Origin of the sequence: Paenarthrobacter nitroguajacolicus (assembly GCF_051027655.1) — a bacterium.
Classification (GTDB): domain Bacteria; phylum Actinomycetota; class Actinomycetes; order Actinomycetales; family Micrococcaceae; genus Arthrobacter; species Arthrobacter nitroguajacolicus.
This window is the reverse complement of sequence record NZ_CP073234.1, coordinates 2,161,324-2,218,547: the sequence shown is the minus strand read 5'-3', so window position 1 is coordinate 2,218,547 and position 57,224 is coordinate 2,161,324. Positions and strand designations below refer to the sequence as shown.

Below are 57,224 nucleotides of genomic sequence, written 5' to 3'. Positions count from 1 at the left end.
CCCACGTGCGCTGGCGGGTGTTCAGGAGCCAGACCCCGGAATCGGTGCTGAGGCCGGCAATCGTGGGCCTGCTCTTGCGTCCGTCGAATTCGGTGGCCGGAGCAGCGACGCCCCGCGGGTAGGGAACCCTTTCGAACACTGGCGTTGACCCTTCCATCGTGGCGATCACCGCGCCATCGGAGCAGCCAACCACCAATCCCACCCTGGTGGTGATAGTTCCTGCCGCTGCGGGGCAGTCGGTGGTGACCAGTTCCTTACCGTCGATGTCAATGGCTCGCAGGCGGGCGGCATTCCCTGCATTGTCGGGTTCGGTGACCACCGCCCCTTCGCCCAGTGGAGCGATCAAGCCCGCGTGCGGTTCAGTCTTGAAGCGAAGGGTCTCGGTAATGGTCCCGCCGGAGAGCGCCGGATTATCCAGAAGTACCGCCTCCCCGGAGTTTGGGAAGAACATCCCCGTTGTGCCGGCCGTCGACAGCAGCCCCGTGGCAATGGTGGCAGTACCTTCACCGTCAACCCTGCCAATATTCCTCGCTGCGCCCCGGTAGTAGTGGAAGTGATCCACGTGATCCCAGGTCCACGCGCCACTGTCCACGATGTCAACACCGGTGTTGCTGGCGGCAAAGACGTAACGCCCGTCGGTGCTGACCTCAGCTGGAGACCGGACCTTCCCCAACCGGGACTGTGTCCCGTTCAGGAGGTCCAGCATGGAGGTTTCGCCTTCGGCGTCGATGGCCACAAGGTGAAGCTGAGGTTCAGCGACCTCGGCCACTCCGGTGATCGTCCCGTGCCCGTCACCGGTCGACGCCGATTCGCTCGCGTCAGGTTGTGGCGCCTGCGCAGTGGACGGGTTGCCGCAGCCAGCAAGAAAGAGCAGCGCCAGCGTGGCTAGTGCCACCGGTTTTGTAGGGAGGTTCATGATTACTTTCCAGTGAGGGATACAAAGTCAGGGGCCGGTTCCGGCTCAGGAATTTTGACCGCCCGCGTGCTGCGTCCTGCGTATAGGTGCCCACCAATACCGGATAAGGCGGCCAGAGCAATGGCCGCCATGGCGATGGATGCGCCCGCAGCTGTGCCGGCGTACCAGGAACACAGCAGACCAAGAGCCACGGCCACTGTCCCGAAGGCGACTGCTACGGTCATGCGGGCCGGAATACTGCGTGTCCACGGGCTGGCCGCAACTGCCGGCGCGAGCAGGAGTCCCACCACCAGCAGCGACCCCACGGCCTGATAGGACGACACAACAGCAAGGGTTACCAATCCCACCAGTGCCAGCTGGGCTACATGCGGACGGAGTCCCAATGTTTGGGCAATCCGCGTATCGAAGGCTGCGGCCACGAAATTGCGGTGGAGGATGACCGCAATCGAGATGGTGGCAGTCGCTGCCATCAACAGCCCAAGCAGGTCACCATCGTCCATGGCGAGGATGTCACCAAAAAGCATGGCAGTCGCGTCCGTGGCAAAAGAGCGTGAGTGGGACACAATAATGACCCCGAGCGACAGCATCGAAACGAAGAGCAGGCCGATGCTGGTGTCATACGACAAGCGGCCGCGGCGCTGCAAAAGGCTGATCATCGCGCTCATGACGATGGCGCTCACCGCCCCGCCCGCTATCGCTGGGGCGCCGGCGACTGTTGCCAGGGCCACCCCTGGCAGCATCCCATGACCGATGGCTTCGCCAAGGAAGGCCATCCCCCGGATGATGACCCAGGTGCCAACGACACCGCAGATGATCGCGACGAAGGCACCACCGACGAGGGCCCGGAGGAAGAAGTCTGCGGTAAACGGTTCAGTTAGCCAATGCACTCAGTCACTGTAAAGCATATTGAGATTCATTATCAAAAAGGTTTAGGATTGAGCGTGAACTCTTCCAATTCAGCCCTGCGCGCCCGCAACCTTCACTTCAGCTTTGGTGACGCTCCAGCACTGGTAGGCGTTGACTTGGACCTCGAGTGGGGCAAAGTGACCGCCATTGCCGGCCCCAATGGAGCAGGCAAATCGACGCTCATCGAGATCCTTGCGGGGGTTCGTAAAGCCGCCCGCGGGACGGTGGACCGCAAGGACGATGTGGCCTTGGTAGTCCAACGGGTGACAACCCCCGACGCCCTCCCCCTCACCGTTCAGGACGTGGTGACGATGGGCACGTGGGGCGTTTCATCAAGCCGGGCGCCGATAAACCGCGCCCTCAAAATGGGAGCAGCGGAACGAAAAGCACGGGTAGCCGAGGCCTTGGCCCGGGTTCAGCTCACAGACCACGCATCGTCGCCATTCAATGCCCTGTCCGGAGGTCAACGACAACGTGCGCTACTGGCCCAAGGCATAGCCCGCCGTGCACGGATCTTCCTACTCGATGAGCCCGCGGCGGGGCTGGATCTGGAAAGCCGGCAGCGTACGAGGGCCATGCTCGCAGCAGAAGCAGCGCGCGGTGCAGCAGTGGCCTGCGTCAGCCATGACGAAGAATCAATTGAAGCCGCAGACTGCATCGTGAGACTTATCAGCGGTCGACGCGTCAGCTAGCTCTGACGTCAAACGACCTTGAGCTCCCGGATGGTCAGGTCCCGGAACGTGGCCGCTCCTTCATGGGCGTAGAGGCGGATACCGTCATCGCCTTCAAGCGGGAAGACCCGGTGCGAATGCACCACACGGCCATCCCCAATGAACATCTCCACACTTGTGCGATCCACGAGGATGCGGATGGTCAGGCGCCCGGCGGAGGGGTCCATTGGTGTTTGGGTTTCGCCTGCTGTGGGGTTGATGGTGGGGCGGCGGTTGACGTACGTGAACGGACCTGGCAGGAAGGCACCTGCGGCCACATGCCTGCCCCCGCCTGGTGCACGGCATACTTCCAGCCCGAGATTGGCCGGCGGCGAGGCCGGATCCCACACCACCTCGCAACTCAGATCATAGGCGCTTGAGCGAACCTTCAGATCATGAGTACCAGCAACCGACACATCACCCAGTAGATGTGTGCGCTTCACGTGGTCCCCCAGCGCAGACGTTGGCGCGGAGACGAGGTAGTAGGTGCCGTTTCCACGCTTGAGCCGGACATCGCGGACGATCATGTCATCGCCGTTATAGCCGTCAGTGGCAAGGGTCGGCGTGTTGTGCGGGTAGTCCCAGAAATTTGCCCAACCGATCGCCCGGCGGAGGGTTGGGTCCTCAGCACCAGATACAACATGATGCGGGTAGGTCACTGCACCGTAGAAGTCGAAGCCATAGTCGAGCCATTCCGGCTCGTCATGGTCCGGTGTGAAGGAACTGCCGTCAAAAGCTCCCGTCCAGTACGCATACGTCGCGGGCAGTCCGCGACCCTTGCCGTTCGCACTGGTGCCAAGAACCCAATGCGAGGTGCCGTCGTCGGCCGTCATTCGAAAGATGTCCGGACACTCGAGCAGACCCAAGTCAGTGCGCACGAACTCGCCAACACGCTTCCAGGACCGCAGGTCCGGTGACGTGTAGAACCCGAGCTTTTGCCCTTCTGCATTAACCATGAACCACCGCCCACGGTCCTCGTCCCGGACGACCTTGGGATCGCGGAAATCGTGCACTCCCGGGTTGGGCAGCACCGGAGCCTCGCCTCCCGGCTTGAAAGAGCGGCCCCTGTCCGTGGAGTACCAGAGGTACTGTGCCTGCCTGCCCTCCGGCGCCTGGGTGACAAGGGCAACGACCGCGCCCGCCCCGTATCCTGCGGTATTTCCCTCATCGACCACCAGGCATCCGGACCAGCAATCACCGTTGCCGTTGCTGAACTTCGGGATGGCGACACCGCGGTCCCGGAACGCGACGTGATCGGTAGTGGTGGCCCGTCGCCATGACGTGCCGCCACCGCCACTGATGTAGTCGGCGTTGTACAAGTAGTAGTAGTGGTACTCGCCATCCAGGTAGATGGGTCGTTGGGGATCGTTCTTCCAGTTGTCGGCCACGCTGAAGTGATAGACCGGGCGCATCCGTGATGATCCTTTCGCAGGGCCACCCACCGCCGTGGCGGGGCCGGCGGGACTGGACAGCGCCAGGGACCCGCCCAGCGCAACCGCCCCAGCGCCGGTCAGCAGTCCACGGCGGGAGACCGCTGAAGATTTTTCCATGGGTTTCACTTTCCTTGCGGCAAGAGGCTCCGGGTACTTTCAAAAATCCCGGCCATGGTCCAGGCATCGAAAGTAAGGAGCCGCGCCGAACCTTCGGTAGCGGCCAATGTCACGCGCTCGCCGCCCAGGGTCGGGTAGACACGGGCCGTGAGGGGCTTGCCGTTGGCAAAAATCTCGACGGCGGACCGGTCCACCACCACGCGAAGGCGAACCCGACCGTCCATCATGGGAACGGGGCCGGACTTGTCCTCCACATCGACGGCAGGGTCGAGGCTGCTGCGGGTACGATCCAAGCGCAGAGTGCCGACGGGGGTTCCATGTGCGGCCCGACTGAGCACTATCAGGGTCTCCTCGACACCGTCCGGAGACGCCAGCACTCCCAGCCGAACCTCCGCACCAGGCGCAAGCTGCAGGTCCAGCTCCAGGTCCACCTGGTTGCCGGATACACCGGTCTCAAGGGACCTTCCAGCCCCTACCAGCACCTGGCCGGGGACGGTGACGTGGTTTCTGCGTAGCTTCTCAATTTCGGGAACCGGCGCGAACTCCAAGGTTCCATCGTTGGCCACGGTGGTGACCCGTGGCAGGCTCATTACGCCCGACCAGCCGGCTTCCACCATCGCCGCATCACTCCGGCCTTCTTGCATCCAGCCGAACATGACACGGCGGCCGGACTCATCTTCGAAAGACTGCGGTGCATAGAAGAACCGGCCTCCGTAGTCCAGACGGTGCAGTGCCTCCGGCTCGAAGGCATCCCCGGCGTAGCGGCCGGTCCAGTACAGCGGATGGCGGGTTTCGCCGTCGTCCCACGCGGAGAAGACCAGCACATCGGGCGCATTGTCCGTAGGGACAGAGCCCAACGAACCCTGTCCGGCGCGGAACAGGTCAACGCACTCCCACATGGTCCCGGTCCAGTCAGTGTCCGCAGGATCGCCCTGCGAAGCATCGCCTATGCACAAGGGACCGATGTAATCCCAGGACCGCAGATCCGAAGACTCGTACAGGAACGCCGTGCCGCCGCGATGACGAATGCCCGACCCCACCAGCTGTCGCCACTTGGTGCCTTCGCGCCATACGCAATGATCGCGGTATGCGCTGATCTCCACTCCGGCCGGCGGCGCCGCGATCACAGGATTCCCGGGGTCCTTGGTCCAGTTCTGCAGGTCCGGGGATCCTACAGCGACGCAGGGCAGCTCCTTGCCCTCGAACCGTCCCGAGTACACCAAGGTGGGCGTGCCGCCGTCGTTCACCAATACCCCCGACCAGCAGCCTTCAGCGTCCGGTCCAGCGGACGGTTCCAAGGCAACGGGCAGGTCAGTCCAGGTGACGAGGTCGGGGCTGGTGGCGTGGCCCCACTGGATGCGATGGTGGAAAGCACCCTCCGGGTTGTACTGGTAGAAGAGGTGGTAAGTGCCGTTCCACTGGCTGACGCCGTTGGGATCATTGAGCCAGCCGGCCGGCGACACGAAATGGAACCGCGGGCGGAGGGGGTCGGCCTCAGCGCGGGTCAGCAACTCGTCCCGGGGAACGGTGGCGAGCGGGTGGGTTAGTTCAGTCATGCGGAAGCCACTTCCTGAGCGTTCGACGCCGGGCCGCTGGATTGGATTGGTTCGCTCGCCAATGCATGGCCGCCGGCTGCGGCCCACGGCCGGTACAGATGGCAGCGCACCCAGTGACGGTTCGCAGGGTCACCAACTTGATGGCGCACAGGTTCTTCGGCCGAACATGGCTGGTTCGGATCGCCGTCGAACGCGCAGTGCGTTGAGGCCATGACCGCCTGCCGTAATTCGGCCCTGCGGACGGGGTCGTACGAGCCTGCCCGGGCCGGGTCCGGAACAGCCGAAACCAGCAGTTGCGTGTATGGATGCGCAGGATTGGACAGCAGGTCCAGGGACTCGCCCTCCTCGACGAGTTCACCGGCGAACATGACTGCCGTCCGGTCCGCCAAGTAACGGGCGGATGCGAGGTCGTGCGTAATGTAGAGCATGGAGATGCCCTGCTCGTCGCGGAGCTTGCGCATCAGGTTCAGCACGCCGATCCGGACAGAAACATCAAGCATGGAGGTAGGTTCGTCGGCCAGGATGACCTGCGGCTCAACGGCGAGCGCCCGGGCTATGGCTACGCGTTGGCGCTGGCCGCCGGAAAGCTCATGCGGATAGGAGTTCAGCATGTCAGCCTGCAGACCGACAGTGGTCATGAGTTCTGCAAGCCGACGTTGGGTCTCCTGCTCGGAACCGCCGCTCTTGCCATGGATCGCCAACGAGCGCCGCAGGAAATGGTCCATCCTGTGAGCCGGGTTCAATGAACCGAAGGGGTCCTGGAACACCATCTGCAGTTGCGAGCGAAACGCACGCGAGGCTTGGAAACGATCCCGTTTGAGGATGTCGACGCCGTCAATCAAGATTGCGCCGGTGCTCGGCTTTTCTAGCCGCGCGACGCAGCGGGCCAAGGTGCTCTTGCCGGAACCGGACTCCCCCACAAGCGCCACGATTTCACCGCGGCCAATGCTCAGGTCCACGCCGTGCAGGGCACGGACCGAATCGCGGGAGAACAGCCCCCCAATGGGGAATGACTTCCCCAGGCCGCGGATCTCGAGGGCGGGGGCGCCGGTGCCGGCCACGGCCGGTGGGGTCATGAGTGAGTGGCTCATCGTGCAGCTCCTTCCAGGTTTGCTGAATCAACCGCCGGGGTGTCGGCACCAAACGGAGCTACGAAATGGCCGGGTGCTTCTTCGGTGAGGTCCGGGATGTTCCGGAACTTCACGCCGTCGGGCAGTCCCGTCAACGGAACGCGGGGACCGGTGAGCGGCGGAAACGCGCCCATGAGGGCCTGGGTGTAAGGGTGGCGGGGATTGGCGTAAACGTCCTGGGCTTTCGCGGTCTCCACGATCCGGCCGCCGTACATCACGGCCATGCGGTGCGAGAGTTCCACCATGAGGGACATGTCGTGCGTGATGAAGAGGACGGAGAAGCCGAGTTCACGCTGGAGGTCCTTGATTTGTGCCATGATCTCCTGCTGCACCACTACGTCCAGGGCGGTGGTGGGCTCGTCCAGGATCAGCAGTGACGGCTTGAGCGCCACGGCCATGGCAATCACGGCTCGCTGGCGCATGCCGCCCGAGAGTTGGTGCGGATAGGACTTGAGCCGTGCGGGATCGATCCTCACGAGTTCCAGCAGTTCCCCGGCACGCCTCAGCGATTCCTTACGGGAGTAGCCGGCGTGAGTGGTGAAGATGTCAACGATCTGTTCGCCTATGGTCAGCACCGGATTGAGCGAGTTCATGGCCGACTGGAAGACCATCGCCACGTCCTGCCAGCGGAAGCGCCGCAGCTCGTCAGGGCTCATGGCCAAGACGTCCTTGCCGCCGAAGGAGATGCTGCCGCCTGCAATCTTTGCGGGGTCCTTCAGGAGCCTCATGATTGAGTTGGCAATAGTGGACTTCCCGCAGCCGGACTCCCCCGCGAGGCCGAACACCTCACCGGTGCCAATGCTGAAGGAAACGCGGTCGACGGCGGTGGTGGACCGGGTGTCGCCGATGTACTTGACGGTGAGGTCCTTGATGTCAAGGACTGGTTCGTGGGAGCCGAAGGAAACTTGGGAGATGGTCATTTGGCGGCGCTCCTTTCGGTGTCTTTTGGAGTCTTGATTTTCCGCAACCGCGGGTTGGTGACCTCATCCACGGCATAGTTGATGAGGGCAAGGGCGAAGGCGACCAGCGCTATACACACGCCTGAGGGGACGAAGACCCACCAACTACCGGTGAGCAGCGCGCCTTCGTTGCCGGCCCAGAAGAGGTTGTTGCCCCAGGAGACCGTGCTGACATCGCCCAGGCCCAGGAACTCCAGGCCCGCTTGGGCACCGATTCCGTAAATCACGCAGGCAAGCAGGGTGCCCATGACAATCGAGGCCATGTTGGGCAGGATTTCGCGGAACATGATCCGACCCGCCCGTTCCCCGGACACCACGGCCGCGGCCACGAAGTCCTTGGATCGGATGGACAACGCCTGTGACCGAAGGACGCGGGCAGAGCCGGCCCATCCGGTGACGACGAGTACCAGGATTACCGTGCCCAGGCCCGGCGGAAGGAACGCGGCCAGGATGACCAGCAGCGGCAGGCCGGGCAAGAGCAGGAAAACGTTGGTAACCAGGGACAGTGCTTCGTCAATGAACTTGCCGAAGTACGCAGAGGCGAGGCCCACGAGGATGCCGATGAACGTGGACGCCACCCCCACGGTCAGCCCCACGAAGAGGGAACTCCGTGAGCCGTGGACGGTCAGTGCGAGCACATCCTGTCCCTTGGCGGTGGTGCCCAGCCAGTGCTCGGCAGATGGTTCCAGGGAGGCCATCGCGGTAATCCTCGACGGGTCGCCGGGAAACAGCACCGGCGCCAGCAGGGCCAAGGCAATGAAGATGAACATCACGGCCATGCCCGTCAGGGCCTTCTTGTTGTTGAGGAGCCCATGGACGAAGCTGCGGTTGGGTTTGCGGACAGCCGGTGTTGGAGTTGGCTGCTTCAGAAGTGCTGTTGTCATGATCAGTCCTCTAGTTGCTGCGCACGCGCGGGTCGAGGCGGACGTAGAGGATGTCCACCAGGAAGTTGGCAAGCAGCACAGCGGCGGTGATGGTCAGGAACAGGCCCTGCATGAGCGGATAGTCGAGGCCTTGGACGGCATTGAGGAGTTGGTAGCCGACGCCGGGATAAGCGAACACCACCTCCGTCAGCAGAGCACCACCCACCACGAACCCCAATCCCATGCCGAAGCTCGTTACCGACGGGAGCATGGCATTGCGTGCCGCGTAGCGGAACATGATGCGGCCGGGGCGGAGTCCCTTTGCTTCGGCCATGGTGATGTAGTCCTCGGAATTCGTGGCAATCATGGTGTTTCGCATGCCCAGCATCCAACCTCCGATGGAAACCAGCACGATCGTCAGCGCAGGCAGCACAAGGTGGGCACCGACGTCGCCGATGAACTCCCAGGTGAACGCCGGCTCCAAACCGTCAGTGAACGCATGTCGGATCGGGAACCAACCCAGCACCACCCCGAACAGGTACAGCGCACCCATGGCAAGCCAGAAGTACGGGAACGAGCCGATGAAAACCAGCACCGGCGGAAGCGCGGAGTCGATCGCGCCGCCACGGCGCCAGGCGGCCAGGATACCCAGCAGGTTACCCACGACGGCGGCAACCACCAGTGCGGTACCGCCCAGCAGGAGTGTCCAGCCGATTTGGGACGAGATGACTTCGGTGACGGGGGTGGGGAAACGGGAGATGGAAACACCCATTTGCCCGGTGAAGATGTTGTGCATGTAGTCGATGTATTGCTCCCAAATGGGCCGATCGTCAACACCCAGCAGCTTGCGCAGGGCCTCGATTTGTTCGGGCTGCATTCGGTCCTGGGAGCGGGCGAACATCCGGGAGACGGGGTCACCGGGCATGAAACGCGGGAGCAGGAAATTGAGGGTGATGGATGCCCAGAAGGCGATCAGGTAGAAACCCAGGCGGCGCAGGATGAAGCGCACGGTTTCCCTCCATTCGGGAATTGCGGAAAGTTTGGGGCACGTCCGGGCGGAGTTGGCCGCCCGGACGTGCGGTGTGAGGCCCGTGAGGGGTCAAAAGCGGTGGGCCCACGCCGCCCGGGTTCCCTGGCCGAAGCGCAGCGAGGTTAGGGCGGCGGTGGGGACTACTTGCGCGGTTCGAGCGTGGTCAGTACCAGCACCGTTGTAGGTGAACGGACCGAGAGGGTGGCGTACGGGTTGCCCTCAGTGGGCCACCCGGTGAATCGGGTGTCATTGAAGGCTCCCCATTCCGGGCCGGAGAACAGCGGCACCAGCGGTGCGACGTCGTTGTACTCTTCCTGCAGCTTGTTGGCGAGGTCCTTTTGCTTGGACTCATCACTTGCCGCGGCGAAGTCGGCAAGCAGTGCATCCGCTTTCGTGTCGCCGAAGCGGTGGTAGTTGTCGAACGTCTTGGTGCCCACGGGCTTCACTGTTGCTGTGCCCATTGACGTGTTGAAGTACTTGTACGGGCTGGGGTCGTTGGCGCTCCAGACAATGCCGGAGTCGAAGTCGCCGGTCTCATAGCCGGCAACCACGGCAGCCCAATCCGGGGACTCCACCTTGGCAGTCACGCCCACTTCGGCCAGGTTCTGCGCGATCACGTTGGCCACTGACAGCCAGTCGGAGGAAGTCGCGCCCACGGAGATCTCGAATTCGAAAGGCTTTCCGTCCTTCATCGTGCGCTTTCCGTCGGCTCCCTTGGGATATCCGGCCTTATCCAGAAGCTCGTTGGCCTTTTCCACATCGTGGTTGGTCCACGTGCAGTTGTCCTTGACCGCGGCGTTCTTCCAGGTTTCGTAGTTGCCGGAGAGTCCGGTGCAGTCCGCCGGTTTCGCGTAGCCGCTCATGCCGATCTTGGTAACTTGCTCACGGTCAACGGCCATGCTCAGTGCCTTGCGGACATCAACGTCGTTGAACGGCGCTTTAGTGGTGTTGAGTTGCCAGTTGATCATGGCACCCGTGGCCGGGAACCAGTATTGACGGTGTTCCTTGTCCTTGGAAACGAAAGTCTTTTCGATGTTCGGGATGTACTGCGGAGCCCAGTCCACGTCGCCATTCGCGGCGGCGAGGTTGGCGCCGTCGTTTCCTGCAAAAGCGAGCATCTTGATGCCGGCGATCTTCTGCTTCTCCGGCTGCCAGTAATTCGGGTTCTTGGTCAGCACGAACGACTGGGCCTGGAAACTGTCCACCTCGGTGTAGGGTCCGGTGCCCACCGGCTTGGCGTTTGCGGCCTTTTCCGGGTCCGGCAAAGCGGACCAGATGTGCTTGGGCAGGATGACGAGCTGGCCGACGTCGTAAAGGGCCGGCGACCAGGGCTTGTTGAAGTTGAGCGTGACTTTGTTGCCCTCTGCCGAAACGGTGTCCAGATACTCGAAGCCGCCCTTGATCTTTTTCTGAAGTTCGAACGTATAGGCAACATCGTCAGCCACGAAGGGCTGCCCATCGGACCACTTCACACCGTCACGGAGGGTGAAGGTAAGTGACTTGCCGTCCTCCGCAGCATTCCACTCGGTGGCAAGCCACGGCACCGTGTCTCCCTTGGCCGGGTTGAAGATCAGGAGGGATTCGTAAATGGACTGCTGAACCATCGGGTTGACCGTGGGAGCAAACGGGTTGAAGTTCTGCACGAACGTGCCCATGTCCTCACGCGGGATGGTGAGGAACGCGCTGGCGTTCGCTCCGGCGTCGGAAGTGCTTGTCTTGGTGACATTGGCCGTGCAGCCGGTGAGCAGCATTGCGCCCACTGCAAGGCTTGCCGCCGTCATCCGGGCAGCCCTGAAGTATCGGGGTTGTGTCATGATGGTTATCTCTTTCCTATCTTCATCAGCAAGGTGAAGGGGTTGGTAAGGGGTTTGCTCTTCGACGTTGATTTCGCGGTCAGACCGAGGAGCGTTCTAGCAGCGGACAGTCGACCAATTGCTGGTCGGCAATGATCGGCTGTCCTGCTGTTAGTGCGGCGAGCGTTTGGACGCCCAAGGCGCCCATTTTTTCGAATGGCAACGCAACCGTTGTCAGCTTTGGCCGTAGGTAGGCCGCGATGAGTTCCTGGTTGTCGAAGCCGATCACGGCGATGTCCCCGGGGATGGTCAGGCCCCGTTCCTTGATGGCGTCATATGCGCCCATCGCCATGCGGTCATTGAGGCAGAACAATGCCGTTGGCCTGTCCTGTTGTGGATAGCGGTCCAATATGCGGCAAGCGGCTTCGTAACCGCCATCGGCCGTGGCATATCCGGACACCACCAGTTCCGGGTCCAGCTCCAGTCCGGCGACGGCAAGCGCTTCGCGTGCACCTTCCAACCGCCCCACTGCAGCAGGAATGACCGGGTCAAGGTTGATGACTCCAATCCGGGTGTGGCCGGCTTGGAGCAACCGCTCGACGGCGATCCTTCCTCCCCCACGCTCGTCAGGGACGATCGAGGGAAGCTTACCGTCTGCATCGAAGCAGTTGATTAGCACGGTGGGTACTTCATTGGCACTCGCCGGAACGTGGACGCCCCGGTGAAAAGTAGCTGCGTAGAGAAGTCCTTCCACTCGTTGTTCCAGCAGCCTTTCAGTTGCAGCATCTTCCAGACCCTCGTTGGGTCCTACGGCATCGGCCTGGTCGGAGGGCGCGATGAGCAGGAACCGGCGGTCAAGCCAGGCTTGGTCCTGGGCTCCTTTGATGATGTTGACGGCGAACGGTGCCGTGACGATCTCCGTCACGATCCCGTACCAATCGCTGCGCCGCGATGCCAGCGCACGGGCACCGGCGTTGGGCCTGTAACCCAGTTCCTGCACAGCGTGGTTGATCCGAGTGCGGGTTTCCTCGGAAATGCTGGCGTTTTCGCGGTTGCTCAAAACAAACGAAACCGCAGTCCGGGAAACGCCGGCGTGTTTGGCGACGTCTTTCATGGTGACTCCCCGCTGCCGTACAGGTACGGCCTCGCCAGGGGTGGATTTCGCCATTGAACGCTCCGGGTGATCTTGTTTGGTCCGAGTGTGGTGCCAGGCCATCATTGCCTGGCTTGCTCTGCAGGAAACGCTATTGGTAACGCGCGTTACTTGTTGAGCATGTGACCTAGGTTACCCGCGTTACTTCAAATCTGTCAACAGGTGGTTCTGACAGACTTGAAGGTTCAAAACCGCGCCGTCTGCCGTCTATTTTGCGCTGGGTTCGTCCGTAGATGCGTGGGGCAGTTCTTCGTTCGGGACATCGTGAACTTTTTTCGGGATCTTGCCTTCAACGTCGGCGGGGACGGGAGGGTCTTTCTCTTCTTCAGTAGACATGAGGCAAGCATAGGGGCGCGTGCTGACAGTCGATGGATTCTTCAGCTGCCAGAGCCTTGAAAAGGTGGGGCGTAGTGTGGACTTGGACGAAAGGAGCACTTCATGAAGAAAATCCTCATGGTACTGACCAGCGTTTCCGAGCTCGGCGATACGGGCGAGAAGACCGGCTACAACGTGGCCGAAGCCGCACATCCGTGGAAGGTGTTCAAAGATTCAGGTCACTTCGTCGATTTTGCCTCGATCAAAGGCGGCCAGCCTCCCAGCGACGAGGTAGACACGGATGATCCTATCCAGGTCGCCTTTACCAAAGATGAGACCACGCGCGCCGGCCTGTACAACACTGCCCGCGTGGATGTTATTGATCCCGGGCAATATGATGCCGTCTATCTCGTGGGAGGACACGGCGCTATGTGGGACTTCCCGGACAGCGAAGGACTGCAGCGCTTGGTTGCCAGCGTTTACGACGCCGGCGGCTTGGTGGGCGCGGTCTGCCATGGTCCGGCTGGACTGCTGAATGTGGAGTTGGAGAACGGATTCCGTCTTGTCCAAGGCCGGGACGTGGCCGCGTTCACCAATGACGAGGAAGTTGCCGCAGGGAAAGACAAGGTCATTCCATTCTTCCTGGCAGACCGCTTGGAGGAACAGGGAGCACGCCATGTCTCCGCGGGCGTCTTTGAAGAAAAAGTGGCGGTAGACGAGCGACTGGTCACCGGTCAGAATCCTGCTTCAGCTGCCGGAGTAGCCAAGGAGATGGAGAAGCTCTTCGCCCAGGTCATCCATCAGGAAAAGGCCGAGGAGCAGCACGAGGCGGAGGCGCTGCGCGCTGAGAAGGACGCGGAAAAGACCGCTAAGAAGCAGGCAGCGGCGGACACGGAACACTAGAGGTTCCGCCAGTCATCGTATACTCCGAACATGCCGATTATGCGACTCTACCCAGGTATTCACACGCCGCTGCCCGCCCTTGAGCAGGACGGAGTTCTCCTGTGAGCGGCGGTCTCGTCGCACTGTTGGACGATGTCGCAGCGCTGGCCCGCATAGCGGCTGCCTCCGTGGACGACATCGCGGCAGGAGCCGCCAAAGCCGGGGCCAAAGCTGCCGGCGTCGTCATTGACGACGCCGCGGTCACACCCCAATATGTCTCAGGGGCGGACCCGTCACGCGAACTGCCGATGATCAAACGGATCTTCTGGGGCTCGCTGCGAAATAAGCTAGTGATCATCCTGCCGGCTCTGCTGCTGGTTAGCGCTTTCATCCCGGGAGTAATTCCGTTCATCCTCATGCTGGGCGGCAGCTACCTCTGCTACGAGGGCGCCGAAAAGGTGTGGCACAAGTTCCGCGGCGACCATGCTGATACCGAGAAGGCACCGGCTGTCCAACGCGGCCCTGAAGCAGAGGCGAAAGTTACCAAGGGCGCCATCACCACCGACTTCATCCTGTCCTGCGAGATCATGGTCATCGCCATGAATGAGGTGGCCGCCGAGTCCCTGTGGGTCCGGGCGTTCATCCTGGTCGTCGTAGCGATCGCGATCACTGTCATTGTGTATGGCGCCGTCGGCCTCATCGTGAAAATGGACGATATTGGCCTGCACCTGACCACCAAGGCCTCCGAGGGCTCCCAGCGCTTCGGCCGGCTGCTCGTGAAGGGGATGCCGGCCGTACTGGCCGCCATCACCCTCATAGGAACGATCGCCATGCTGTGGGTTGGTGGTCACATCATGCTGCAGGGTGCGTACGACCTCGGCTGGCACGGCCCCTATGACCTTGTCCATGTACTGGAGACACCCTTCGTCGGGATCCCTGTGGTGGGCGGCTTCCTTGCCTGGCTCGTGAACACGATCTGCTCAGCCATTCTCGGAGCCATCTGGGGCCTGGTCATCATGCTCATCCTGCACCCGCTGCTTAAGGTGCTGCCGTTTGGCAATAAGAAGGATGGACACGAAGAGGGCGATGTCCGCGCCGCGATCGCCGGTCACAAGCCGGCCAAACATAACCCAAGTAAGTAGCAGATGACGCCGTTTTGAGGGCTCAAAACGGCATGTACTGCGACCTACTTGGGCGCGGGACAACGATTCGGCGTCCTAACAGGCTGACTCCATCAGGACATCGGTAACGATGACCGACAACAAATGCAGTGGCACTGCGTCCAGGTTAATACCCGGATGCGGTGCCACTCTCATGTGATGAGTCATAGTGCGTCGCACGCTTGTGCTGAGGGCCACATGACGCTTTGATATATTAGTCATGTATTAGATGTCTACGAATGACTCTTAACTCAACGAGGAGTACACAGCATGCAGCAACTCGCGCATCGACTCGAACGGCTCGGCACCGAAACCGCCTTTAGCGTCGCCCAGGCGGCGGCAGCTTGGAAGGCGAAGGGGAATCTGGTTTACCCCTTCCACCTCGGTGACATCAACATCCCCACCGCCCCGCACATCGTCGAAGCCATGACCAAGGCAATCGCCGACGGCTACACGGGCTACTGCCCCGGCCCCGGCATCCCCCAGCTGCGCGAAGCCCTCTCCGAGGACATCGGCTCACGCCGCGGCATCAGCCTCTCCCCCGACAACGTCGTGGTCATGACGGGCGGCAAGCCGGTCATCACGAAGTTCCTGCAGGCAGTGATGAACCCCGGTCAGGAAGTGCTGTACCCGAATCCCGGCTTCCCGATCTACGAGTCGCAGATCGAATACCTCGGAGGCACAGCAGTACCGTACCGCTACCTCCCCACGAGCCAAGGCTTCTCGATCGACCTCGACCAGGTGCGCGCATCGATCACGCCGAACACCGTTGCCATCATCTACAACGACCTGCAGAACCCCATCTCCGCGGAATCCACTGCAGCTGAGCGCGAGGCAATTGCCCAGATCGCCCAGGAGCATAATCTCTGGGTGCTTTCCGACGAGGCCTACTTCGAGACCCGCTACGAAGGAGTCTCCCGTTCGATCACATCGCTTCCGGGCATGGCAGAACGAACCGTGATCCTCTACACCTTCAGCAAGAAGTTCGCCATGACCGGCTCACGCCTCGGCTGTGCCGTAGCTCCCCTTGAGATCGCCAAAGTCCTCAGCACCCTTAACACCAACGACGAGTCATGCACCACCCACTACGTTCAGTGGGCAGGTATCGAAGCACTGCGCGGCACCCAGGAACCGGTTCAACAGATGCTCGACATCCTGCGTGAACGGCGGGATGCTGCCTGCGAACTCGTGAACTCCGTCCCCGGAATGCACGTCGCAGTGCCCCAGTCGACGTTCTACCTGTTCCCGGACGTCACCGACGTCATGGAGAAAATGGGCTACACGGCAGTGGGCGACTTCGCGAGCGACGCCCTGTACAAGACCGGAGTCTCCTTCTGCACCCGCGAGCACTTCGGCCGACGCTTACCTGGCGAAGAAAGGCAGTACATCCGGCTCGCCTACTCAGGCATCGACGTCGCCGACATCCGCGACGGCCTCGGCCGCCTCCGGGACTGGATCGTGACCGCATGAGCCGCGTCGTCGTCACAGGACGTATCCCCGACGCTGCCATTGAAAAACTCCGCGCCGAACACGACGTCGAGGCGTGGGATGGTCCCGAGACCATTACCCGCGAAGAACTTCTGCGCCGGGTAGCCGGAGCCGATGCCATAGTGTCCCTGCTCACCGAGCGCGTTGATGCAGAACTGCTCGACGCCGCCGGCCCGCAGCTCAAGGTCGTCGCAAATGTCGCCGTCGGCTATGACAACATCGACGTGCCCGCCTGCAGCGAACGGGGCGTCGTGGCCACCAACACGCCAGGCGTACTCACCGACGCCACGGCCGACATCGCGTTCGGCCTCATCCTCATGGCAACCCGACGGCTCGGTGAGGGCGAACGACTCATTCGCTCCGGCCAAGCCTGGAAGTGGGGAATGTTCTTCCTTCTCGGCAGTAGCTTGCAGGGCAAGACACTCGGCGTCGTCGGCATGGGCGGAATCGGCCAGGCTACCGCACGGCGGGCCAAAGCCTTCGGCATGGACATCGTCTACCAGTCCCGTAGCGAAATCGACCCAACGATCGCCGCGGAACTGGACGCCCGACGCGTCGACCTCGACGAACTGCTGGCAGTCTCCGACGTCGTATCACTGCACTGCCCGTACGGTCCCGCCACCCATCACCTGATCGGGGCGGAACAACTCGCTGCGATGAAGAGCTCCGCGTTCCTCGTCAACACCGCGCGCGGACCGATCGTCGACGAAGACGCACTGGCAACAGCCCTCCGCGAAGGCGCAATCGCGGGAGCCGGACTTGACGTCTACGAGCAAGAACCACGCGTCCATCCCGGCCTGCTGGAACTGGACAACGTCGCCCTCCTGCCGCACCTCGGCTCAGCCACGGTGGAAACGCGTACAGCCATGGCCATGCTCGCCGCCGACAACGCACTGGCAGTGTTGAGCGGTGAACGACCGCCGGCACCGATCGCGTAGACGGATCCGACAGATAGAAACCATTCGAAGTACATTTCTCAAAGGAGAGAAACTATGGCTGACATCACCCAAGCCCAGACAGAAGCGGTTCTAGCGGCAGCCGCCAAGGTTGCACTGGAACAAGGAACGGCAATGAATATCGCTGTCGTGGATGCAGGCGCCAACCTCAAAGGCTTTACCCGGATGGACGGGGCATGGTTGGGAAGCATCGACATAGCAATACGGAAGGCACGCACCGCCCGATACTTCGATATGCCAACAGGCTCGATCGGCGAACTCTCCCAGCCCGGGGGTTCCCTCTTCAACATCGAAGTATCCAACGGAGGACTCATTACGTTCCCCGGCGGCCTTCCCCTGTACAGCCAGGACGGCCATGTTATCGGCGCTGTGGGCGTCAGCGGAAGCACGGTAGAAAATGACCATGCCGTTGCCTCTGCGGGGGCCACGGTCGAGTTTTAACACCAGGGGGCGTCCGGGTTTCACGGGCGCCCCTGTCACCCCTTGGATCGGATCAGGCAAGCCAGCGCCACCAGCGTGAACGTTCCGGTTCCAGCGACGATTCCAGCTCCGGCTCGGGTTCCTCGCCCAAGGCCAGGGCTGCCTCAACGACGTCGTCCGCCGTGAGCGTCATGACGGCATCACGATCGAGCGCATCGAGACTGTGATCCTCGTCGCGTGACAGACGCAGCGCCTGTCGGTTGAGCGCCTGCTCGAACAGCGTGCGGGCGAACCGGGCGTTGCCCGAGTCCTCACCAGCGTGGAGCCCGGTGAGGATGTTACGCAACATCTGGTCCGCACCAGGCTCCAGTGTGTACTCGTGCTGGGCCAGCATCTGGTGGAAAATCGTCTGGAGTTCATCGACTGAGTAGTCGGGGAACGTAATCTCGCGGGCAAACCGAGAGCGCAGCCCGGGGTTGGAGAGCAAGAAGGACTCCATCAGCCGCGGGTACCCGGCCACGATCACCACCAAGCGGTGGCGATGGTCCTCCATCCTCTTAAGCAGGACCTCGATCGCCTCGGGACCGAAGTCCATTCGGCCATCCTCCGGTGCCAGCGCGTAGGCCTCGTCGATGAACAGGACACCGTCCAGCGCACGCCGGATCACCCGGTCCGTCTTGATGGCGGTCGCCCCGACATACTGCCCCACCAAGCCCGAACGGTCGACCTCCACCAAGTGGCCCTTCTGCAGTAGGCCCACCGCGCGGTACATCTCGGCCAGAAGCCTCGCCACGGTTGTCTTGCCTGTGCCCGGGTTTCCGAGGAACACCAGATGCTGTGATGTGGCCACCTCCGGGAGGCCGTGTGCTTTCCGGCGGGCCTGGACCTGAAGCAGGGCAACAAGGGCCCGCACCTGTTCCTTCACGGTCTCCAGCCCGACGAGCGCGTCAAGTTCCGCCTGTACTTCCGATAGCGGCCGGGCCGGCCCTGGCCTCGCGCCGATGAAATCGCCCATCAGGTCGTCGACGCGCTCGGAACCTGACAGCTTGAGCTGGTTGGCCAGATGGCCTACGGTTTCGCGCAGGTCATCGAGCGGATTGCGGCTTGCAGCCATACAACCACTGTAGTCCCCGATTTCCGGCCACGTACAACGAGTTCGACGTGCCAGTTCGACGCCCGGTGCGGAACCGTTCACACTGCCGTCGTACGGGTGGTTAGGCTGGGTGGATGGCCACAGTTATTCTCGTGCGGCACGGCCGCACCACAGCAAATGCCACTGGAATGCTGGCCGGTCGGGCCGACGGTGTCAGCCTCGACCAGATCGGGCGCGAACAGGCGGCTCTGATGGCAAACCGGCTCGCAGCCGTGCCGTTAGTCGGGGTGGTGTCGAGCCCTCTTGAGCGTTGCCGGCAGACAACCCAGTTCATCCTTGATCGTCAGGCTGGCGCGCCGTACGCGCCCATCGATATGGACCTCACCGAATGCGACTACGGCCTGTGGCAGGGCCGTACGCTCACTGATCTTGCCTCCGAGGACTTGTGGCCGGCAGTGCAATCGCAACCGTCCGCCGTCGTGTTTCCCGGCGGTGAATCCATGGCAGCGATGCACGCCAGGTCCGTGGCAGCGATCCGACGCCACGATGCAGCTTTCGAAGCCGAGCATGGGCCCGGGGCGGTGTGGGCGGCCGTCAGCCACGGTGACATCATCAAAGCCATCCTCGCCGACGCGCTGGGCATGCACCTTGACCTGTTCCAGCGTATTAACGTGGGCCCTGCATCCGTGTCGATCGTGCGCTACGGCCCCAGCCGGCCGGGCGTTTACGCGACCAACACCGATGCGGGTGACCTGTCATGGCTGTCGAACGGCATCCAATCGGGCGATGCGCCGGTCGGCGGCGGTGCAGGGCAGACCGCGCCATGAACCATATGTGCCTAAAATACTGACATGCCTACACGTGTTCACGAGTTTGCCTGGCCTGATCGGGTGGTAGTTGGCACCATTGGCCTCCCGGGGGCACGAACGTTCTACCTGCAGGTGCGCGCAGGTAAGCAGATCGTGAGTATTGCCTTGGAGAAGCAGCAGTCGGCCCTGCTCGCGGAGAAGATCGACGATATTCTCGACCAACTGATCACCGCCGAGGGCAACCCCTTCAGCATTCCCACAGGTACTCCCATAGAGCTTGTCGACAACGACCCGCTGGAAGCCGTTCAGGAGCAATTTCGCGCCGGCGCCATGAGCTTAGGTTGGGATCCAACCACCGCCCAGGTTGTCATTGAGGCCTATCCCATCACCGATGTCGATGCGGATGACGACGACGAATCACCCGATGAGGACGACGCCAACGAGATGCTGCTGGTGCGAATGCCGGTCGGCACCGCGCGAGCATTCGCCACGCGCACCCGTGAGATCGTGGAGGCCGGGCGTCCGACGTGTTCGAGTTGCGGTTACCCCATGGACGCCGATGGGCACATCTGCACCCTTCCTGAGGTCTGATGCCGACGCCGGACCTGGTGACCGCCGATCTGACCCTCACTGGGCGCATCACCACGGCTTCGAACGCTACATTCCTAGGCAGCATCAGCGACGTCGAAGTCGTCTATAAGCCGATAGCAGGCGAAAGTCCGCTGTGGGACTTTCCGCACGGCACCCTTGCCCACCGTGAGGTGGCCGCTTACTTGGTGTCGCAGGTTTCCGGCTGGGACATCGTTCCACGCACGTGGCTGCGCGATGGCCCCTTCGGTGACGGAATGGTGCAGCTCTGGCAGGATCAGGACCCGGCCCAACGCGCCGTGAACCTGCTTGCCACGGACCAAGTGCCCGCGACAGGCTGGAAACACGTTCTCGAAGGACAAGATGAGAACGGACGGATGGTCGCCCTTGTTCATGAAGACACGCCAGCGCTCCGACGCATGGCAGTCTTCGACATGATCGTGAACAACGCCGACCGCAAAGGCGACCACATCCTCGCCATGACGGACGGACACCGCCACGGTGTGGACCATGGGCTCACTTTTCACCAAGACCACAAGCTGCGCACCGTGCTATGGGGATGGCTGGGAGAGCCGCTCACAGCCGAGGAACGCGACGGCATCGATCGCGTTGCCGACGGACTGCACGGCGGGCTCGGCCGGGACCTGGCCGGCCTGCTCAGCGCCGAAGAAATTGCATCACTGGCCACCCGCTGCGCCCGGTTGCGCTTGGCAGGGCGGTTCCCCGCTCCGAGCGGTGGGATGCCTGCGGTGCCTTGGCCGCTGTTTTAGGGGAAATAGGGCTAACGTCTTGCCTGCCTTGGGGGCAGGGCAAGCTTGAAGACTTTAGCCCACGCGGAGCCGACCTGCTTCGGCAACGGTCCGGTGGTGTACTTCAGGCCGTAACGTTCGCAGATATCGCGGACCTTGGGTGCGATCTCGGCGTAGCGGTTGGAAGGAAGGTCGGGGAAGAGGTGGTGCTCGATCTGGTGCGACAGGTTCCCTGTCATGAGGTGCATGAACCGCGGCCCCGAGATGTTGGCGGAGCCGATCATCTGACGCACATACCAGTCGCCGCGCGTCTCGCCTTCCACCATTTCCTCGGTGAACGTATCCGTTCCTTCGGGAAAGTGGCCGCAAAAGATGACCGCATGGGCCCAGACGTTGCGGATGGCATTGGCAGCGAGCGTGCCATAGAGGGCTTGCTTCCCTGAACCTGACAGCATGGCCAGGGCTGGAGTGGCTGCATAGTCCTTGGCGAACTGCTTAAGTGCCTTCCGCCCCAGCGCTTTGAGGTCCTTGTTCATGGCCTCCTTGGATTTCAGGCCTTCCTTGTACTCGGGGATCTCCAAGTCGTAGATGGCGATGCCCCATTCGAAAACGGGTGCAAGCAAGGCGTTGTAGAGAGGATTTCCCAGGTTGAAGGGCTTCCACTCCTGATCGGGGTCCATGCGCAAAAGGTTGTAACCGACGTCGCGGTCCTTGCCAACTACGTTGGTCCAGCGGTGATGAAGATCGTTATGCGTATGCTGCCACGACCGCGACGGGGTAACGAAGTCCCACTCCCACGTGGTGGAGTGGATGTCCGGGTCACGCATCCAGTCCCACTGGCCGTGGAGGATGTTGTGGCCAAGTTCCATGTTTTCCAGGATTTTGGCCACGCTGAGGAGTGTTGTGCCGGTGAACCAGGCGGCCTTGTTCCTGCTTACAAGTAGCGCGGCACGACCGGAGATTTCCAACCCTCGCTGGATCTTGATCATGCGCCTGATGTAGGCGGCGTCGCTGGAGCCCCGCTTGGCAAGGATCTCGTCACGGAGCGCATCGAGCTCACGGCCCAGCTGGGCCACTTGCTCGTCGCTCAGATGTGCGGCTGCCGGTGGCCGCACCGTGGGCCTGCCCCCATCGGCAAGCGCACCAGGACGTGTCTTGGGTTCGACGGCGGCGGCGGACCTTTTGGCTGAAACTACTGACATGCGGTTGTACTCCTCAGATTTCGAGGTTGACGGGACCGGCGGCTGCCGAGACACAGGTTTGGATAAGTTCCCCGGGCGCTCCATGAATCTCACCGGTGCGAAGGTCGCGGACCCTTCCGGCGAGCAAAGGAGTCAGACAGCTATGACAAATGCCCATGCGACAGCCGCTGGGCATCAGCACCCCTGCGTCCTCGCCGACATCGAGGATGGGGACCCCGCCGTCGGCCATAACCTCGCGGTCGGAAGCTTCGAACGTGACTACGCCACCTTCGCTGCCTTCGCCCCCCAGGAGCTCGGTGCTAAAGCGTTCGATAGTGAGCGAGCCGCGCCCTGTTCCACCATCGGTTTCCTTGCCTGATGTGGCCACAGCAGTCAACGCTGCGTGGTTCCACATAGCTTCGGCGTCATCCAGGAAAGACTCAGGGCCGCACGCATACGCTGCCCTGTCGCGCCAGTCCGGGCAGACCTCTTCCAGGACGGCCGTGGATGTGAAGTTCAAACGGCCACGGCCGTTGGTGTGCCACTGCACCAAGCGGAAATTGGGAAATTGATCAGCGAGTTCAGCCAGTTCCTCGCGGAAGATACTGTCGCCTTCGTCGCGGGAGGAATGGATCAGCACAACGTCTGAGTCGGGGCGGCTTGGGACAAGTGTCCGAATCATCGACATGACGGGTGTGATGCCGCTTCCCGCAGTGAGCATGAGGAGTGAACGGGGGTGCTCCGGGAGGACAAAGTCGCCCTGAGGCGGAGCCAGAAAAAGGACGTCACCAACCTTGGTCTTCCGGACCAGGGTCCCTGACACGGACCCGACGTCAGTGACGGTGATGGCCGGATCCTTGCCCGCCGGCGCACTCAGTGAATAGGAACGCCATTGGCGGACCCCGTTGAGATCGACGCCGATCCTCGCCCACTGGCCCGCGAGGTGGGCGTGCCAGCCGCGGCCGGGACGGAAGAAAATAGTGGCCGACTGCGCAGTTTCCTGTACGACCCTGGTCACGATCCCGCGTAACTGCCGGGACGAATACACCGGATTGAACAGGGCCAGAACGTCTTCCGGGGCAAGCGGGGTGGTCAAAACCGCGGCGATGCGGGCCAGGGGCCGAAAGCTGACCATGGACTACTCCTCACAACGACAGAGAACCAAGACCCCGACCGAATCTGCCGGGACATCCAAACTACCGAATATCATAAGCATGCTTACGATACCCTTCGCCCCCGAATTACTGTCAGACATAGGGAAAGCCCCCGGAAGGGGCTTTCAACGGAAATGGGACGTGGTGCTTGGATTGGTCAGCGGTGATGCGCTCCTCCTCTCCGGGCTTCTGTCGCCCATACCGGTTTAGTAGCAAGACAGTAATACGTCCACCGGATTCCATGCAAACCCGAACCAGTGGTCCAGAGACGCACTGCACTTAGTGCCACCACCTTTCCCGCGCGTGTCCTTCGACACGATCGTGGCAATATCGGCTCTCCGCCCCGGCCCTGCCTGAGCGGAGTACACCCGAACCAGGACTAAGGGTGGAAGGTTAAGCTGGATATCTATTCGCACGGACGGTCGCGACCGGTGGTTGCAAGGGGCTTTGGGAGGGCAGACGTGGGGAGTGACGCTCTTGCGCCACATTTCGACAGGGTGGTCCTGATCTTCAATCCGCACCGAGCCGGCATGGGAACGCGGATCGCCTCACTTGAGCAGGAACTGCTCGCCGCGCTGCCCGATTTGACGATTGAGACGCTGCCGACGGCGTTCGCGGGGCACGCCCGCGAGCTTGCCCGTTCAGCGGCCACGACCGGATCTCCGCTCCTCATTTCGATCAGCGGGGACGGAGGGTACAACGAGGTCGTCAACGGGGTGATGGACGCTTCTTCGACGCGTGCAGTGTGCACCGTGCTCCCGGCGGGTAACGCCAACGACCATTTCAGGAGCATGCCGTTGAGGCAGCTGACGGAGGCGATCCGTGAAGGTTCTGTCCGTCGAATGGATCTGCTGCGCATCACACTAACGGGAGAAAGAGGACAGCGGGTCCAGTATGCCCACTCGTACATAGGGTTTGGGCTCACCCCCTTAATGGCAATCGGCATCGAAAAGGGCGGGAAAGGCAAAATACTTGAGCTTCTCTCCGTGACCAGAACGCTCTCCAGTCTGAAGCCGTTTGAGCTCGAGCGCGCAGACGGTGCAACCGCACACTTCGACAGCCTGGTCTTGGCAAACATCTCACGCATGGCCAAGTACGGAACCGTAAGCGAGAAGAACAACCCCAATGACGGTCAATTCGAAGTTGTGACCCTGCCCCACTCCGGACGCTGGAGGATAGCCTTGATGACCCTGCGCGCGGTCACCTTGGGGCTCGGACGCCAGCCCAGTGTGAGCAGTTATGCCTTCACCACGCGGAACCCCATTCCTTGTCAGATTGATGGGGAAGTAGTTCATGTGCCAGCCAACACCCACGTCTTGGTCGAAAGCGCCAAACACGCCCTTACAACCATCTGACGCTACTGGCGGCACCACTGCCTGATCCCGGAAGAAAAGCTGCTGGGCTCCGCGGCCCGGAAGTCCACAGCTACTCCCGCCCCCAAGGAGATGCAGCCTGCTAGCCTCTCCTCATGCGCACAACGTCGGCACGGGGCTCAGGCACGGCCAGAGGGGAGCGCGTACTAATCTTGTCAGCAGGCGTTGGATCGGGGCATAACAGCGCCGCGGCGGCGGTGCAGCAAGCATGTGCCGCACGCGCTTGTTGACCACCTTGTGTCACTGGGGCATGAACGGATCTCGATGATGGCCAACACGCAGCCGGACAGTGAGCCAGGCATGCCCCAAACAGTCCGCCGCCACGGCTACGACCAGGCAATGGAGAAGCATGGGCTGGCCAGGTACATCGATCACGTCCCGGGGCGATGGGGAACTGAGAGCGGCTTGGAAGCCGGCCGGTCACTCGCCGCCAGGCCTCTGGCCCAACGTCCATCTGCCCTGCACGGCGGCGCCGATGTTTCCGCGCTTGGCGCCTACACTGCGTTGTTCGAAGCCGGGATCCACATCCCGGACGACATGTCGATCGTAGGCTATGACAACATCCCCGCTACGGGCCTCCCCCCTATCGCTTTGAGCACCGTCGACCAGTCGGGCGTCCAGATGGGCAGACAAGCTGCGGAGCTGCTTCTCTCGAGGATCGAGGGCCGGACTGACTCGGAGCACGTCCTGGTGCCACCGCGGCTCATCGTGCGGAAGACGTCAGCGCCTCCACGTCGGTAGGGCACATGGGCGCGGATAAATGCTGCAGCTCAACGCCAGTTTTACCGCCGGCCCCTTGAAGCTTTCGTTTCGCGAGTTGACAGGGCGACAAGCGTACGAATTCGCGGCAACGGTCAATGTGCCGACTGGACTCAACCAGGGGAAAAGCCGTAAAGCGCCGAGATGTGAGTGGCAAAAATCCGAATCCAGCCCTAATCCGTCATGAACGAGCCGAGGCTGGATTTTTTGATGCAGCATCGCGAAGTCATGGTGCGCCCATCCGTCCTACCCATGAAGAGGTGTAGGCAACCGCGACCTACCGGGCGAACCAAGAGAGGAACACATAACCCCAGCTCAAAGCAGGCGGAGGGCCAACCGGCCACGACCCTGAACCCGCTCCCCCGCAACCAAACAGGCGACCCGCGGTGCCACGCGCACCCCGCGGCCAGTGTCAGAGGGACCTGACCAACCAGGATGTACACACGTTAAAGCAAAAACCCCCTCTGACGAGGGGGTATGCCGTGCCCGAGGTGGGACTCGAACGGGATTCCGGGCCTTGCAAGCAGGGAAGTGGCGGAAGAATAAGGGAATCGGGGCCAATGCGGTGGCTGTACGAGGCAGTTCGAGGCGGAAAGTGTGGACATTGTCCACACTTTCTTTTTGCTCGATCGAAAACCGAAAAAGGGGCACTTGACGCGTACCCTGGGCACTCAAAGACTGCGCCGGGAAACCGGCGCTGCCGCGTGCACTTCCTGCTCAGCATTGTTCTGCTCGCCGTCGGATGCATGGTCCGGCACGCCGTCGACGAATCCACCGTGTTCCAGGAAATCGCCACCAAAGTTCACGTGGATCCAGCCACCACTAGTTTTCCAGGCCGGCCGGCGTTCTCGGGGAGGGAGGCCGGCTGGCTGCTCTTCCCGGAACCCCACCCTGCATTGTGCAACAGGACACCGGCTCATAGATTGGACGCATGACAGACGACGAGCTCGAGGAAGGATTTGATCGCCTGAACCGGCTGATCACTTCGACCGACGACCTTCAGAGCTTCCTTCAGGGTATGGCCGGGCTGGCCTCGGAGAGTTTGTCCCGCGTACGAGGCACGCAGATCGAATGCGCTGTTGCACTTCACCGTCGCAAGCACCGCACCACGATCGCTGGCAGCAGCGACATCGCCGTGTGGCTGGATCAAATCGAACAGCGCCTCGGCGAAGGACCCTGCCTCGAAGCCCTGGACGTGGGCCACGCCATTGTCGTCTCGGATGCCATGGAGGAGCAACGGTGGCCCAACTTCAGCAGGACGCTTGCCGATGAGGGGTACCGCAGTGCCATGGGCATCCCCCTCGAGCTGGGCTCCGACGCCATGGCCGTTCTGGACTTCTTCGCGTCCCCAGCGGAACAGTTCACTCCGGAGACAGTTGCCGACGCCCAGGTTTTCGGAGACATGGCGGCCCGGGCCCTGCGTCTTGCTGTCCGGATCACGACGGCCGAACAGCTGGTCGAAAATTTAAGAGCCGCCTTGGAAGGCCGAACAGTTATCGACCTTGCCTGCGGAATGATCATGGCCCAGAACCGTTGCAGCCAGTTCCAAGCCATGGAAATCCTCAAGAAAGCATCCAGCGACCGAAATCAGAAACTCTACGAAGTAGCCGAAGCCATAGTCCAACGCGTCAACAATTCCCAGACCTCAACGTTCTTCGAGAAATAGCGTCCGCAAAAGGGTTGAACAAACCGTGGCGGCCGCCGCCGTCGGGAGTCGGCACGTCAGCGGGTTTATGGTTGAGGAAGCAGTCAGAGTCCGGCTGCCTGGCAAGATACAAGAATGGTGGTCATTGGTGCACCCGAGCCATCGCCTAAGAGCTGACAACGAGTGCCCGGGATGACCGCAGCGCCGGGTTATGGTCCCCACGATGATCTTTGTGTCGCATTCCTCCAGGAGTTGCCCATCGATGGAGCAGCCGTTTCAATTTTCGGCGGTTCAGCGGCCGAAACACTGATGTGCGCGTCCGACACAACGGCCGCCCGGATCGATGAGCTCCAATACGATCTCGGCGACGGACCACGGTGGGATGTTTTCCGCACCCATCTTCCCGTGGTGATCCCCGATCTGAGCGCCGCCGGAGTACGGGCCTGGCCGGCCTTCGCCGAGGCGGCAGCCTCGACCGACGCCGCGGCACTCTTCGTCTTCCCGTTGCTCGCCGGGGGCCTCGTCATCGGCGTGGCGGAGCTGTACTGCACCTCACCGCGCGAATTCAGCCCCGCCCAGACCAGCAGGGCCGCGCAAATTGCCAGCCGGACCGCCTGGACTTTGCTGCGGGCACTCATGCCAGACAATGAGACAGGATCGGCGGCCATTCCCCTGGCCCGACGCGAAATCCACCAAGCCACCGGCATGGTGCTGGTCCAAACCGACAGCACACCGGACGAAGCGCTGTTGCTTCTGCGAGGCCATGCCTTCGCGAGCGGACGATCACTGCAGGACACTGCCATGGACGTGGTCAGTCGCCAGCTGGATTTCACACCAGCAGCGGGCGCCGCCGATCAGGGTTCACAGTAAAATGCAGACATGGTAATCAAAAGCAGAGCCGAACGCCTCAGCGATACGTTCGTGAAGCTTACCGACACCCTCGTTGCCGACTACGACGTCCTGGACCTGCTCCACACCCTCGTCGAAGACGCCGTCGATTTACTCGACGCCGCACAAGCCGGCCTGCTGCTCTCCGACGCCGATGGGAACCTGCAGTTGCTTGCCTCAACGAGCGAACAAAGCCAACTGGTGGAACTGCTCCAACTCGAAGCAGGAGCCGGACCCTGCGTGGAGTGCTACCACACCGGAACGGTCATCACCGTCGATGACATCAGCGCCCTTGGTGAGCGCTGGCCGGCATTCCAACACATCGCCTTGGACATGGGATTCAGGTCAGTGCACGCCGTGCCAATGCGCGTCCACACCAGGGTCATCGGCGCCATGGGCCTGTTCGGCGCCGAAACCGGCGCCCTGACCCCAGAAGACGCCTCGATCGCCCAAGCCATGGCCGACGTAGCAACCATCAGCCTTCTGCAGGAACGCACCATCCGCGAAGCAGGCGTCCTCAACGACCAACTGCAACGCGCGTTGACCACCCGAGTGCTCATCGAACAAGCCAAAGGCGTCATCGCACAGACAAAGAACCTCGACATGGACAGTGCCTTCAACGTACTGCGCGCACATGCCCGCTCCTCCCGGCAAAATCTCCACGACGTCGCCGAAAGCATCGTCAAACGCACTTTGATGATCTAGCGCTTTTCTGGTCGCCTCCCGCCCAGGGTTGTCCGGCAAGGTCCATTACCTATGGACTCTCAGTGCCCTTCGTGCCTACGCTGGTGTTGTTGCCCCAGACCTCGGCAGCGCATTTTCAGCGCACACGAGGAGGCAACATCATGTCACCAACCAACCAGCCCCCACCGGTCGTGCCCGCCGTCACGCCACGCCTCCATCGGACAACGTCCGGAATTCGGATCAACAAAGTCACCAGCAGCTACGCAGGTCTCTTGACGTCAGTCAAGGAAGCTGGCCTGCTCGACCGATGCCGACGCTATTACGTCCTCCTCCTGGTGCTCCTGGTTATCGCGGGCGCCGGTGTCTGGGTGGCATTCTTCTTTGTGGGCGACTCTTGGCTCCAGCTGGCGGTCGCGGCCATGCTCGGTGTTGTCTTCACGCAGTTTGCTTTGGTCGGCCACGAAGCTGCGCATCTCCAGGTGTTCATGTCCCGGACCGCCAACGAGTGGGCGGCACGCCTGATCGCCACCCTGATGGTGGGCATGAGTTATGCCTACTGGACCGACAAGCACTCAAGGCATCACGCCCGGCCGAACATGGTCAACAGGGATCCGGATATCGCTCCCGGCGCCATCGTCTTCCACAACGAAGTCCCGACCAGCCGAGGGCGGCTCTCCCGGGCGTATGGCAAACGCCAGGGCTATCTCCTCTTCCCGTTCCTTTTGTTCCTCGGTTGGACGTTGCACATCGACTCACTGAAGTTCTTGCTGCATCGCGGGCCGGTAAAGTTCCGATGGCTTGAGCTCGGGCTACTGGGCGTGCGCTTCGGGGCCTACATCGGGTTGCTCTTCTTCGTACTGTCCCCCGGCGTCGCCACGGCCTTCATTGGGGTTCAAGTCGCCGTTTTCGGGTTGTATATGGGCGGAACCTTTGCGCCAAACCACAAAGGGATGCCTATACTTCCCGAGAACAGTCGCGCCGACTTCCTAACCCGGCAGGTGCTCACGTCCCGCAATATCACCGGCGGTAAATTGGTGACGTTCTTCATGGGCGGGCTCAACTACCAGATCGAACACCATTTGTTTCCAGACATGCCCCGCCGACATCTTCGCCAAGCCAGCGAGCTCGTCAAAGCACACTGCATTCTTACGGGTATCCCCTACACCGAGACAGGCCTGATGCGCTCCTACTCAATCGTGATCCGCTACCTCAATACCGTAGGTCTCGCGGCGGCTGACCCGTTCACCTGCCCCCTCGCCGAGCAACACCGGAGCTAGAGTAGCGCCCAAGAGCCTTTGTCCTAAGAGACTTGTCGTCCACCCAGAAATCACCCGCACAGCTTCTTTCCCTATGGACTAGCGGTGTCCTTGGTGCCTACTCTAGTTTTGTTGCCCCCGACCTCGGCAGCGCCTTACCAGCGCAACGAGGAGGCAACAACTTGTCGCTCATCAACCAGCCCCTACCGGTCGTGCCCACAGCAGGGAAGCCTGCCCCACGGGGCGAGAATGTGGTGCCCGACGTGCCGGACCGACGGCTACCTGGTGCTGCACGCGATTGAAACAGCACAGGCCCAAACAGTCGGCCTCATCGTAGATGTCTCCTACAGCTGCACCGGATGCGGCTCCATACTCTCGCACTTCACGCGATTCAGCGAGGTTGCTGCAAGACTGAACACCGGAACGAATCTCGAAGGGCTCATCCTCTTCGGCGACAGCTACCTTCATTGCAGCGAACTCATGGCCAGAGTCCCCCTCGAAGTGCGGCGAAGCATGAGCGCGAACACCATTCTTGGAGATGACTTGTCCCAACTGCTTGACGTCCGGCTTAGAACCAAAATTTTGCGCTGCGTGAGCTGCGGCTTCCGGCTGGAATTGCCTGCCTGAGCGAGCAGGTAGCTGAGTTCACTGAGAATTCCCGGACCAAACAAAGGACATCATGAGCGAACTTCGAGTGGGCGACAACCTCCCCTTGGAGCCGTTGAAGTTCGCAACCCATGTTCCGGTCGGGGTCGAGGTAATTGGCGGAGCCCACTTCGCATGCTCTCGTCCTCAGTGGCGGATTCGGTGATTACCAACTTCGCGGCAGCTCTCCTGCAGGCATCCTTCGGGTCTGACAAGGCAGCTGGGTTGATGGGCGGGGTGGCATCCCCCACGCTCCTGGGAATCTCCGTCAAAGGCGTTTCAGGGAAGGTCCTCGAAACGGTCCGCAACACTATCTCTGATCGAAATCGGGAAATCCTGGCATGTGAAATGACCAACGCCGGCCCCGTTCGCGCGTCACAAGTGGACGAGCACAGGCCCAGTTCATTCGTTGCCACCCGCCGATCCGCCTGCAACAAGTTTCTGGCACTACACCTCGACACCGGTAATAAGTGTGCTTAGTATTAAGGCTCATTCATTGTCTCGTTTGCGGACGGACCGGCAGGTAGATTGTTCCGGACAGCTGCCGTCTGAAAGCGTTGGGCCTTCCGGCCCCTTCTGAGCGACTCTCAGGTCTCATCCTGCATTCCCCATTTCCTCGCTGAATCAACGCCCGTTTCTGGGTAACGGCTGCGCCATCATTCCGTTCAGGGCCCCGCGGCATTTCTCCGCCTGCCCACGGAAAGCTACATCGACTTGGTCGGATCGGCTTGGGCAACAAGAAAAGAGCGGAAAAATGAAGGCAGTAGTCTACAAAGGACCAAACGATGTCAGCGTCGAGGACGTACCTGACGCCAAGATTGAGCACCCCGCCGACGTGTTGGTGCGAATAACGTCGTCGAATATTTGCGGTTCCGATCTGCATATGTACGAGGGCCGCACCAGCTTCGAAACCGGACGAACCTTCGGGCACGAGAACCTCGGTGAAGTGATCGAAACCGGCTCCGCGGTGAGCAAGGTCAAGGTGGGCGAACGAGTCGTACTGCCCTTCAACATCGCCTGCGGATTCTGCAAGAACTGCGAACGTGGCTTCACAAACTATTGCCTGACCATGCAGCCCGAACCCAAGCTCGCCGGCGCGGCATACGGGTTCGCGGACATGGGCCCGTATCAAGGCGGACAGGCCGAGTACCTGCGCGTGCCGTACGGAGACTTCAACTGCCTGCGTTTGGGCGAGGACGCCGAGGAGAAGGAACTCGACTATGTCATGGTCGCGGACATCTTCCCCACCGGATGGCACGCAACCGAGATGGCCGGCGTTTACCCCGGGGACTCGGTAGTCATCTACGGCGCGGGGCCAGTAGGACTCATGGCAGCCTACTCGGCCATCATCAAGGGCGCCGGAAAAGTCATGGTGGTGGACCGGCAAAGTGACCGCTTGAAGCTTGCCGAACAGATCGCTGCCATCCCTGTAGACGATTCCAAAGTGGACCCTGTTGAGTTCGTCAAAGACCAAACCATGGGGTTCGGGGCTGACCGGGGTTGCGAGTGCGTCGGGTACCAGGCCCACGACCCGAGCGGAAACGAACAGCCCAACCTGACGTTGAACCGTCTGGTGGACTCCGTCCGGTTCGTCGGCGGCCTAGGCATAGTAGGCGTGTTCCTGCCGCAGGATCCTGGAGCTTCGGACGAACTTGCCAAGCAGGGTCAGGTGGCCTTCGACTACGGAAACTATTGGTTCAAAGGACAAACGATGGGCTCAGGTCAGTGCCCGGTCAAGAAATACAATCGGTCCCTTCGCGACCTCATTGCCGGCGGGAAGGCCAGCCCCTCCTTCCTCGTCAGCCACGAACTGCCACTGGACAAGGCCCCGGAGGCTTACAGGAACTTCGATGACCGCGTCGACGGTTGGACCAAAGTCGTCCTCCACCCCGCCGACACCTAGACCCGGGAGGTCATTTCAATGCCGGAACGAACTACTTCCCGGAGGGGGAACTAATGCGATCCATGGTGTATCGCGGGCCTTATAAGGTGCGCGTGGAAGAGAAAGACATACCGCAGATCGAACATCCCAATGATGCGATCGTGCAAGTGAAATTGGGGGCCATCTGCGGCTCAGACCTGCACCTTTATCACGGGATGATGCCGGACACGCGGGTCGGGATGACCTTCGGACATGAGTTTGTGGGCGTGGTCCACGAGGTGGGTTCCTCAGTCCAAAACCTGGAGGTCGGGGATCGGGTCATGGTTCCGTTCAACATCTACTGCGGGTCCTGCTACTTCTGCTCCCGCGGCCTGTATTCCAACTGCCACAACGTCAATCCGAACGCCACTGCCGTGGGCGGCATTTACGGCTACTCCCACACCTGCGGGGGTTACGACGGCGGCCAGGCTGAGTTTGTGCGCGTGCCGTTCGCTGACGTGGGTCCCACCAAGATTCCAGACTGGATGGACGAGGAGGACGCCGTACTGCTCACCGACGCCCTGCCCACTGGCTACTTCGGCGCCCAGTTGGGCGATATCGCCCAGGGCGACACCGTTGGGGTGTTCGGTGCCGGGCCGGTGGGCCTGTTCGCGGCGAAGTCAGCCTGGCTCATGGGAGCGGGGCGGGTGATCGTCATCGACCACCTGGAATACCGGTTGGAAAAGGCCCGCTCATTCGCCCACGCCGAGACCTACAACTTTGTGGAGTACGACGACATTGTGGTGCACCTGAAGAAAGCCACGGACTATCTGGGCGCCGACGTCGTCATCGATGCGGTGGGAGCCGAAGCGGACGGCAACTTCCTCCAGCACGTGACCAGCAGCAAGCTGAAACTGCAGGGCGGATCCCCCATCGCCCTCAACTGGGCCATCGACTCCGTCCGCAAGGGCGGCACGGTGTCAGTCGTGGGCGCCTACGGGCCGCTCTTCAGTGCCGTGAAGTTCGGCGACGCGATGAACAAAGGGCTGACGCTTCGGATGAACCAATGCCCGGTCAAAAGGCAGTGGCCCCGGTTGTTCGAACACATCCGGAACGGGCACCTCAAACCCAGTGACATTGTCACCCACCGCATCCCTCTGGAGCACATCGCCGAGGGATACCACATCTTCTCCGCGAAGCTTGATGACTGCATCAAGCCCCTCATCGTCGCAACCTCGGCCTGAAAGGGACCATGATGGCTGAAATACCAACGCCTTACACCTCCGGCACCCCCGCGCTGAAGGAGACTGCGGAGGAGCTGCGGGCACGGATTCCGGGATGGGGCGTTGACCTCGACCCGGCGGACAGACCCTCCTACCCCCGCGAGCAGCCCGGTATCGAGACCGGTGCGCGCTGGGACTTTCCCGAACGTCAGCCGGAGAAGTGGCCCAGGGAACGGTCCGTTGAACACGCTTTCGTGACCCCCGTCTTTGGCACCTCAACCCCTCCCAAGGGTATCTCCGGTGCGCTGCGGAAGTACGCGTACCGGAAGTACAGCGAGGGCCGCGCAGCCCACTGGCTGGTCCTGATCGCCGCCGACAGAGTGGACGCGTGGGAAAGCCACCTGCGTTCGTTCGCAACCCTGCGACCGGACAACCCGGTGACCGAAACCGGTGTGCTCAGCGAGTTCTCCCACCATGGTGCGAGCTCCCGCGTCGGGAAAAGGCGCGCCGACCTGAACCATCAGTGGATTGACCCCATCCTCGTCGGCGCCCCGTGGGTACTGGCGGGACTGGGGGCAGTAGCCGCCTTTAGAACGCTGCGAAAGCACCGTCCGGCCTGACAACCCGACGGCGGCGGGCTGGCCCGTATAGGCAACCCGCCGCCGTCGAACCTAACAGCCTCCTACTGGAAGTGCTACGAAGCTGATCCTGCCGCCGGGAACCGCTCCCATGCCCGGTGTGCAGAGAGCAGTTCCCGGACCACCGGAATCACTGTGTCCGGACCTTCTCCACTGATGATTCCGGGGGCATCTTGAGGGACGCCGGCCGCGTCCAGAACTGCGGCACCTGGACCCCAGGCGCCAATGGCTTTGCCATGACGGAAAGCTTCAGAGACCATAAGAACCACGCGCGGATCAAGGGTCGCACCTGGTTCGCCGGCCTTGGCATCGCGGCCCGGAACGGCATCGGCTGCTGGAATCCCACCGCCCGCTGCAATAATTGCGTCAAACTCGATCGAGCGTGCCGTGAGGTAGCTCCTTTGCACAGTCACTGCAGCACCATGCTCCGGCTCAATCACACCACCGGTCGGCGCAATGATCAGGGGGACCATGCCTGCCGCGTCAACCGCCTCGCGGGCTGCGGCCACCAGCGACAGGTCACTTTCACTGTCCGCGATGATGCCCACGACGCGACCAGCAACAGGCCATTTCCCACCAATCTGGGACACAGCGGGGCTGGGCTCCACGTCCGGCGTGTCAACGGTGGCCGTGGGAGTCGGCATCCCGAGACCTTTGGCGACGGCAGCGCAAAGTCCGGCATCAATATTAGCCAGCGCCATGAGTTGCCGTTCCCGGATCACCGCTTCATAGCACTTGCCAAGCTCAAAGGTGTAGGCCTGAATCACGTGGTCCTGCTCTACCGACGTCAAACTGCGGAAGAACAGCCGGGCTTGGCTGAAGTGGTCATCGAAGGACGCCGGGTTTCTCCGTTCCTTAATTCCTGCCGCGATTTCCTCAGGTACGTCCACGAATGCTCCCACGTCCTGCCCGGCCATGAAGGGGCAACCACCATCAACGGAATTCGGATGGTAAGGGGCCACTCCCCCATGCACGGCAGTCTGGTGCATCCCGTCCCGCAGCATGTCGTTGACCGGGGCGTGAGGACGATTGATGGGAATTTGGGTGAAGTTCGGTCCACCGAGCCGCGAAATCTGCGTGTCCAGGTATGAGAACAGGCGGACCTGCAGCAGAGGATCATTAGTGACATCGATGCCCGGGACGAGGTGTCCCGGATGGAAGGCCACCTGCTCGGTCTCGGCAAAGTAGTTGGTCGGGTTGGCGTTCAGCGTCATCAGTCCGATTGGCTGAACCGGCGCCAGTTCCTCAGGGACAAACTTGGTGGGATCCAGAAGGTCGATACCTTCGAACATTTGATCTTCGGTGTTCGGGAACGTCTGGATGCCAAGCTCCCACTCCGGGTACGCACCTGATTCGATCGCATCGGCCAGATCACGACGGTGGAAATCGGGATCCATGCCGTTAATAATCTGGGCCTCCTCCCACACCAATGAGTGAACACCCAGCTTCGGCTTCCAGTGGAATTTCACCAGAGTGGTCTTACCGGCAGCATCCACCAACCGGAATGTGTGGACGCCGAACCCCTCCATGGTCCGGTAGGAACGGGGAATTCCGCGGTCCGACATATTCCACATCGTGTGGGCCTGCGCTTCGGTATGCAACGAAACAAAATCCCAAAATGTGTCGTGCGCACTCTGCGCCTGCGGGATTTCCCTGTCAGGATGCGGTTTCCCCGCGTGGATGAGGTCCGGGAACTTGATGCCGTCCTGAATGAAGAAAACAGGAATGTTATTCCCCACCAAGTCGTAGGTGCCCTCATCCGTGTAGAACTTGGTGGAGAAGCCACGGGTGTCACGGACCGTGTCGGCTGACCCCCTGGATCCCAGAACAGTGGAAAACCTCACGAACACCGGGGTTTCTACATCCGGCGCAAGGAACCCTGCCTTGGTGATCTTCGAAGCCGTGCCGTAAGAGCGGAACGTTCCATGCGCCCCGGCTCCTCTGGCGTGAACCACGCGCTCAGGAATTCTCTCGTGATCAAAGTGCGTGATCTTCTCACGCAAGTGATGGTCCTGCAGCAAAATCGGGCCCCGCGGCCCGGCCTTCAAGGAATGGTCTGTATCTCCGAGCCTCAGACCTTGGGCCGTTGTCAGGTACTGGCCGGACTGGGCACGTGAGTTTGCGGGTGCGCCGGTGGGGCTCCCCGTGGGTGACACGGCCTCCGGCCCCTGCTGATCAGGCTTCGGCGGCAAAGGCTCACGCGACGCTGTGGGCTCTTCTACGGCGGGCTGCTCAATCGACGGAGCCCCTGGAATCCTGATGTTGTCCTCAGCTGGCACTGCGCGTTCTCCTCGATGTTGATCGGCAAATCGATTACTGCACTCAACCAAAAAGGTAAGCTTCCTTAGTACCCTAAAGGCCGGGAATCCCGCTTTGCAAAGTCAGTGCGGCAAAGTAACGCGATGACGGCTGGTGGACAGCGCCCTAGAGACCTCGGAGGAAGGCCGGCCTGTGATCGAACCCGTGGCTGGTGAGACCGTAGAAAACAGGCAGGATCACGAAAATCACCGATGCGACCACCGGATGGACGAGGACACCTACCGTTCCCGCTGCGAGGTACAGCACCACCCCGGCCAAGGCACGTGGTCGCTCGCGCGCGAAGTAGGAATCCTCCACTTCCTCCTCGGTGAGCTCAGGATGCCGTGCCAAGTGCGAGAAGAACACCAGTCATGACAGGCACAGCAGTGCCCCGACGATCGCGTACAGCGCTACCGCGACCCGCTCGTCGGCCACATTGCCTGTCTTGGCTGTATCGATGATCACGGCTGTTGGCCAGGGCAAAAGGGCGAGCGTGGCGAGGATTCCCAGATTGGCCCACTTTAGGCCGATGTCCATCTGCCGGATACGGGAGAAGGCCGATTTGTGGTTGAGCCAGATCACGGCCAAATAGATGTAGGACGCCGCATACGCCAGGTATGTCGGCCATTGACCCAGCAATCCGGCCAGCAACTCCCCGGGTTCGGTCTCCGGCGGAGTGAGCTCAAGTACCAGTAGCGTGATAACGATCGCGATGACGGCATCGCTGAACGCCTCGGCACGGCGGGTGTCCGAGCGTGTCACCCTCCGCTCCTGAACCTATGCATCAGGCGGGATCGCAGTGCGATGACGGCGGAGCGGTAGCCCTCTATCCGCTTTCACCGGGCAGCTTGTACGCGAGCACGTCAATGTTCTGAATGTTCGGTTCCGCGCTGAACAGCTCAGCTCCCTGAGCAGCTAGTGCTTGCCCGACACCCCCGGCAAGGTGGGTCTGACGGGCGTCGTCATCAGGGAAAACGTCGAATACTCCGAAAGTCGATTCGTCGAACTGGAGGGCGAACCAAGCGCGCGTACCCTGTTCCTGTTCAACCACGGAACGTGCGGAGCGGAGGAAATCAGCGACGTCCTTCTCCATGCCCGGTTTGGCCTTCAGGATCACCGACAATGCAACCTCAATCATGCTCCATCGCCCGGCCCGATCTGACTGAATCCATACTGCACGACAATTTTCATGGCGAGCCTCCTTGGACCGGTACCGCGGCGAGGATGGTGCGGAGCGAACTGGCCTCGTGGCACCTCCTCAATCTGTCGAGGGAGCGGCGCGATGCACTGCCAATCTCGCAGTTATCGCTGGTCACCACAAGAGACGGTTCCGCCTGCCAATGGCCTGGCATCGCAGCCTTGGCCCCGGCTGAGGGATGCGCTCCGCGAGGAGGCCGCTAGAGCATCTCAAGCACGCGTTTGTGGGTGGGAGAAGGATGGGCGCGATCCAAGTCGGCCAGTTCCTGGGGCGCAAGCCGAACGTCGAGGGCCCGATGGCATTCCTGGACATGTTGTGGGCTTGACGCTTTGGGAATGGCCAAGACGAGTGGCTGCCTGAGCACCCAGGCAAGGGCAATCTGCGCGGGACTGACGCCGTGTTCGATTGTGATGCGCACCAACACTGGATCATTCAGCATCCGCCCCTGCTCCAGCGGCGAGTACGCCGTCACCGGGATGCCCCTCTCGACGCAGCGGGGCAACAGATCGAACTCGATGCCCCGGCGGGTCAGGTTATAGAGCACTTGGTCGGTCGCGACATTCCGGCCGCCCGGCAAGCGCAGAAGTTCTTCCATGTCCGCTACATCGAGGTTACTGACGCCCCAGTACCGGATCTTCCCGGCCCGCTGCAGGTGCTCGAAGGCTTCGAGCGTTTCGGCCAAAGGAACAACACCCCGCCAATGCAGCAAATAGAGGTCGATGCTGTCCGTTCCAAGGCGGCGCAGGCTACCTTCGCAGGCATCGACGGTTCCGCGCAATGTGGCGTGATGCGGCAGGACTTTGGTGATCAGAAACGTTTCATTCCGCCGGGCTGCCAGCGCCCTTCCGACGAATTCCTCGGCCGCGCCATTGCCACACATCTCGGCGGTATCAACCACGGACATTCCCACGTCCAAGGCCATATGGATCGCCGCGGTCTCTTGGGGGGCGTTGCCGGGCTGCTCGCCCATGCCCCACGTTCCGATCCCGAGCACCGGGACTGTCTCACCGGAAGGAAAAGATATCTCGCGCAACGCAACTCCCGTCAGAAAGAGCCCGTTCCCGTTATCGGCCGCACCGCGTCCAATGATTTTCGTCCGGACCATGGCGACACGCGCCGTGTTTCTTCAATCTACTCGACTGCGGGAGGACACGAAAGGAACCGAGGGCTCCCCAAAGGAGGCCGACGACGACACACAGTGTCGCCGTCGGCCTCCTTTTTTCTGCGCCGCATGGTGCCACCCTCCACGGACGCCCGGGGCTTTAGGCTGCCCTCGAAAGCGTTACATAGCTGCCTTCGACGATGCCGTCGGCAACAGCCGAGGCGCCGGCTGCGGTGACATAGCTGCCATGGGTGACAGCAGGGATTTTTCGGCTACGGGTGACGGTGACGTAGGTGCCTTCACCACGGGCCTGGGCGCTGCCTGCGGGAAGGGTTACGTAGCTGCCGCCGCGCAGTGCGGTGCCTATGAGGGAGATACGGGTTGCAGCCTCAGTGGCGGGTTCGGTCGTTGCGGGGCGCTCGGCGAGCAAAGTCATGGGTTCTCCTTGGGGTTCAGGCAGGTTCAGGTTCTGTACCGCTCAAACGGAAGGGCTTTGCTGGTTGAGTCGTTTGCCCTCCCGGCCCGGGAAAGTTCACCGGTGCGGTACTCGAGGGCTACTCTGGCCTATATTCAAGGTACGCCTTATTGCGAGCTACTCAAAATAACGTGTGGAGACTCACTCCCGAGGTTCACACGATCCCTTGGGCCCCACACGGAAGCCCCTCAGACCATTGTCCGCCCCAACTCGTCAGCTACTGCCGCTCCCGAATAGGAGAGTTCCTCCACTACCCTCCGCGCCCCGCGAACCGCAATGGCCACACTCATCAGCGTCGGGTTCATGGCTGTCGCCGTGGGGATGAGCGCATTTCCGCCAACCACCAGGTTTTCGTATCCCCACACATGCGGCCACGGGTCCGCAACAGACGCGCCGTCGTCGGATGCACCCGTCCGCATAGTGCCCTGGTAGTGCAGGCCCGCTTGCGCCGCCACAAAGTCACAGCACATTCCACCCGTGCCCCCGTCGCGCGGCTCAGCGCCGCTGCCGCATATCGGGTCATACCGTCGAGGAAGGCCTTGACGTCATCAGCACCGGAAATGAGCTTGTAGAGACGCTGAAGGTCTTCGTTGTGTTCAGTTTCCATCTGGCCACCCAAAGGCGACTCGTTATAGGGATGCGGGCTCATAAAACCTCCAGGTGCAAGGCAACGAGCGCCGGGCTTCTTCAGCGCAAACTTCACAACTACTTGCAGGCCGATCCACTTCAGATTCGGGGAGACAGCAGTTTGAGTCAGTAATCTAGCAAGGAACTCCAGCAATCGCTAAGAAATTCCACTGCCATCCCGTATCGCTCGCGGAATCCCGTAGGACCCACTGCACGCTGACACCCCGTCCCACTTCCCTAGAACTGGGACATCCTTTACGGGATAACCCTTAGCCTATTTCTGTGCTTCGTGGGAGAGCTCGATGTCGGCTTGGGCGCGAACGCTTGGCTGGAGCAAGAATCCGCTTAGAACACCAGCGCGGGGCGTCCCCGCTTGCTGCCCTCCGCGATGAGCCGGGGGCGATGACCCGCCCGCCCACCTGCAGTCAGTCGAGTAGCGCTACGCCGAACTCAGCGACGACGGCCCGCAATTCCTTAAGGTAGTGCTGCGCTTGGTCGGTGAGCGGAATCGCGGCATGGCCGATCCAGCCGATCTCGATGCGTTCGTCAACGTCGAGCGGGATGGCGACGATCTCAGGGTCGAGCTGCCCGCTGATGATGCCCGTCGAGATCGTGTAGCCGTGGAGCCCGATCATGAGGTTGAAGATCGTGGCACGGTCAGAGACCCGGATCTCCTGCTTGCTGGACAAGGTGGAGAGAATCTCCTCGGCGAAGTAGAAGGAGTTGTTCGCACCTTGATCGAAGGTCAGCCGCGGCATGCCGGCGAGATCGGCGAGAGTCGCACGCTCTTTGGAGGCGAGCGGATTGTTCCGTGCAATAAAAATGTGCGGATCGGCGAGGAACAGCGGTGTGAACGCGAGCCCTGATTCCCGGAGCAGCTTGTCGATGACCTTCCGGTTGAAATCGTTCCGGTAAAGGATGCCTATCTCGCTGCGGAGCGTCCGGACATCCTCAATAATGTCCCAGGTACGGGACTCACGCAGGGAAAACTCGTATTCAGCCACATCGGAGGCCTTGACCATCCGGACGAAGGCGTCCACCGCGAACGAGTAGTGCTGCGTTGACACCCCGAGCAGACGTCGCCGCGGTGGCCTACCAAGGTAGCGCTGCTCGAGGAGAGCGAACTGCTCGACGACCTGTCTCGCGTAGCCGAGGAACTCTACCCCGTCGGCGGTGAGGGTGACTCCGCGGGCGGAGCGAAGCAGGAGTGCACGGCCGACCCGGGCCTCAAGGTCCTTCATCGAGGCGGACATTGTGGGCTGCGCTACGTAGAGAAGGTCGGCGGCTGCGGAGATCGACCCCTCAGCTGCAACTTCTATGAAGTACCGGAGCTGCTGGAGGGTCAATCCGCTCGAAATCTGGGGCATAGGGAAATTCTATATGAATGCATAGTAACCACTAGTTACCTGATACCCATCGAAAGGCTGCACCATGGAGACATCACCTTCTGAAAGGCCGTCTCCGGCCCATCAACGGATTGGCAGCACATGGCAGACGACTTCACCTTCAGCATCACCACCACCCCCTTTGACGAGGACTACTCCCCGTCGGAAGGCTCGCGGATTACGACGAATTTCGCCAACCTGGCACGGGGCGAGCACCGCCAGGAGAACCTCCGCAACGCCCTGACCATGATTCGGCGCCGCTTCAACGATCTCGCAAGCTGGGACAACCCGGACCGGGACCGTTACACGCTCGAGCTTGAGATCGTTTCCGTGCAGATAGAGTTCACTGCCGAAGGCACCGATCAGAAGTTCCCCCTGTTCGAGGTTCTCGACATCCAGATCGTCGACCAGCTGAACGGGGTCCGCCACCAAGGGATCGTGGGGAACAACTTCTCCTCCTACGTCCGTGACTTCGACTTCAGCGTCGTACTGCCAGCGGCATCAGCAGAGGCAGGCAAGCCCACCGTTCCCGAGAACTTCGGCGATCTTCACGGCAAACTGTTCCAGCAATTCCTCGATTCCCCGGCATGCCAACAACGCTTCCCGCAGCCGCCAGTGGTCTGCATCAGCGTCTCAACGACCAAGACATACCGGCGCACCGGAAACCATCACCCGGTCCTGGGCGTCGAGTACCAGCAGGACGACTTCTCGCTGACCGACCTGTACTTCGGAAAGATGGGGCTTCAGGTCCGCTACTTCATGCCGCCCGGCAGCGTTGCGCCGCTCGCCTTCTATTTCCGCGGCGACCTGCTCAACGACTACTCCAACCTGCAGCTCATCGGCACGATCAGCACCATGGAGACGTTCCAGAAGATCTACCGCCCGGAGATCTACAACGCGAACTCCGCCGCCGCCGTCGTCTACCAGCCGAGCCTGGGAGAGCAGGACTACTCGCGGACCCAGATCGATTACGACCGCGTCGAGCGCAGTCAGCTCGCGATCACTCAGGCGAAGTACACGGAGGAACACTTCATCACGCCCCACAAGGACCTGTTGGACCAGTGGACCGCCAAACACCCCGCTCTCGTCAACTGACCCACGGAGAATCGCCAATCATGAACACACTTTTGCCCACCACCGTTGTCGGAAGCCTGCCCAAACCATCGTGGCTCGCACAGCCGGAGACTCTTTGGTCCCCGTGGAAACTCGAGGGAGATGAGCTGCTCGAGGGCAAGCAGGATGCGCTGCGCATCGCCATCCACGAACAGAGCCGACGCGGCATCGACATCGTCAGCGACGGCGAGCAAACCCGCCAGCACTTCGTCACCACCTTCATCGAGCACCTCAGCGGGGTCGACTTTGAACAGCGCAAGACCGTGCGCATCCGCGATCGCTACGACGCGAGCGTGCCGACCGTCGTCGGACCGGTGCGCCGTGAACGGCCGGTATTCGTCGAAGACGCAAAGTTCCTCCGCGCAACCACCGACCGGCCGATCAAATGGACTCTTCCCGGTCCCATGACCATGGTGGACACCCTCTACGATGACCACTACAAGAGCCGCGAGAAGCTGGCCTGGGAGTTCGCCGCGATCCTGAACCAGGAAGCGAAAGAACTGGAGGCGGCCGGCGTGGACATCATCCAGTTCGACGAGCCCGCGTTCAACGTCTTCCTCGATGAGGTCAAGGACTGGGGCGTAGCCGCCCTGGAGAGAGCGGCAGAGGGACTGCGCACGGAGACCGCCGTGCACATCTGCTACGGCTACGGGATCAAGGCCAACAACGACTGGAAGGCCACGCTCGGCTCACAGTGGCGGCAGTACGAGGAAACGTTCCCGCTGCTTCAGAGCTCCAGCATCGACATCATCTCGCTGGAATCCCAGAACTCCCACGTGCCCATGGACCTCATCGAGCTCCTCCGCGGCAAGAAAGTCATGCTCGGGGCAATCGACGTCGCAAATGAGACCATAGAGACCCCGGAGGAAGTCGCCGACACCCTCCGCAAGGCCCTGCAGTTCGTCGATGCGGACAAGCTCATCCCCAGCTCCAACTGCGGCATGGCACCGTTCCCCCGGGACGTCGCACTGGCCAAGCTGAGCGCTCTCAGCGCAGGGACGAACATCATCCGCGAGGAACTCGCCCGCTCCGCCGCCCAGGTGTCATAACCATGTTTCACGCCTACCCCACCGACACGTGGGTCGGGGCACCGAACCAAAGCTTCCCGTCCTCCCTCTCGGCCGACGAATTCAAAGCACTGTTCCGTGGCCACCCAGGCGGTGTCGCCGTCATCACGGCGGACTCCGGCGAAGGACCCGTGGCGCTGACGGTGTCGTCGGTCGTCTCAGTGAGTGCGGAACCTCCGTTGCTGATTTTCTCGGTCTCGGCACTGTCCTCTGCCTCCGAGGTCCTTTCACGCGCCGAAACCGTCGTCGTGCACCTGCTGGACGCGCACGACATCGACTTGGCGAAGTTCGGAGCCACCCCCGGCGCCGACCGCTTTGACCAAACGCACCGCTGGTCGACCCTTGAAACCGGAGAAGCGGTTTATGACGATGTCCGCGCCTGGGTGCGCTGCGCCGTCATCAATCGCATGGAGATAGGGACCTCCACAATCATCGCCGTTCACGCCCTGGAGTCCCGCGTGATGCGTGACGTCCAAGCGGGCGAACCCGGCGACGCCTTGGTCTACCACAACCGCTCATGGCACCGTCTGGGCGAGCATTCCAAGCTTGGCGGCTAAGCGCCGCGCCAACAACGCGAGGCGCCAAGCCGAACAGCGCACGACGGCGGGAGGTAACTCCCGCCGTCGTCGTCGTTAACATAGGAGCGTCCATCGACTTCCTGGAGTGCAACCCTGGTCTGCACGCATGCGACGCTTCGGTTCGCATTCGAGAAGCTCCCACCGGAAGCGTTTTAACGGCACCGTACTGCCGATCAATGAGTTCTATCAGTCTCCGCGGACACCGAAGCGAACCGCTCGGCGCCCTCCTGCGGGAGGTCTTGAACAGCTTAGGCGAACACATCGTCGCGATGACCATCATCGAAGAGGACCGGAGGCCCACGCCCTGGAAACGAGCTTGAGCCCGAGAACTGCAGGAGCACGTTCGGCGAACCCCAACGAGACGTATCGTCCCTTATCGGCACTAGCGGATCACGCCGACTCAGTCTTTCTGGCTCTGCGCCGGGCAGCCCCATTCGAGCGCGGCCACAACGCTGGTAGACGGGCTCCTTAATAACGACCGTATTAACCGATGCGCCCGAGCCGCCAACAACCTTCATAGGAGCGACAGTGTAGAGGAAAGTCCATTGCCCGTCAGAGGAGCAATCATCGGCAAGTTTATCCAAGGCGATAATTTCCGTAAATGCGATGCCGAGGACGAGCCCCGAGAGACCGGTCCAGGGGCATCCATCAGCGCGGAATAAGGGTGTATTTGGTTGAGAGGAACTCGCTGATGCCCTCAAAACCGCCTTCCCGGCCGATACCGGACTGCTTTATACCGCCAAAGGGTGCTGCGGCGTTGGAGATGAGACCGGTGTTCAAGCCCATCATTCCTGTCTGCAGCTTTTCAATCATGCGCTGGCCGCAGTGAACGTTCTCCGTGAACACATAGCTGACCAGCCCATAGTCTGTGTCATTGGCGATTTTGACTGCTTCCTCCTCATTGGTGAATCGGATGATGCCAAGGACGGGTCCAAAGATCTCTTCGGACATCAGAGCCGAGTTGGGACTGAGCCGATCCAGGACTGTTGGCTCGAAGTAGCTGCCAGGACCTTCAATGGACTTACCTCCAGTGAGAACCGTTGCGCCGGTCGCTACGGCGTCAGCAACCAGGCGCTCAGCCTTTGCGACCGCACGGCCGTCGACCAAAGCGCCGATGTCAGTACTTTCCTCAGCTCCCCTGCCGATCTTCATTTGGGCCACCCGGTCACTCACGCGTTGAGCAAAAGCATCTGCGATTGATTCATGGACAATGATGCGGTTCGCCGCAGTGCATGCCTGGCCGATGTTACGGAACTTCGCCAGCAGGACACCGTCCACGGCTCGATCCAAATCTGCATCCTCGAAGACGATGAACGGGGCGTTACCCCCCAACTCCATGGACGTTCGCAGGACATTCTGGGCTGCGGCTTCAAGGAGCTTTATACCGACAGGGGTCGAACCGGTGAAGCTGAGCTTTTTGAGGCGGGAGTCCTTTAACAGCGCGCTGGACTGGTCGGCCGGCGAGGTGGTAGGAACAACATTTACAACTCCTGCCGGCAGGCCCGCTTCTTCGAGCAGTTGTACTAAGAAGATGGTTGTCAGCGGAGTCAGTTCGGCGGGTTTGATGACAACCGTGCAGCCGGCCGCCAAGGCTGGGGCTATCTTGCGGGTTGCCATAGCCAGGGGGAAATTCCACGGCGTGATGAAGTAGGTGGGCCCGACCGGAAGGTGCGATACGACGATGTTGCCAGCACCCTCAGGAGTAGGACGATAGTCCCCGCGGACACGTACAGCCTCCTCCGAGAACCAGCGCAGGAACTCGCCTCCATAGGTCACTTCGGCGCGCGCCTCGGAGATCGGCTTGCCCATTTCGATGCTAATGAGCAGTGCAAAGTCCTCGTGGCGATCCATGAGAAGGTCGAACGCTCGGCGCAGGATGTTTGAGCGTCCGCGCGTGGAAGTCTCAGCCCAAGCCTCCTGCGCCGTTACGGCAGCTTCGAGCGCCATCAGGGCATCGTCGACGGTCGCATCGGCGATAGTTTTGATGACTTCCCCGGTTGCCGGGTCTTGCACGTCGAATGTCGCACCGGTCGAAGAGGGCTGCCACGTCCCTCCGATGCAGAGACCGGTTTGCACCTGGTTTATTAATTCTTGCTCGTGGGGTTTTAAAGTCATCGCTGTCCTTCTAAGTATGTGTAGTTGGTTTGCTGTGGTTCAGGCATTTGCTTTTAAGGCGTCCCCCACGACCTGAAGGCCCTCGCGCAACAAGTCATTTGATATGGACAACGGCGGCAGGAACCGAAGCACATTGCCATACGTGCCGCATGTAAGTACCAGCACGCCGTCCTGGCCTGCCTTCCTCGCGATCGCAGAAGTCAGCGCCGCAGCCGGTCTCTGAGTGCCCGTTTCAACGAACTCGATGCCGATCATGGCACCGCGGCCGCGGATATCGCCGACACGGTCATCCTCCGCCGCTAGACCGGCGAAGAAATCGGTGATGATGGCACCGATTGCCCGTGCACGTTCCGTCAGGTTGTCCTTCTCATAAATTTCAATAGTTGCCAGAGCGGCAGCACAGGCGATGGGGTTCCCTGCATAGGTACCCCCGAGTCCTCCCCCCACAGCGGAGTTCATGATGTCCATACGGCCAGTAACTGCCGAAAGAGGAAGCCCACCGGCCAGTCCCTTGCCGAACGTCATCAGGTCCGGAACTATGCCCTCGTGGTTGGCAGCGAACATGTCACCAGTACGGGCAAAGCCGGTCTGCACCTCGTCCAGTATGAAAATCACCCCGTTCTGGGATGTCCATTCCTGTAGCGCCGGTAGAAAACCGTTGGCAGGGGCGATGAAGCCGCCTTCACCCTGAATGGGTTCGATGATGACGGCAGCGACATTTTCGGCACCGATCTGCTTCTCGAGTTGAAGTATCGATCGTGCAGCTGCCTCAGGGCCTGTGAGTCCGTCTCGGTAGCTATAGGAGGCAGGGACCCGGTAGATCTCGGGGGCGAAGGGTCCAAACCCGTTCTTATAGGGCATGTTCTTTGCGGTCATTCCCATGGTGAGGTTGGTTCGCCCATGGAACGCGTGGTCAAAGACAACCACCGCCTGCCTGCCGGTGTAGTGGCGAGCGATCTTGACCGCATTCTCCAGGGCTTCAGCACCGGTGCTGAAAAGGGCCGAGCGTTTTTCGTGCTCACCAGGGGTGATGGCGTTGAGCTTCTCGGCAACTTTGACGTAGCCCTCATAGGGGGCGATGGTGAAACAGCTGTGTGTGAACTGCTCGACCTGCCGCCGCACCGCCTGCACCACAGCGGGGGCTGAATTACCGACGCCGGTGACGGCTATGCCGGAACCGAGGTCAATGAGGGAGTTGCCATCGGCGTCGATCAGCACCCCGCCTCCGGCGGCTACTACTGAAATTGGGAGCACTCCGCCGGTACCTGTTGCGACGGCCGCATCTTTGCGTGCCAGCAGTTCCTGCGATTTCGGGCCGGGGATTGTGCTCACGAGCTTCCGCACCTGGGGGAGAGTGGGGCCGCCTGTTGTTGGTGGAGCTGACATGGTTGACCTCTTCGTTCAAGAGTTGTTGAGGAGACTTTTTGGTGACCAGTGCGTGGGGCGTCTGCGGAATTTCCGGGAGGACGAGGCAGATGCATCAGCCAATGAGCACCGAATACCCGCATGTGCGGTGTTCTTGGTTGGAGATCGCCTTGGTTGGGCTTCTTCGGCAGTGGCGATTAGATCCAGCGGTGCGCCGCCGGCGCGGGGCCGATCTCACGTCCATCCGCATTGATCACCACGACGCCATCGTGACCACGTCCGGTGGCCCAGGTCAGGAGGTTTGTAAGTGTGCCGGAGATTGTCAGAATGTCGCCGCCTGCCGCTTCGGTTTGTCCTTCACCGCCAGGCTGAAAGTCCGTGTGGGCGTCTGTTAGGACAGCGCGCACGTAATGGCCGTCCCGGACCTCCCAAGTAGTTAACACATCCTGCAGGATGCGGGCTGCGGCTGGCTGGGGAATGTCCTGGACGGTTGCCCCGTTGTTGAGGTCGATGGCATGCAACCATAGTTCGCGGGCCCGCATCCAAATAGTCTCGGAAATGGGAATCATGCGCCCTTGTGCGTTCTTTACCTTGTAGGTCCAGCGATCGTCGGGAAGATTCGTCCAGGCTTCTTCGAGCCGTGCGGCCTCCCGCGATGAGAGCCGGGCAAGACTCGTGTGGGAGAGTGTCGACCCGAGGTCGATCTCATCCGCCCGTGACTCAGGCGATTCGTACATCGGATTCTCGATCCCTGTCTGCGCCCACTGAACCAATCGGGCAAGTGCTCGGGCGTTGTAGCCGATGTGCGCGATGACGTGCGCCCGGGTCCATCCGGGCAGGAGCGATTCGCCTTGAAGGTCCTCGGGGTCCGGATCGCGGATCAGCCGGTCAAAGCTTGCCTGTCCGTCGCGCGCGAGGGCGAGATCCAATGCGATCGTTGTGGCCGGTTCTTCGGCCGGGTCTGTATCCGATAGCGAACGCGTTGAACTTTTTACTTCGTGCACCGTTAGATCCTTTTTGTTGTGTGCGTTTGGGTTGGGATATTCGGTCGTCAGTTGGTGACCGACAGGAGCTGCAATTCAGGTGTCGAATTCTTATGAGCTTCCCGCGCGTCATAGCTCAGCCGGCCGCCAAGAATCGTGGCCACGACGTCGATCTCGGCGATGTTGCGGGCCGTCAGTGGCGATTCCGAGAACACCGTGAAATCGGCGAGTTTGCCGCGTTCCAGCGTGCCCTTGTCCCGGAATTGACCGGTGGCGCGGGCAGCCCACTCTGTGTGCGTTCTAAGTGCTTCCTCAGGGGTGATGGCCTCCCCTGCGGCGAAAGGCATGCCTTTGTCCGTCCGCCGGTCAACGGCTGATTGCATGCCCCTGCGCAGGTTGTTATCTGCTACCGGCAGGTCGGAAGATCCTGCGAGAAGGGCTCCCGCGTCGATAACGGACCGGCCCCTGTATAGCCAGGCTTCCCGGTCGGGCCCAACCAGAGTCACAATCTGATCGCCTAAGGGACCAATGAATCCTGCTTGGGGGGCCACTGCGATGCCGAGGATACCGGCGCGAACGACTTGGTCCGGGCGGGACATGCCGAAATGCTCGATGCGGCAAGGTGCTTCGCCGCGGCCGTATCTGTCCTGCGCCTCCTCGATGAGGTCCATTGCCAGGTCGATGGCTACATCGCCAATGGCGTGCAGCGCCAGGGGCCACCCGGCACGATAGGCACTCAAGGCGCGCTCCCGGTAAGTGCCTGGTTCGGCCAAGAGGTAGCCGGTGTTGTGATCGTGTCCGCAGAAGGATTCGGTTACTGCAGCGGTTGCTCCCAGCAGAGAGCCGTCAAGGAAGACTTTGACGTGTCCGAACCGGACGTAGTCATCTCCGAAGCCGTAACGCACTCCCAAGCCCAGTCCAAGACCTGCTCCTTGATGGTGGAAATCGGCGGGATGCCCCGTTATGGGTTGCAGCGCGTCCATGGCGGGCATCAGCTGTGCGCGTGCATGAAGATGACCGGTTTCGGCGGCGGTCTGGTACGCAGCAACCTCGACAGGGCTGTGGCCGATCCAGCCGCCGCCGATGCCGGCTTCGGTGAAGCTGGTTATCCCTTGTGCCGCGTATCGTTCGGTCGCGGCATCCAAGGCCCTAACGATTCTCTCGGTGGAATACGGAAGTAGCAGTGCCTGCACCAATCCCTGTGCTGCTTCTTCCAAGACACCGGTAGGATTTCCGTCGGCGTCCCGCACCACAATTCCTCCTGCCGGGTCCTGGAAGGTCGGATGCGATGCCCCGAACAGGTGCAACGTGGCGCTGTTAGTGATTGATGAATGTCCGGAAGCGTGCCGAAGGTACAGCGGGCGATTACCAGTTATGTCATCAATACGTCCTATGTCGGGGAAGAGTCCCCCATGGTGGGCTTGGTTGAAACCCGTACCGTGAACCCAAGCCTCGGCATCACCGGAGAGACGTTCTACTTCAGCCTCGATCTTGGAGTAAACGTCTTCGAGTCCCCTGCACCCGCTCAGGTCCACCGCATCCAGGCCCAAACCCCACCATGTTGTGTGGCAGTGGGCATCAATAAGGCCCGGGGTAATGCACGCATCACCGAAGTCAAGGCTTCGCTCCGCCTCCATGCTTGCGATTTCGTCATCAAAGCCAACGATACGTTCGCCTATGACTCCGACAGCCGTCGCAATGGGCCGGTCGGGGTCCATGGTGCGAATCTCGTTCGCCCGGACAAGAAGGTCGAGCTTCATGGTGAAGTTCCTTTCTGGGGACCACTCTCATCTTTACTGTGATGAGAGTGACCGTTCTTTAGACGAGTGCCGGCTCGGACTTGTCAGCATTGGGCAGCCCTATCGGCAGCAAGCCAAGTGGGTTCCTGCGCGACGAGCGGGCCCAGTCCGAGGTGGCAATCGAGGCGACTGCCCAAGCCGTTCTTGTCAGTGCTTGAAGCCGGGCAGATTCACGCTGAAACGGGGTGCGATTGCACCAGCCGAAGCGGTAATGATCGAGATGAGTACAAGCATCGCGGCGGCGGGCCACCAGTGATTCCCGGCGGCTGCAACTACACCCGTGACAATCAAGGGGACAAAGCCCGCCACCATGGCTGAGGTGTTGTTTGCGACAGCCACACCCGTAAAGCGGGTCTTGGCTTCAAACAGGCCCGTCAGAACCGCGCCGGTGCCGGCGTACGGGAAGGAGAGAGTCGATACTGCAAGGACCATGGCGATTACGACAAGAACAGGATTACCTGAGGTGAGCAGCAGGAACGCAGGAACGGCTACGGCTGCGGAGGCAATACCGCCCCACAGTATGACCCGGCTTGAGCCATATTTAGCGCCGAGGCGTCCGCTCCAGACAATGACAAAGATTTCTACAACTGCGGCGGCGATAGTGCCTAGCAACATCAGGGTTGACGGGTACTTGAGGACGTTGACTCCGTACCAGACGCAGAACGTGGTGACCAGATAGAAGCCGCCCATGCCGAGTAGGCACGAAGCCATACCGATCAAGAGCTGTCGCCAAGAGTGCTTAAAGGTGGTGCGGACAGGGGTCTGCTCAATTTCGCCGGCTTCTTCGATTTGGCGGAACACAGGCGACTCTTCGAGCTTGCTGCGGATGTAAATGGCAATGAGCAGCAGGGGCAGGGAAATGAGGAACGGGATACGCCAGCCCCACGCGTCAAAGTTTTCTTTGGTGAAGAGGATCGTGACCAGGAAGAACCCTCCGGAAGACAGTATCGTCCCGATGGGGGAACCAATCAGTGGAATCACGGCGTACCGGGCTCGAAGGTGTAACGGGGAGTTTTCTACCACCAAGGTCAGGGCCCCTGACCACTCTCCACCGACAAAGAGGCCCTGTACTACCCGCAACAACACGAGCAGAACTGGAGCGGCAATACCGATTGCGGCATAAGTCGGCAGCACCCCGATAAGGCCAGTAATCATGCCAATGCCAATGATCGTGATCATCAGGGTCTTGCGGCGGCCGATCCGGTCACCCATGCTGCCGAAGATGATTCCGCCGAGGGGTCTGGCAGCAACGCCAACCCCAAAGGTGGCGAACGAGGCCAAAGCCGCTGCGGTCGGGTTGCCGCTTGTGAAGTACTGAACGTTGAACACCAGTGCCGCTGCGGCACTGAAAAGGAAAAAGTCGTAGTACTCAAGTGCGGAGCCGATCAATGCGCCCAACGCGACCTTGTTCGCGTCTTTCCTGCTCAGCTCTTTGACGGCATGTTGCTCAATATTCGCCGTCTGTAGTGTCTCACTCATTGTCTTCTCCGTTGATGCGTGATCCGGTTTACGTTTACGTGAATCTTCCGCAAACATCTTGTTCAATGAGGTTCTCAGGAGTTATGGCCATTTTCGCACAGCATTCACCGCGATTTTCTTGGTGAAAAAAGTGCATATGCACATATTGTGGGAAGCATGGACATGAACCAACCCCGGCTTAGCGGTGGTCCGGAGCCCCACGATTCCATGCGCTGGCAGGAGCTGCTGGACGAGCTCGACGTTGAGGAGCTCACCGAGGCGTTTCTTTCTCGAATTACGGCGATCCCCGGTTACGACCCTGCCCCGATCCCCCTTTCCGAGATACGGCGGACGGGGCGCCTGGCCTTCGAGGCCATGGTTACCGGCCTACGTGAAGGTGGGCTTCATGAGGCAGTCGCTGTAGCCGCTGATGTCGGGGTCTCCCGAGCACGAGCGGGAATCCCCATCACCTCATTGATGTCAGCTATCCGCCTTGATTACAACGTCCTTTGGGAGGCCCTTACCAGGGTTGCAACACCGGAGGATGCAACGCTGGTGGTTCGTCACACCTGGATTGTGCTCGACACCGTCGACGAATACGCGGGACAGACTCAGCGGGCATTCATCGCAGAACGGGAGCGTATGCAGGACGAAGCATTTTCCGTACGGCAGGGCCTGCTGGCGGAACTCTTCCAGACACCCGAAATGACGGACGAACAGCTGCGCACCATCGCCGGTGAGCTTGAAATTTCCCCTGCCGGCCCCCTGATAGTGGTAGGTGCCGAGCCCGATGAGATGCCTGCCCTGAGGGTCTTTATCGCCGAAGCCGAACGCGCAGGCAGAAACGTGTTCTCTCATCATCGTGGTGACGCACTCATTGCGTTCACAACGCAACTCGGAGGCACAGATCCCAAGCGCGATGCGTTCCGACGCAATTTGCTCACCATCAGAGTAGGACTTACCGATGCTGATATGGGCCTTCGGGGTCTACGTCAAGCAGCAAACATCGCCCGAGATCTCGCTAGGGTGTTCCGAAGCGGTGAACATGGTGCAATGACTTGGAAGCGGGGCTGGGCCAGACTTGCCAACCGGAGCCTAATACTGGCAGGGCACCCGGTCCTGACAGACGTCACAGCAGCTCTTTCAAGCTGCACTAGGGCGGAACGGGGCCGTTTGGAAGAGTCCGTTCGCAGCTACCTCCGTACCGGCAGCGTCGGAGACTCGGCAGTAGAGCTTTTTTGTCATCGGAATACGTTGACAAACCGTCTACGTCGATTCGCGGAAATCACAGGGATCGATCCTACCGTCCCACAGGACGCTGCGCGCCTCGTCGTCGGGTGGGCATGAGGACGTTCTGCCCTATAAAGCATGTCGTTGCCTCTACCGTCAGGTCGGAAATCCTGGTTATTGCGCCCTGATCCGACGCGCCTAAGGATTCGCGACGTACTTCCCCGGCCCGACGGAAGGGCGCTTATGGTCGATGTGGTGGGCTTGGACGTGCACGCCCCGACAAGCGTGTGAACTCTAAGTGATCGTCGACCTTGGAAGGGACCGGCATCCGCGCCGGACATTCCCCCATTTAGTCGTAGTTACGCGTCGACGACACCGAAAAGACCTCCCCCAAAGCGCCCGGTCGCCCGTGGCGGCTGGGCTCTCGCCTCGCTGCGGCCCTGCAGATGGAGCGCCTGCGAACGGGCGTCATATCGTCCGGGCCATTACACGCGATGAGTAGATGTAGGCCAAAGAAGTGGAAGGAAATGGCTGTGATCAGGCTCAATAAAGGAGATTTAAGTGTGGACAATGTCCACACCCCATTGGCCTAACAAAGCTCTCCTGAGTCAAGCCTCTTAACTCCGACTTCGAGCCACCACCAAGAACTTTGACGCAAGATCTCGAAGTTATGTTGCGTTCAGTCCCTCTATTCAAAAAGGGGTGTAGGACAACAACGTCCTACCGGACGCACAAGAAAGGAACCCATAGCCCCAGTACAGAGCAAGCGAGGACCCACCAGCCACACTCCTGATCCCGCTCCCCCACAATCGCACAGGCGACCCGCGGCGCCAGGCACACCCCACGGCCCGTGTCAGAGGGGACCGGACAACCAGAATGTACACACGTTAACCGCAAGACCACCTCTGACGCGGGGGTCTGCTGTGCCCGAGGTGAGACTCGAACGGGATTCAGGGCCTTGGAAGTGGCGGAAACGTGCGGAATCTTGGGCAGTCCGTGGGCTGTACGGGCCAGTCCGTGGCGGAAAGTGTGGACGTTGTCCACACAGCTCATCTACGTCAGATTAGCCAGGGCCTAGTAACAGGGCACGGCAAATTCGTATGTATATGCACTAAACGAAGCCATCCCTCTGTAGTACTGAGCACCGCCCGACCGCGACGAGGTGGCGCCCCTAAGCGTTTCGACTAAGAGGCGCCACCGGTGAAGCATCCCGGAATCAGGCTTCCAGCGTGACCCTCGTGGCCCCGGGGACCCGCGCAGCCTGGAGTTCCAGCAGTTCGGCTCGCAGTGAGGTATCCATGGCCGCATCCAGAACCGTGAGTGCCAGAACGGTGGCGCCGTCGAGTATGGCTTCGTCCGCCTCCGGTGAGATCGCGGCGGCGGTAAAATCCGGGTGGTGCGGGACCGCAGTGCTGTTGCGCACAACCACCATGCCGTGCACGGACGGGATTACTTGGGAGACGTTGCCCATATCGGAGGAGCCGCCGCCGAAGATGGGCGACGTGTCCACGGGCCTTCCGACAGCTTCCATGTTGGCGTCCCATGCTTCACCCAGCCCGGCGTGGGTATTGAGCGGAGCGTAGGGGTGTTCGGTCTGCCGGTGCGTCCACGTGCATCCGGTGGCGATGGCCGCACCTTCGAAGCACGCGAGGACTCGCCGCTTGAGGTCCCGCCACACGTCGACGTCTCCTGCGCGGACTTCCACCTGAACCGTGGAGTCGCCTGCGATGACGTTGGTTGCGCCGCCGCCGTGCGAGATGAACGCGTTGGTGTTTGCGTTCTCCGGCAGGTGCTGCCGCAGGACGGCCATGTTCATCAGCGCCAGGCTCGCCGCCGCACCGGCGTTGATGGCCTTGTCCGGGGCGCCGGCTGCATGGGCTTCGCTGCCTTTGAACTGCACTTCGAAGCGCTCGACGGCGGCCATACTGAAAGCCGCAGCGCTCCGCTCAGTGCCCGTCATGCCATGCACCATGAGGGAGAACGCTGCGTCCTCCCACGCTCCTGCCTGGAGCAGTGAGACTTTTCCCCCGCCGTGTTCTTCCGCGGGGGTGCCGAGGAGTTTGATCCGTAGTCCGGCGGCGTCAGCCACGGGCTTGAGGGCCAGCGCGGCGCCCACACCGGCTGCTGCGATCATGTTGTGTCCGCACGCATGGCCGACTTCGGGGAGGGCATCGTATTCGGCACAGATGACCACGGTCAGCTCGCCGCTGCCGTAGACGGCTTCGATCGCCGTCGGAACATCATAGGCGCGTTCGGTCACTTCGAAGCCGCCGCCTCGGAGGACAGCGGCCACGGCCGCTGCTGAGTCGTGTTCTTCCCAGGAGATCTCTGCCAGTGCGTGGACCTTGTGGCTAAGTTCCAGGATGGAAGGCCCGACGGCGGCAGCGGACTCGCGTACGGTGTCGCGCAGGGTGTCCTGGGAGGTGGTGTCGATGGAAACGGTCATTGTTGATCCTTCGTGTCGAGGTGAACTAGTTGGCAGGTTCGAGGACGTCGTCGATATTCGATGACGATGTGGTTGATTCGAACGGTGTGCTCCGGGCTTGGCGGATGAAGAGCACGGTCACGGCGAAGAGGACGCAGACTCCGGCGCAGATCCACCAGACGGCGTGGAAGGACAGTTCGGTGGCGGCCCGCGTTCCGTTGGCGGTTGGTGTGGTGAGTGCTGCCATCAGTAGCGCGAAGAGTGCACCGGCGACTCCTCCGGCGGCGGTGCGGGCTGTGTTGTACAGCCCCGAGGCGATCCCCACTGAATCGGCTGCTGCCCGCTGGACCACCAAAGTGGGGAGCGTGCCGCTGACCAGCCCTGCGCCGAGCCCGGCCATGACGAGCCACACCGCGAAGGTCACCAGGGTACCCGGCGCTAGGATCATCAGGACATACGCGATGGCGCTAAGCCCTCCTCCAAGAGCCACACTCCGCGGGCCACCGATCAGCCGGGATGCTCGGTCGCTGAGCGAGGCACCCAGGAAGGCCGCAAGCGCCATGATGCTGAGCATTGTTCCCGCGGCAGAGGCTGCAGCGCCGAAGCCGAATCCCAGCGTGGCCGGATCGGAGCGCAGGTAGACGGAGATGGGTGCTTGCGCGCCGAACAGTTGCGCGCCGTAAAGGAAGGCGACGACAATCGGGAGACCAATGCCGCCACGAAGGAGCATGGTGAGGTCCACCAAGGGGTGTTCTGTCCTGCGGGCTGAAACCACCCAGCCGGCCAAGAGGGCGATGCCGACCACCATCGCGAGGGCCGTGGTCAGCGGGGGCCACGTTGAGAGATTTGAAGCGCCTCCGAGGAGAGCCGCCAAGCCACCGCCAAGGAGTGCAGCACCGAGATAATCCACCCGGCCTTTGCTCCGCAACGGGCTTTCCTTGACGAAGAACGCGATGCCGGGGACGCACAGGGCCATGAAGATCGCTGGCATCAACAGAGTGATGGAAAGGCTCTCAGTAGCGTCCAGGACAAATCCGGCCAGGAAACCGCCGATCGTTGCGCCGAGGGTCAATGCCGCCACAAGCCTGCCGATGCTTCGCCCGGAGCGTTCAGAGTCGCGTTGATGGACGATGGCGAATTCCAAAGGGAGGAAAACGGCCAGCGGGGCTTGGATAGCACGTCCCAGAAGGAACAGTTCGTAGTTTGGGGCGAAGGCAACCAAGACGGAAGCCGCGGCAACGATGGCCGTGGAGATCATGAGTATCCGCTTGTGGCCGTGGATGTCACCCAGCTTGGACAGCAAAGGGACCACCAACACTGTCGCCAGCAAGTAGGCGGCGCTGATCCAATTCAGCGATGCTGCCGAGACTCCATGGTGTTCACCAATGGAAGAGAACAATGGATTTAGCCAGCCCTGAAGGATGCCACTGCCAAGCTCCATGACCACCAGGAAACCGACGGCGCCTGCCGCCGTGGTGGATTTCTGCGCCGTTGTACGCATGTGCGCTCCGATGTGATGAGAAGTGAACGGGATCACAACATCATGGAAGCGCCGTGTTTCCAGTTGATGAAATTGCAGCTTTCCGTGGATACTCTGTTTCTTATGCCGGAAAACATGCTTCATCCCCTCGAGGAGCGTCTCATCCATGCTCTTCAGATCGAAGGCCGGGCGC

54 protein-coding genes and 1 pseudogene (2 of these 55 only partly in view) are annotated in these 57,224 nt (G+C 61.3%); 25 read left to right on the top strand and 30 right to left on the bottom strand.

Going from position 1 to position 57,224, the window contains the following annotated elements:
• Together KCX59_RS10610 and aztB are read right to left on the bottom strand one after the other, a co-directional pair.
• On the bottom strand, positions 1–916 hold the 5' portion of the coding sequence (locus KCX59_RS10610) for an ABC transporter (RefSeq protein WP_179018199.1). It extends 332 nt beyond the left edge of the window; only the first 916 of its 1,248 coding nucleotides appear in the window; it begins with the start codon at positions 914–916; the stop codon falls past the left edge of the window.
• 2 nt (positions 917–918) lie between these two features.
• Entirely contained in the window at positions 919–1,803 is an 885-nt protein-coding gene (gene aztB, locus KCX59_RS10605; RefSeq protein WP_178992723.1) for a zinc ABC transporter permease AztB, read from the bottom strand.
• 54 nt (positions 1,804–1,857) lie between these two features.
• Here aztB and KCX59_RS10600 point away from each other — a divergent pair, with 54 nt between their 5' ends.
• On the top strand, positions 1,858–2,514 hold the full coding sequence (locus KCX59_RS10600) for an ATP-binding cassette domain-containing protein (RefSeq protein WP_370628793.1): 657 nt from the start codon (positions 1,858–1,860) through the stop codon (positions 2,512–2,514).
• Between the two features lie 8 nt (positions 2,515–2,522).
• Here the strand turns inward: KCX59_RS10600 and KCX59_RS10595 are convergent, their stop codons facing one another.
• The 9 genes from KCX59_RS10595 to KCX59_RS10555 form a co-directional block, all read right to left on the bottom strand.
• Positions 2,523–3,944: a glycoside hydrolase family 32 protein gene (locus KCX59_RS10595; protein ID WP_179018314.1), complete on the bottom strand. Its 1,422-nt coding sequence runs from the start codon at positions 3,942–3,944 to the stop codon at positions 2,523–2,525.
• 143 nt (positions 3,945–4,087) lie between these two features.
• Positions 4,088–5,638 (bottom strand): glycoside hydrolase family 32 protein, encoded by a 1,551-nt coding sequence (locus KCX59_RS10590; RefSeq protein WP_179018200.1) that lies wholly within the window; start codon positions 5,636–5,638, stop codon positions 4,088–4,090.
• Complete coding sequence (locus KCX59_RS10585) at positions 5,635–6,729, bottom strand: ATP-binding cassette domain-containing protein (RefSeq protein WP_179018201.1); 1,095 nt, start codon at positions 6,727–6,729, stop codon at positions 5,635–5,637. Before KCX59_RS10585 ends, KCX59_RS10590 begins: the two co-directional genes overlap by 4 nt.
• Positions 6,726–7,688, bottom strand: coding sequence for an ABC transporter ATP-binding protein (locus KCX59_RS10580; protein ID WP_179018202.1), 963 nt, complete (start codon positions 7,686–7,688; stop codon positions 6,726–6,728). Before KCX59_RS10580 ends, KCX59_RS10585 begins: the two co-directional genes overlap by 4 nt.
• Positions 7,685–8,611 (bottom strand): ABC transporter permease, encoded by a 927-nt coding sequence (locus tag KCX59_RS10575; protein WP_091467106.1) that lies wholly within the window; start codon positions 8,609–8,611, stop codon positions 7,685–7,687. The genes KCX59_RS10580 and KCX59_RS10575 overlap by 4 nt, the downstream gene beginning before the upstream one ends.
• 10 nt (positions 8,612–8,621) lie before the next feature.
• Positions 8,622–9,599, bottom strand: a complete 978-nt coding sequence (locus KCX59_RS10570; protein ID WP_178992719.1) for an ABC transporter permease — start codon at positions 9,597–9,599, stop codon at positions 8,622–8,624.
• 161 nt (positions 9,600–9,760) lie between these two features.
• Positions 9,761–11,434, bottom strand: coding sequence for an ABC transporter substrate-binding protein (locus tag KCX59_RS10565; protein WP_179018203.1), 1,674 nt, complete (start codon positions 11,432–11,434; stop codon positions 9,761–9,763).
• Between the two features lie 79 nt (positions 11,435–11,513).
• The gene (locus KCX59_RS10560) at positions 11,514–12,581 is read right to left on the bottom strand and encodes a LacI family DNA-binding transcriptional regulator (protein ID WP_179018204.1); all 1,068 of its coding nucleotides are present in this window, start codon (positions 12,579–12,581) and stop codon (positions 11,514–11,516) included.
• A gap of 192 nt (positions 12,582–12,773) precedes the next feature.
• On the bottom strand, positions 12,774–12,902 hold the full coding sequence (locus KCX59_RS10555; RefSeq protein ID WP_256871518.1) for a hypothetical protein: 129 nt from the start codon (positions 12,900–12,902) through the stop codon (positions 12,774–12,776).
• A gap of 102 nt (positions 12,903–13,004) precedes the next feature.
• Here KCX59_RS10555 and KCX59_RS10550 point away from each other — a divergent pair, with 102 nt between their 5' ends.
• From KCX59_RS10550 to KCX59_RS10530, 5 genes are all read left to right on the top strand, one after another.
• Positions 13,005–13,784, top strand: a complete 780-nt coding sequence (locus KCX59_RS10550) for a type 1 glutamine amidotransferase domain-containing protein (RefSeq protein WP_179018205.1) — start codon at positions 13,005–13,007, stop codon at positions 13,782–13,784.
• A gap of 101 nt (positions 13,785–13,885) precedes the next feature.
• Positions 13,886–14,905, top strand: coding sequence for a DUF808 domain-containing protein (locus KCX59_RS10545; protein WP_179018206.1), 1,020 nt, complete (start codon positions 13,886–13,888; stop codon positions 14,903–14,905).
• Positions 14,906–15,193: 288 nt separating this feature from the next.
• A complete protein-coding gene (locus KCX59_RS10540) occupies positions 15,194–16,393 on the top strand; it encodes a pyridoxal phosphate-dependent aminotransferase (protein WP_179018207.1) in 1,200 nt (399 codons plus the stop codon).
• A complete protein-coding gene (locus tag KCX59_RS10535; protein ID WP_179018208.1) occupies positions 16,390–17,349 on the top strand; it encodes a 2-hydroxyacid dehydrogenase in 960 nt (319 codons plus the stop codon). The genes KCX59_RS10540 and KCX59_RS10535 overlap by 4 nt, the downstream gene beginning before the upstream one ends.
• Before the next feature lie 54 nt (positions 17,350–17,403).
• Positions 17,404–17,808: a GlcG/HbpS family heme-binding protein gene (locus tag KCX59_RS10530; protein WP_178992714.1), complete on the top strand. Its 405-nt coding sequence runs from the start codon at positions 17,404–17,406 to the stop codon at positions 17,806–17,808.
• A gap of 52 nt (positions 17,809–17,860) precedes the next feature.
• Here the strand turns inward: KCX59_RS10530 and KCX59_RS10525 are convergent, their stop codons facing one another.
• Complete coding sequence (locus KCX59_RS10525; protein WP_178992713.1) at positions 17,861–18,901, bottom strand: AAA family ATPase; 1,041 nt, start codon at positions 18,899–18,901, stop codon at positions 17,861–17,863.
• 113 nt (positions 18,902–19,014) lie between these two features.
• Between KCX59_RS10525 and KCX59_RS10520 the strand changes: the two genes are divergently transcribed.
• From KCX59_RS10520 to KCX59_RS10510, 3 genes are read left to right on the top strand one after another with little or no spacing between them, the layout of a single operon-like run.
• Entirely contained in the window at positions 19,015–19,707 is a 693-nt protein-coding gene (locus KCX59_RS10520) for a histidine phosphatase family protein (RefSeq protein ID WP_179018209.1), read from the top strand.
• A gap of 24 nt (positions 19,708–19,731) precedes the next feature.
• On the top strand, positions 19,732–20,280 hold the full coding sequence (locus KCX59_RS10515; RefSeq protein WP_179018210.1) for a DUF3090 domain-containing protein: 549 nt from the start codon (positions 19,732–19,734) through the stop codon (positions 20,278–20,280).
• Positions 20,280–21,047, top strand: coding sequence for an SCO1664 family protein (locus KCX59_RS10510; protein ID WP_178992710.1), 768 nt, complete (start codon positions 20,280–20,282; stop codon positions 21,045–21,047). The genes KCX59_RS10515 and KCX59_RS10510 overlap by 1 nt, the downstream gene beginning before the upstream one ends.
• Positions 21,048–21,058: 11 nt before the next feature.
• On the opposite strand, the gene KCX59_RS10505 is transcribed toward KCX59_RS10510, so the two are convergent.
• On the bottom strand, positions 21,059–22,228 hold the full coding sequence (locus KCX59_RS10505; RefSeq protein ID WP_179018211.1) for a fatty acid desaturase family protein: 1,170 nt from the start codon (positions 22,226–22,228) through the stop codon (positions 21,059–21,061).
• Positions 22,229–22,241: 13 nt separating this feature from the next.
• Positions 22,242–23,342, bottom strand: coding sequence for a ferredoxin reductase (locus KCX59_RS10500; RefSeq protein ID WP_179018212.1), 1,101 nt, complete (start codon positions 23,340–23,342; stop codon positions 22,242–22,244).
• A 480-nt stretch (positions 23,343–23,822) separates the two neighbouring features.
• On the opposite strand from KCX59_RS10500, the gene KCX59_RS10495 reads away from it, so the two are divergent.
• Complete coding sequence (locus KCX59_RS10495; protein ID WP_179018213.1) at positions 23,823–24,716, top strand: diacylglycerol/lipid kinase family protein; 894 nt, start codon at positions 23,823–23,825, stop codon at positions 24,714–24,716.
• 285 nt (positions 24,717–25,001) lie between these two features.
• A complete protein-coding gene (locus KCX59_RS10490) occupies positions 25,002–25,475 on the top strand; it encodes a LacI family DNA-binding transcriptional regulator (protein ID WP_434122665.1) in 474 nt (157 codons plus the stop codon).
• Between the two features lie 689 nt (positions 25,476–26,164).
• Here the strand turns inward: KCX59_RS10490 and KCX59_RS10485 are convergent.
• Positions 26,165–26,299 (bottom strand): hypothetical protein, encoded by a 135-nt coding sequence (locus tag KCX59_RS10485; RefSeq protein WP_256870449.1) that lies wholly within the window; start codon positions 26,297–26,299, stop codon positions 26,165–26,167.
• 125 nt (positions 26,300–26,424) lie between these two features.
• Here KCX59_RS10485 and KCX59_RS10480 point away from each other — a divergent pair, with 125 nt between their 5' ends.
• From KCX59_RS10480 to KCX59_RS10440, 9 genes are all read left to right on the top strand, one after another.
• A complete protein-coding gene (locus tag KCX59_RS10480; protein ID WP_178992689.1) occupies positions 26,425–27,159 on the top strand; it encodes a GAF and ANTAR domain-containing protein in 735 nt (244 codons plus the stop codon).
• A 171-nt stretch (positions 27,160–27,330) separates the two neighbouring features.
• Positions 27,331–28,008 (top strand): GAF and ANTAR domain-containing protein, encoded by a 678-nt coding sequence (locus KCX59_RS10475; protein WP_179018215.1) that lies wholly within the window; start codon positions 27,331–27,333, stop codon positions 28,006–28,008.
• Between the two features lie 9 nt (positions 28,009–28,017).
• On the top strand, positions 28,018–28,731 hold the full coding sequence (locus KCX59_RS10470; RefSeq protein ID WP_179018216.1) for a GAF and ANTAR domain-containing protein: 714 nt from the start codon (positions 28,018–28,020) through the stop codon (positions 28,729–28,731).
• A 140-nt stretch (positions 28,732–28,871) separates the two neighbouring features.
• Complete coding sequence (locus tag KCX59_RS10465; protein WP_256871520.1) at positions 28,872–29,987, top strand: fatty acid desaturase family protein; 1,116 nt, start codon at positions 28,872–28,874, stop codon at positions 29,985–29,987.
• Between the two features lie 264 nt (positions 29,988–30,251).
• Positions 30,252–30,593, top strand: a complete 342-nt coding sequence (locus tag KCX59_RS10460) for a hypothetical protein (RefSeq protein WP_179018218.1) — start codon at positions 30,252–30,254, stop codon at positions 30,591–30,593.
• A 153-nt stretch (positions 30,594–30,746) separates the two neighbouring features.
• Positions 30,747–31,091 (top strand): FliG C-terminal domain-containing protein, encoded by a 345-nt coding sequence (locus tag KCX59_RS10455; protein WP_179018219.1) that lies wholly within the window; start codon positions 30,747–30,749, stop codon positions 31,089–31,091.
• Positions 31,092–31,365: 274 nt separating this feature from the next.
• On the top strand, positions 31,366–32,514 hold the full coding sequence (locus KCX59_RS10450; protein ID WP_179018220.1) for a glutathione-independent formaldehyde dehydrogenase: 1,149 nt from the start codon (positions 31,366–31,368) through the stop codon (positions 32,512–32,514).
• A gap of 53 nt (positions 32,515–32,567) precedes the next feature.
• Positions 32,568–33,716 (top strand): zinc-dependent alcohol dehydrogenase, encoded by a 1,149-nt coding sequence (locus tag KCX59_RS10445; RefSeq protein WP_179018221.1) that lies wholly within the window; start codon positions 32,568–32,570, stop codon positions 33,714–33,716.
• A gap of 11 nt (positions 33,717–33,727) precedes the next feature.
• A complete protein-coding gene (locus tag KCX59_RS10440; RefSeq protein WP_179018222.1) occupies positions 33,728–34,315 on the top strand; it encodes a hypothetical protein in 588 nt (195 codons plus the stop codon).
• 74 nt (positions 34,316–34,389) lie between these two features.
• Here KCX59_RS10440 and KCX59_RS10435 read toward each other — a convergent pair whose 3' ends face one another.
• The 8 genes and pseudogenes from KCX59_RS10435 to KCX59_RS10400 all read right to left on the bottom strand — a co-directional run bounded on the left by KCX59_RS10435 (position 34,390) and on the right by KCX59_RS10400 (position 41,400).
• Positions 34,390–36,612 carry a catalase gene (locus KCX59_RS10435; RefSeq protein WP_179018223.1) on the bottom strand — a complete coding sequence of 741 codons (2,223 nt, stop codon included), beginning with the start codon at positions 36,610–36,612 and terminating at the stop codon, positions 34,390–34,392.
• A 145-nt stretch (positions 36,613–36,757) separates the two neighbouring features.
• Positions 36,758–36,997, bottom strand: coding sequence for a hypothetical protein (locus KCX59_RS10430; protein WP_256871521.1), 240 nt, complete (start codon positions 36,995–36,997; stop codon positions 36,758–36,760).
• Between the two features lie 3 nt (positions 36,998–37,000).
• A complete protein-coding gene (locus KCX59_RS10425) occupies positions 37,001–37,393 on the bottom strand; it encodes a TMEM175 family protein (protein WP_370629211.1) in 393 nt (130 codons plus the stop codon).
• 64 nt (positions 37,394–37,457) lie between these two features.
• The gene (locus KCX59_RS10420) at positions 37,458–37,769 is read right to left on the bottom strand and encodes a putative quinol monooxygenase (protein WP_179018224.1); all 312 of its coding nucleotides are present in this window, start codon (positions 37,767–37,769) and stop codon (positions 37,458–37,460) included.
• A 259-nt stretch (positions 37,770–38,028) separates the two neighbouring features.
• Positions 38,029–38,862: an aldo/keto reductase gene (locus KCX59_RS10415; RefSeq protein WP_179018225.1), complete on the bottom strand. Its 834-nt coding sequence runs from the start codon at positions 38,860–38,862 to the stop codon at positions 38,029–38,031.
• A 229-nt stretch (positions 38,863–39,091) separates the two neighbouring features.
• Positions 39,092–39,367: a hypothetical protein gene (locus KCX59_RS10410; protein ID WP_179018226.1), complete on the bottom strand. Its 276-nt coding sequence runs from the start codon at positions 39,365–39,367 to the stop codon at positions 39,092–39,094.
• A 227-nt stretch (positions 39,368–39,594) separates the two neighbouring features.
• Positions 39,595–39,849: pseudogene (locus KCX59_RS10405) on the bottom strand (GMC oxidoreductase); the annotation flags it as partial.
• 609 nt (positions 39,850–40,458) lie between these two features.
• On the bottom strand, positions 40,459–41,400 hold the full coding sequence (locus tag KCX59_RS10400) for a LysR family transcriptional regulator (RefSeq protein ID WP_179018227.1): 942 nt from the start codon (positions 41,398–41,400) through the stop codon (positions 40,459–40,461).
• 120 nt (positions 41,401–41,520) lie between these two features.
• Between KCX59_RS10400 and KCX59_RS10395 the strand changes: the two genes are divergently transcribed.
• The 3 genes from KCX59_RS10395 to KCX59_RS10385 are packed head-to-tail and all read left to right on the top strand — an operon-like array spanning position 41,521 to position 44,155.
• The gene (locus KCX59_RS10395) at positions 41,521–42,513 is read left to right on the top strand and encodes a DUF1852 domain-containing protein (protein ID WP_179018228.1); all 993 of its coding nucleotides are present in this window, start codon (positions 41,521–41,523) and stop codon (positions 42,511–42,513) included.
• 20 nt (positions 42,514–42,533) lie between these two features.
• Entirely contained in the window at positions 42,534–43,580 is a 1,047-nt protein-coding gene (locus KCX59_RS10390; protein ID WP_179018229.1) for a methionine synthase, read from the top strand.
• Between the two features lie 2 nt (positions 43,581–43,582).
• The gene (locus KCX59_RS10385; protein WP_179018230.1) at positions 43,583–44,155 is read left to right on the top strand and encodes a flavin reductase family protein; all 573 of its coding nucleotides are present in this window, start codon (positions 43,583–43,585) and stop codon (positions 44,153–44,155) included.
• A gap of 669 nt (positions 44,156–44,824) precedes the next feature.
• Here the strand turns inward: KCX59_RS10385 and KCX59_RS10380 are convergent.
• From KCX59_RS10380 to KCX59_RS10360, 5 genes are all read right to left on the bottom strand, one after another.
• Positions 44,825–46,291 (bottom strand): NAD-dependent succinate-semialdehyde dehydrogenase, encoded by a 1,467-nt coding sequence (locus KCX59_RS10380; protein WP_178992833.1) that lies wholly within the window; start codon positions 46,289–46,291, stop codon positions 44,825–44,827.
• Between the two features lie 39 nt (positions 46,292–46,330).
• Complete coding sequence (gene gabT / locus KCX59_RS10375; RefSeq protein ID WP_179018231.1) at positions 46,331–47,677, bottom strand: 4-aminobutyrate--2-oxoglutarate transaminase; 1,347 nt, start codon at positions 47,675–47,677, stop codon at positions 46,331–46,333.
• A 176-nt stretch (positions 47,678–47,853) separates the two neighbouring features.
• Positions 47,854–48,660 carry a maleylpyruvate isomerase family mycothiol-dependent enzyme gene (locus KCX59_RS10370; RefSeq protein WP_370629213.1) on the bottom strand — a complete coding sequence of 269 codons (807 nt, stop codon included), beginning with the start codon at positions 48,658–48,660 and terminating at the stop codon, positions 47,854–47,856.
• A 47-nt stretch (positions 48,661–48,707) separates the two neighbouring features.
• Positions 48,708–50,399, bottom strand: a complete 1,692-nt coding sequence (locus KCX59_RS10365) for an amidohydrolase (protein WP_178992835.1) — start codon at positions 50,397–50,399, stop codon at positions 48,708–48,710.
• A gap of 186 nt (positions 50,400–50,585) precedes the next feature.
• Positions 50,586–51,917: an MFS transporter gene (locus KCX59_RS10360; RefSeq protein ID WP_178992836.1), complete on the bottom strand. Its 1,332-nt coding sequence runs from the start codon at positions 51,915–51,917 to the stop codon at positions 50,586–50,588.
• 156 nt (positions 51,918–52,073) lie between these two features.
• Here KCX59_RS10360 and KCX59_RS10355 point away from each other — a divergent pair, with 156 nt between their 5' ends.
• On the top strand, positions 52,074–53,243 hold the full coding sequence (locus KCX59_RS10355) for a helix-turn-helix domain-containing protein (RefSeq protein ID WP_179018232.1): 1,170 nt from the start codon (positions 52,074–52,076) through the stop codon (positions 53,241–53,243).
• A gap of 1,099 nt (positions 53,244–54,342) precedes the next feature.
• Here KCX59_RS10355 and KCX59_RS10350 read toward each other — a convergent pair.
• Positions 54,343–55,572, bottom strand: a complete 1,230-nt coding sequence (locus KCX59_RS10350; RefSeq protein ID WP_179018233.1) for an amidohydrolase — start codon at positions 55,570–55,572, stop codon at positions 54,343–54,345.
• A gap of 25 nt (positions 55,573–55,597) precedes the next feature.
• Entirely contained in the window at positions 55,598–57,052 is a 1,455-nt protein-coding gene (locus KCX59_RS10345; RefSeq protein ID WP_179018234.1) for an MFS transporter, read from the bottom strand.
• A gap of 102 nt (positions 57,053–57,154) precedes the next feature.
• On the opposite strand from KCX59_RS10345, the gene KCX59_RS10340 reads away from it, so the two are divergent.
• Positions 57,155–57,224, top strand: the beginning of a protein-coding gene (locus KCX59_RS10340; protein WP_434122664.1) for an Lrp/AsnC family transcriptional regulator. It continues 935 nt past the right edge of the window; the window shows 70 of its 1,005 coding nt (coding positions 1–70); its start codon is at positions 57,155–57,157; its stop codon lies off the right edge, out of view.

Bases quoted from the DNA above. Each gene is read 5' to 3' on its own strand.
- KCX59_RS10595 (WP_179018314.1), bottom strand. From the start codon at position 3,944: ATGCGCCCGGTCTATCACTTCAGCGTGGCCGACAACTGGAAGAACGAT.
- KCX59_RS10590 (WP_179018200.1), bottom strand. From the start codon at position 5,638: ATGACTGAACTAACCCACCCGCTCGCCACCGTTCCCCGGGACGAGTTG.
- KCX59_RS10585 (WP_179018201.1), bottom strand. From the start codon at position 6,729: ATGAGCCACTCACTCATGACCCCACCGGCCGTGGCCGGCACCGGCGCC.
- KCX59_RS10580 (WP_179018202.1), bottom strand. From the start codon at position 7,688: ATGACCATCTCCCAAGTTTCCTTCGGCTCCCACGAACCAGTCCTTGAC.
- KCX59_RS10575 (WP_091467106.1), bottom strand. From the start codon at position 8,611: ATGACAACAGCACTTCTGAAGCAGCCAACTCCAACACCGGCTGTCCGC.
- KCX59_RS10565 (WP_179018203.1), bottom strand. From the start codon at position 11,434: ATGACACAACCCCGATACTTCAGGGCTGCCCGGATGACGGCGGCAAGC.
- KCX59_RS10560 (WP_179018204.1), bottom strand. From the start codon at position 12,581: ATGGCGAAATCCACCCCTGGCGAGGCCGTACCTGTACGGCAGCGGGGA.
- KCX59_RS10555 (WP_256871518.1), bottom strand. From the start codon at position 12,902: ATGTCTACTGAAGAAGAGAAAGACCCTCCCGTCCCCGCCGACGTTGAA.
- KCX59_RS10550 (WP_179018205.1), top strand. From the start codon at position 13,005: ATGAAGAAAATCCTCATGGTACTGACCAGCGTTTCCGAGCTCGGCGAT.
- KCX59_RS10540 (WP_179018207.1), top strand. From the start codon at position 15,194: ATGCAGCAACTCGCGCATCGACTCGAACGGCTCGGCACCGAAACCGCC.
- KCX59_RS10535 (WP_179018208.1), top strand. From the start codon at position 16,390: ATGAGCCGCGTCGTCGTCACAGGACGTATCCCCGACGCTGCCATTGAA.
- KCX59_RS10530 (WP_178992714.1), top strand. From the start codon at position 17,404: ATGGCTGACATCACCCAAGCCCAGACAGAAGCGGTTCTAGCGGCAGCC.
- KCX59_RS10525 (WP_178992713.1), bottom strand. From the start codon at position 18,901: ATGGCTGCAAGCCGCAATCCGCTCGATGACCTGCGCGAAACCGTAGGC.
- KCX59_RS10520 (WP_179018209.1), top strand. From the start codon at position 19,015: ATGGCCACAGTTATTCTCGTGCGGCACGGCCGCACCACAGCAAATGCC.
- KCX59_RS10515 (WP_179018210.1), top strand. From the start codon at position 19,732: ATGCCTACACGTGTTCACGAGTTTGCCTGGCCTGATCGGGTGGTAGTT.
- KCX59_RS10510 (WP_178992710.1), top strand. From the start codon at position 20,280: ATGCCGACGCCGGACCTGGTGACCGCCGATCTGACCCTCACTGGGCGC.
- KCX59_RS10505 (WP_179018211.1), bottom strand. From the start codon at position 22,228: ATGTCAGTAGTTTCAGCCAAAAGGTCCGCCGCCGCCGTCGAACCCAAG.
- KCX59_RS10500 (WP_179018212.1), bottom strand. From the start codon at position 23,342: ATGGTCAGCTTTCGGCCCCTGGCCCGCATCGCCGCGGTTTTGACCACC.
- KCX59_RS10490 (WP_434122665.1), top strand. From the start codon at position 25,002: ATGGCCAACACGCAGCCGGACAGTGAGCCAGGCATGCCCCAAACAGTC.
- KCX59_RS10480 (WP_178992689.1), top strand. From the start codon at position 26,425: ATGACAGACGACGAGCTCGAGGAAGGATTTGATCGCCTGAACCGGCTG.
- KCX59_RS10475 (WP_179018215.1), top strand. From the start codon at position 27,331: ATGACCGCAGCGCCGGGTTATGGTCCCCACGATGATCTTTGTGTCGCA.
- KCX59_RS10470 (WP_179018216.1), top strand. From the start codon at position 28,018: ATGGTAATCAAAAGCAGAGCCGAACGCCTCAGCGATACGTTCGTGAAG.
- KCX59_RS10465 (WP_256871520.1), top strand. From the start codon at position 28,872: ATGTCACCAACCAACCAGCCCCCACCGGTCGTGCCCGCCGTCACGCCA.
- KCX59_RS10455 (WP_179018219.1), top strand. From the start codon at position 30,747: ATGCTCTCGTCCTCAGTGGCGGATTCGGTGATTACCAACTTCGCGGCA.
- KCX59_RS10450 (WP_179018220.1), top strand. From the start codon at position 31,366: ATGAAGGCAGTAGTCTACAAAGGACCAAACGATGTCAGCGTCGAGGAC.
- KCX59_RS10445 (WP_179018221.1), top strand. From the start codon at position 32,568: ATGCGATCCATGGTGTATCGCGGGCCTTATAAGGTGCGCGTGGAAGAG.
- KCX59_RS10440 (WP_179018222.1), top strand. From the start codon at position 33,728: ATGGCTGAAATACCAACGCCTTACACCTCCGGCACCCCCGCGCTGAAG.
- KCX59_RS10420 (WP_179018224.1), bottom strand. From the start codon at position 37,769: ATGATTGAGGTTGCATTGTCGGTGATCCTGAAGGCCAAACCGGGCATG.
- KCX59_RS10410 (WP_179018226.1), bottom strand. From the start codon at position 39,367: ATGACTTTGCTCGCCGAGCGCCCCGCAACGACCGAACCCGCCACTGAG.
- KCX59_RS10400 (WP_179018227.1), bottom strand. From the start codon at position 41,400: ATGCCCCAGATTTCGAGCGGATTGACCCTCCAGCAGCTCCGGTACTTC.
- KCX59_RS10395 (WP_179018228.1), top strand. From the start codon at position 41,521: ATGGCAGACGACTTCACCTTCAGCATCACCACCACCCCCTTTGACGAG.
- KCX59_RS10390 (WP_179018229.1), top strand. From the start codon at position 42,534: ATGAACACACTTTTGCCCACCACCGTTGTCGGAAGCCTGCCCAAACCA.
- KCX59_RS10385 (WP_179018230.1), top strand. From the start codon at position 43,583: ATGTTTCACGCCTACCCCACCGACACGTGGGTCGGGGCACCGAACCAA.
- KCX59_RS10380 (WP_178992833.1), bottom strand. From the start codon at position 46,291: ATGACTTTAAAACCCCACGAGCAAGAATTAATAAACCAGGTGCAAACC.
- gabT (WP_179018231.1), bottom strand. From the start codon at position 47,677: ATGTCAGCTCCACCAACAACAGGCGGCCCCACTCTCCCCCAGGTGCGG.
- KCX59_RS10365 (WP_178992835.1), bottom strand. From the start codon at position 50,399: ATGAAGCTCGACCTTCTTGTCCGGGCGAACGAGATTCGCACCATGGAC.
- KCX59_RS10360 (WP_178992836.1), bottom strand. From the start codon at position 51,917: ATGAGTGAGACACTACAGACGGCGAATATTGAGCAACATGCCGTCAAA.
- KCX59_RS10355 (WP_179018232.1), top strand. From the start codon at position 52,074: ATGGACATGAACCAACCCCGGCTTAGCGGTGGTCCGGAGCCCCACGAT.
- KCX59_RS10350 (WP_179018233.1), bottom strand. From the start codon at position 55,572: ATGACCGTTTCCATCGACACCACCTCCCAGGACACCCTGCGCGACACC.
- KCX59_RS10345 (WP_179018234.1), bottom strand. From the start codon at position 57,052: ATGCGTACAACGGCGCAGAAATCCACCACGGCGGCAGGCGCCGTCGGT.